Annotated in this window: 49 protein-coding genes, 1 tRNA gene and 5 pseudogenes (2 of these 55 cut by a window edge); 24 read left to right on the plus strand and 31 right to left on the minus strand. The window is 70.7% G+C overall.

Annotated elements, in window-relative coordinates; translation table 11 throughout:
• A protein-coding gene (locus tag GA0115234_RS25480; RefSeq protein WP_093546121.1) for a MarR family winged helix-turn-helix transcriptional regulator crosses the window boundary here: on the minus strand, window positions 1-76 show its 5' end (the start). Its footprint begins 398 nt before the window's first position; 76 of the gene's 474 nt are visible here — the first part of the coding sequence; it begins with the start codon at window positions 74-76; its stop codon lies beyond the left edge, outside the window.
• A gap of 270 nt (window positions 77-346) precedes the next feature.
• Between GA0115234_RS25480 and GA0115234_RS25485 the strand changes: the two genes are divergently transcribed.
• Complete coding sequence (locus GA0115234_RS25485) at window positions 347-1096, plus strand: DODA-type extradiol aromatic ring-opening family dioxygenase (RefSeq protein WP_370804570.1); 750 nt, start codon at window positions 347-349, stop codon at window positions 1094-1096.
• 80 nt (window positions 1097-1176) lie between these two features.
• The gene (locus GA0115234_RS25490; protein WP_093545940.1) at window positions 1177-2112 is read left to right on the plus strand and encodes an NADP-dependent oxidoreductase; all 936 of its coding nucleotides are present in this window, start codon (window positions 1177-1179) and stop codon (window positions 2110-2112) included.
• Window positions 2113-2227: 115 nt separating this feature from the next.
• On the opposite strand, the gene GA0115234_RS44445 is transcribed toward GA0115234_RS25490, so the two are convergent.
• From GA0115234_RS44445 to GA0115234_RS25500, 3 genes and pseudogenes are all read right to left on the minus strand, one after another.
• Entirely contained in the window at window positions 2228-2731 is a 504-nt protein-coding gene (locus GA0115234_RS44445) for an agmatine deiminase family protein (RefSeq protein WP_361708826.1), read from the minus strand.
• A pseudogene (locus GA0115234_RS44450) lies at window positions 2614-3957 on the minus strand (VC0807 family protein); the annotation flags it as partial. The pseudogene GA0115234_RS44450 and the gene GA0115234_RS44445, both read right to left, overlap by 118 nt.
• Window positions 3958-4048: 91 nt before the next feature.
• Window positions 4049-4507 (minus strand): TetR family transcriptional regulator C-terminal domain-containing protein, encoded by a 459-nt coding sequence (locus tag GA0115234_RS25500; RefSeq protein ID WP_237541723.1) that lies wholly within the window; start codon window positions 4505-4507, stop codon window positions 4049-4051.
• Between GA0115234_RS25500 and GA0115234_RS43730 the strand changes: the two genes are divergently transcribed.
• The 3 genes from GA0115234_RS43730 (at window position 4506) to GA0115234_RS43735 (ending at window position 6413) form a co-directional block, all read left to right on the plus strand.
• Complete coding sequence (locus GA0115234_RS43730) at window positions 4506-4763, plus strand: hypothetical protein (protein ID WP_237541725.1); 258 nt, start codon at window positions 4506-4508, stop codon at window positions 4761-4763. The two genes, GA0115234_RS25500 and GA0115234_RS43730, sit on opposite strands and share 2 nt — an antisense overlap.
• Window positions 4764-5425: 662 nt before the next feature.
• A complete protein-coding gene (locus GA0115234_RS25505; RefSeq protein WP_093545943.1) occupies window positions 5426-5701 on the plus strand; it encodes a hypothetical protein in 276 nt (91 codons plus the stop codon).
• Between the two features lie 253 nt (window positions 5702-5954).
• Complete coding sequence (locus GA0115234_RS43735) at window positions 5955-6413, plus strand: hypothetical protein (RefSeq protein ID WP_237541727.1); 459 nt, start codon at window positions 5955-5957, stop codon at window positions 6411-6413.
• Between the two features lie 230 nt (window positions 6414-6643).
• Here the strand turns inward: GA0115234_RS43735 and GA0115234_RS25515 are convergent, their stop codons facing one another.
• Together GA0115234_RS25515 and GA0115234_RS25520 are read right to left on the minus strand one after the other, a co-directional pair.
• A complete protein-coding gene (locus GA0115234_RS25515) occupies window positions 6644-7243 on the minus strand; it encodes a cysteine hydrolase family protein (protein WP_093545946.1) in 600 nt (199 codons plus the stop codon).
• 96 nt (window positions 7244-7339) lie between these two features.
• The gene (locus GA0115234_RS25520) at window positions 7340-8584 is read right to left on the minus strand and encodes an MFS transporter (protein WP_093545949.1); all 1245 of its coding nucleotides are present in this window, start codon (window positions 8582-8584) and stop codon (window positions 7340-7342) included.
• A 140-nt stretch (window positions 8585-8724) separates the two neighbouring features.
• Between GA0115234_RS25520 and GA0115234_RS25525 the strand changes: the two genes are divergently transcribed.
• Complete coding sequence (locus GA0115234_RS25525; protein ID WP_093545952.1) at window positions 8725-9660, plus strand: LysR family transcriptional regulator; 936 nt, start codon at window positions 8725-8727, stop codon at window positions 9658-9660.
• Window positions 9661-9701: 41 nt separating this feature from the next.
• On the opposite strand, the pseudogene GA0115234_RS44140 reads toward GA0115234_RS25525, so the two are convergent.
• Window positions 9702-9851: pseudogene (locus GA0115234_RS44140) on the minus strand (site-specific integrase); the annotation flags it as partial.
• Between the two features lie 162 nt (window positions 9852-10013).
• Between GA0115234_RS44140 and GA0115234_RS25535 the strand changes: the two are divergent.
• Together GA0115234_RS25535 and GA0115234_RS25540 are read left to right on the plus strand one after the other, a co-directional pair.
• On the plus strand, window positions 10014-10994 hold the full coding sequence (locus GA0115234_RS25535; RefSeq protein WP_093546127.1) for a threonine ammonia-lyase: 981 nt from the start codon (window positions 10014-10016) through the stop codon (window positions 10992-10994).
• Window positions 10995-11202: 208 nt separating this feature from the next.
• Window positions 11203-11276 (plus strand) — tRNA-Met (locus GA0115234_RS25540).
• 130 nt (window positions 11277-11406) lie between these two features.
• Here the strand turns inward: GA0115234_RS25540 and GA0115234_RS25545 are convergent.
• Together GA0115234_RS25545 and GA0115234_RS25550 are read right to left on the minus strand one after the other, a co-directional pair.
• Window positions 11407-12099, minus strand: coding sequence for an alpha/beta hydrolase (locus tag GA0115234_RS25545; protein ID WP_093545955.1), 693 nt, complete (start codon window positions 12097-12099; stop codon window positions 11407-11409).
• A 245-nt stretch (window positions 12100-12344) separates the two neighbouring features.
• Window positions 12345-13253, minus strand: coding sequence for a helix-turn-helix transcriptional regulator (locus GA0115234_RS25550; protein WP_093545958.1), 909 nt, complete (start codon window positions 13251-13253; stop codon window positions 12345-12347).
• 226 nt (window positions 13254-13479) lie between these two features.
• On the opposite strand from GA0115234_RS25550, the gene GA0115234_RS25555 reads away from it, so the two are divergent.
• From GA0115234_RS25555 to GA0115234_RS25570, 4 genes are all read left to right on the plus strand, one after another.
• Entirely contained in the window at window positions 13480-14457 is a 978-nt protein-coding gene (locus tag GA0115234_RS25555; RefSeq protein ID WP_093545961.1) for an aldo/keto reductase, read from the plus strand.
• 50 nt (window positions 14458-14507) lie between these two features.
• On the plus strand, window positions 14508-15536 hold the full coding sequence (locus GA0115234_RS25560; protein WP_176729271.1) for a zinc-binding dehydrogenase: 1029 nt from the start codon (window positions 14508-14510) through the stop codon (window positions 15534-15536).
• A gap of 50 nt (window positions 15537-15586) precedes the next feature.
• Window positions 15587-16438 carry an aldo/keto reductase gene (locus tag GA0115234_RS25565; RefSeq protein WP_093545967.1) on the plus strand — a complete coding sequence of 284 codons (852 nt, stop codon included), beginning with the start codon at window positions 15587-15589 and terminating at the stop codon, window positions 16436-16438.
• Window positions 16439-17089: 651 nt separating this feature from the next.
• Window positions 17090-17677, plus strand: coding sequence for a hypothetical protein (locus GA0115234_RS25570; RefSeq protein WP_141718478.1), 588 nt, complete (start codon window positions 17090-17092; stop codon window positions 17675-17677).
• Between the two features lie 54 nt (window positions 17678-17731).
• On the opposite strand, the pseudogene GA0115234_RS44455 reads toward GA0115234_RS25570, so the two are convergent.
• Window positions 17732-17845: pseudogene (locus tag GA0115234_RS44455) on the minus strand (AAA family ATPase); the annotation flags it as partial.
• Between GA0115234_RS44455 and GA0115234_RS25575 the strand changes: the two are divergent.
• Complete coding sequence (locus GA0115234_RS25575; protein WP_176729274.1) at window positions 17814-18488, plus strand: S1 RNA-binding domain-containing protein; 675 nt, start codon at window positions 17814-17816, stop codon at window positions 18486-18488. The pseudogene GA0115234_RS44455 and the gene GA0115234_RS25575 overlap by 32 nt on opposite strands.
• Before the next feature lie 4 nt (window positions 18489-18492).
• On the opposite strand, the gene GA0115234_RS25580 is transcribed toward GA0115234_RS25575, so the two are convergent.
• A complete protein-coding gene (locus tag GA0115234_RS25580; protein WP_256088813.1) occupies window positions 18493-19755 on the minus strand; it encodes an alpha/beta hydrolase family protein in 1263 nt (420 codons plus the stop codon).
• A 185-nt stretch (window positions 19756-19940) separates the two neighbouring features.
• Here GA0115234_RS25580 and GA0115234_RS25585 point away from each other — a divergent pair, with 185 nt between their 5' ends.
• Both GA0115234_RS25585 and GA0115234_RS25590 read left to right on the plus strand, forming a co-directional pair.
• A complete protein-coding gene (locus tag GA0115234_RS25585) occupies window positions 19941-20576 on the plus strand; it encodes a GNAT family N-acetyltransferase (RefSeq protein ID WP_093545973.1) in 636 nt (211 codons plus the stop codon).
• 35 nt (window positions 20577-20611) lie between these two features.
• Window positions 20612-21457 (plus strand): PaaX family transcriptional regulator C-terminal domain-containing protein, encoded by an 846-nt coding sequence (locus GA0115234_RS25590; protein ID WP_093546133.1) that lies wholly within the window; start codon window positions 20612-20614, stop codon window positions 21455-21457.
• A gap of 496 nt (window positions 21458-21953) precedes the next feature.
• On the opposite strand, the pseudogene GA0115234_RS25595 reads toward GA0115234_RS25590, so the two are convergent.
• Window positions 21954-22371 (minus strand): annotated as a pseudogene (locus tag GA0115234_RS25595) (hypothetical protein).
• Window positions 22372-22454: 83 nt separating this feature from the next.
• Window positions 22455-22607 (minus strand): hypothetical protein, encoded by a 153-nt coding sequence (locus GA0115234_RS42505; protein ID WP_161275662.1) that lies wholly within the window; start codon window positions 22605-22607, stop codon window positions 22455-22457.
• Between GA0115234_RS42505 and GA0115234_RS25605 the strand changes: the two genes are divergently transcribed.
• Together GA0115234_RS25605 and GA0115234_RS25610 are read left to right on the plus strand one after the other, a co-directional pair.
• Window positions 22606-23301 carry a hypothetical protein gene (locus GA0115234_RS25605; RefSeq protein ID WP_141718479.1) on the plus strand — a complete coding sequence of 232 codons (696 nt, stop codon included), beginning with the start codon at window positions 22606-22608 and terminating at the stop codon, window positions 23299-23301. The two genes, GA0115234_RS42505 and GA0115234_RS25605, sit on opposite strands and share 2 nt — an antisense overlap.
• Window positions 23298-24395 carry an NUDIX domain-containing protein gene (locus GA0115234_RS25610; protein WP_093545982.1) on the plus strand — a complete coding sequence of 366 codons (1098 nt, stop codon included), beginning with the start codon at window positions 23298-23300 and terminating at the stop codon, window positions 24393-24395. Before GA0115234_RS25605 ends, GA0115234_RS25610 begins: the two co-directional genes overlap by 4 nt.
• Window positions 24396-24402: 7 nt before the next feature.
• Here the strand turns inward: GA0115234_RS25610 and GA0115234_RS25615 are convergent, their stop codons facing one another.
• The 4 genes and pseudogenes from GA0115234_RS25615 to GA0115234_RS43745 form a co-directional block, all read right to left on the minus strand.
• A complete protein-coding gene (locus GA0115234_RS25615; RefSeq protein ID WP_093545985.1) occupies window positions 24403-24807 on the minus strand; it encodes a hypothetical protein in 405 nt (134 codons plus the stop codon).
• 1313 nt (window positions 24808-26120) lie between these two features.
• The gene (locus tag GA0115234_RS25625; protein WP_093545988.1) at window positions 26121-26537 is read right to left on the minus strand and encodes a hypothetical protein; all 417 of its coding nucleotides are present in this window, start codon (window positions 26535-26537) and stop codon (window positions 26121-26123) included.
• A gap of 150 nt (window positions 26538-26687) precedes the next feature.
• Complete coding sequence (locus tag GA0115234_RS25630) at window positions 26688-27581, minus strand: aldo/keto reductase (protein WP_256088814.1); 894 nt, start codon at window positions 27579-27581, stop codon at window positions 26688-26690.
• 717 nt (window positions 27582-28298) lie between these two features.
• Window positions 28299-28394, minus strand: a pseudogene (locus GA0115234_RS43745) (AAA family ATPase); the annotation flags it as partial.
• Window positions 28395-28432: 38 nt separating this feature from the next.
• On the opposite strand from GA0115234_RS43745, the gene GA0115234_RS25635 reads away from it, so the two are divergent.
• A complete protein-coding gene (locus GA0115234_RS25635; protein ID WP_093545995.1) occupies window positions 28433-28999 on the plus strand; it encodes a YciI family protein in 567 nt (188 codons plus the stop codon).
• A 170-nt stretch (window positions 29000-29169) separates the two neighbouring features.
• Here the strand turns inward: GA0115234_RS25635 and GA0115234_RS25640 are convergent, their stop codons facing one another.
• A complete protein-coding gene (locus tag GA0115234_RS25640) occupies window positions 29170-30609 on the minus strand; it encodes a carboxylesterase/lipase family protein (RefSeq protein WP_093545998.1) in 1440 nt (479 codons plus the stop codon).
• A gap of 102 nt (window positions 30610-30711) precedes the next feature.
• Entirely contained in the window at window positions 30712-31629 is a 918-nt protein-coding gene (locus GA0115234_RS25645; protein WP_093546001.1) for an MBL fold metallo-hydrolase, read from the minus strand.
• A 139-nt stretch (window positions 31630-31768) separates the two neighbouring features.
• Here GA0115234_RS25645 and GA0115234_RS25650 point away from each other — a divergent pair, with 139 nt between their 5' ends.
• Window positions 31769-32728 carry a helix-turn-helix domain-containing protein gene (locus GA0115234_RS25650; RefSeq protein WP_093546004.1) on the plus strand — a complete coding sequence of 320 codons (960 nt, stop codon included), beginning with the start codon at window positions 31769-31771 and terminating at the stop codon, window positions 32726-32728.
• Window positions 32729-33225: 497 nt separating this feature from the next.
• Here GA0115234_RS25650 and GA0115234_RS25655 read toward each other — a convergent pair whose 3' ends face one another.
• The 3 genes from GA0115234_RS25655 to GA0115234_RS25670 all read right to left on the minus strand — a co-directional run bounded on the left by GA0115234_RS25655 (window position 33226) and on the right by GA0115234_RS25670 (window position 36425).
• Window positions 33226-33813: a GNAT family N-acetyltransferase gene (locus GA0115234_RS25655; protein ID WP_237541730.1), complete on the minus strand. Its 588-nt coding sequence runs from the start codon at window positions 33811-33813 to the stop codon at window positions 33226-33228.
• Between the two features lie 67 nt (window positions 33814-33880).
• Window positions 33881-34516, minus strand: a complete 636-nt coding sequence (locus tag GA0115234_RS25660) for an IS3 family transposase (protein WP_093546007.1) — start codon at window positions 34514-34516, stop codon at window positions 33881-33883.
• A 913-nt stretch (window positions 34517-35429) separates the two neighbouring features.
• Window positions 35430-36425 carry a phosphotransferase family protein gene (locus GA0115234_RS25670; protein WP_176729272.1) on the minus strand — a complete coding sequence of 332 codons (996 nt, stop codon included), beginning with the start codon at window positions 36423-36425 and terminating at the stop codon, window positions 35430-35432.
• A gap of 317 nt (window positions 36426-36742) precedes the next feature.
• On the opposite strand from GA0115234_RS25670, the gene GA0115234_RS25680 reads away from it, so the two are divergent.
• Window positions 36743-38500, plus strand: a complete 1758-nt coding sequence (locus GA0115234_RS25680) for an SMI1/KNR4 family protein (protein WP_093546010.1) — start codon at window positions 36743-36745, stop codon at window positions 38498-38500.
• Window positions 38501-38657: 157 nt separating this feature from the next.
• Here GA0115234_RS25680 and GA0115234_RS44460 read toward each other — a convergent pair whose 3' ends face one another.
• Window positions 38658-39203: a transposase gene (locus tag GA0115234_RS44460; RefSeq protein WP_093546013.1), complete on the minus strand. Its 546-nt coding sequence runs from the start codon at window positions 39201-39203 to the stop codon at window positions 38658-38660.
• Between the two features lie 226 nt (window positions 39204-39429).
• On the minus strand, window positions 39430-39921 hold the full coding sequence (locus tag GA0115234_RS25690) for an FBP domain-containing protein (protein WP_093546016.1): 492 nt from the start codon (window positions 39919-39921) through the stop codon (window positions 39430-39432).
• 71 nt (window positions 39922-39992) lie between these two features.
• Between GA0115234_RS25690 and GA0115234_RS25695 the strand changes: the two genes are divergently transcribed.
• Both GA0115234_RS25695 and GA0115234_RS25700 read left to right on the plus strand, forming a co-directional pair.
• Complete coding sequence (locus GA0115234_RS25695) at window positions 39993-40562, plus strand: TetR/AcrR family transcriptional regulator (protein WP_093546019.1); 570 nt, start codon at window positions 39993-39995, stop codon at window positions 40560-40562.
• A gap of 157 nt (window positions 40563-40719) precedes the next feature.
• Window positions 40720-41895, plus strand: a complete 1176-nt coding sequence (locus tag GA0115234_RS25700) for a GDSL-type esterase/lipase family protein (RefSeq protein ID WP_093546143.1) — start codon at window positions 40720-40722, stop codon at window positions 41893-41895.
• Window positions 41896-42061: 166 nt separating this feature from the next.
• Here the strand turns inward: GA0115234_RS25700 and GA0115234_RS25705 are convergent, their stop codons facing one another.
• Together GA0115234_RS25705 and GA0115234_RS25710 are read right to left on the minus strand one after the other, a co-directional pair.
• The gene (locus tag GA0115234_RS25705) at window positions 42062-42412 is read right to left on the minus strand and encodes an SDR family NAD(P)-dependent oxidoreductase (RefSeq protein ID WP_093546146.1); all 351 of its coding nucleotides are present in this window, start codon (window positions 42410-42412) and stop codon (window positions 42062-42064) included.
• Window positions 42413-42608: 196 nt separating this feature from the next.
• Window positions 42609-43454 (minus strand): aminoglycoside phosphotransferase, encoded by an 846-nt coding sequence (locus tag GA0115234_RS25710; protein WP_093546149.1) that lies wholly within the window; start codon window positions 43452-43454, stop codon window positions 42609-42611.
• 383 nt (window positions 43455-43837) lie between these two features.
• Between GA0115234_RS25710 and GA0115234_RS25715 the strand changes: the two genes are divergently transcribed.
• Window positions 43838-52276: a type I polyketide synthase gene (locus GA0115234_RS25715; protein WP_093546152.1), complete on the plus strand. Its 8439-nt coding sequence runs from the start codon at window positions 43838-43840 to the stop codon at window positions 52274-52276.
• 106 nt (window positions 52277-52382) lie between these two features.
• Here the strand turns inward: GA0115234_RS25715 and GA0115234_RS25720 are convergent, their stop codons facing one another.
• The 3 genes from GA0115234_RS25720 to GA0115234_RS44465 form a co-directional block, all read right to left on the minus strand.
• Complete coding sequence (locus tag GA0115234_RS25720; RefSeq protein ID WP_093546022.1) at window positions 52383-53012, minus strand: hypothetical protein; 630 nt, start codon at window positions 53010-53012, stop codon at window positions 52383-52385.
• A 318-nt stretch (window positions 53013-53330) separates the two neighbouring features.
• Window positions 53331-53795, minus strand: a complete 465-nt coding sequence (locus tag GA0115234_RS25725) for a GNAT family N-acetyltransferase (protein ID WP_093546025.1) — start codon at window positions 53793-53795, stop codon at window positions 53331-53333.
• Window positions 53728-54189: an SDR family NAD(P)-dependent oxidoreductase gene (locus GA0115234_RS44465; protein WP_202554162.1), complete on the minus strand. Its 462-nt coding sequence runs from the start codon at window positions 54187-54189 to the stop codon at window positions 53728-53730. The genes GA0115234_RS25725 and GA0115234_RS44465 overlap by 68 nt, the downstream gene beginning before the upstream one ends.
• Window positions 54190-54467: 278 nt before the next feature.
• Between GA0115234_RS44465 and GA0115234_RS25735 the strand changes: the two genes are divergently transcribed.
• Window positions 54468-54809 (plus strand): winged helix-turn-helix transcriptional regulator, encoded by a 342-nt coding sequence (locus GA0115234_RS25735; protein ID WP_093546155.1) that lies wholly within the window; start codon window positions 54468-54470, stop codon window positions 54807-54809.
• Between the two features lie 59 nt (window positions 54810-54868).
• On the opposite strand, the gene GA0115234_RS25740 is transcribed toward GA0115234_RS25735, so the two are convergent.
• Complete coding sequence (locus GA0115234_RS25740) at window positions 54869-56008, minus strand: serine hydrolase domain-containing protein (RefSeq protein WP_093546028.1); 1140 nt, start codon at window positions 56006-56008, stop codon at window positions 54869-54871.
• A 155-nt stretch (window positions 56009-56163) separates the two neighbouring features.
• Window positions 56164-56503, minus strand: partial view of an FAD-dependent oxidoreductase gene (locus tag GA0115234_RS25745; RefSeq protein WP_093546031.1) — the end only. 596 nt of this gene lie beyond the right edge of the window; 340 of the gene's 936 nt are visible here — the last part of the coding sequence; the start codon falls outside the window, past its right edge — the gene reads right to left on this strand; it ends in the stop codon at window positions 56164-56166.

The raw sequence follows: 56503 nt of genomic DNA on the forward strand, positions 1-56503 counted from the left end.
GAGCGATGACGACGGTGAGCAGAGCCTGCCACAAGTCCTGTTGGCCGTCGTCGAGCCAGGGTGACTGGGTGTCCATGAGCCCCATCATACGTTCCCAGGCAACTCGCATCACTTGCCCAGGCAAGTCTTACTGGGCTACCTTTCAACTTGCCCAGGCAAGTAAAACAGCGTGCCTGGGCAAGTGAAGGAGCTGATTTCGATGACCACCACGAGCAGCCTGGCCTCCCCGAACGGCCTGACTTCCCCCTTCCCGTCGCGCACACCTGCCGCGGCGTACGACGACCTCCTTGCCCGGGTCCTGCCACAGGCGCGCGAGCAGCGGGTGTGGAACCCCTCCGACGGGCCGCTGCCCAGCCTCTTCGTCAGCCACGGCGCCCCGTTCACCCTCGACGATCCGCAGTGGCTCGGCGACCTCTTCCACTGGGCCCGGTCAATGCCCAAGCCCCGGGCCATCGTTGTCGTCTCGGCCCACTGGGAACGGGCACCGGCCGCCATATCCGGCGCCGCGGCCGGCACCCCGCTCTTCTACGATTTCAGCGGCTTCCACCCCCGCTACAAGACCCTTCCCTACGCGACCCCGGACGCCACCGACCTGGCTCGGCGACTCACGGGCCTGCTGGGCCGGACACCGGTGCACGAGTTCGCCGACCGTGGCCTCGACCACGGCGCCTTCATCCCGCTCATGGCCATGTACCCCGCGGCCGACGTCCCGGTCGTGCAGCTGTCGATGCCCAGCCTCGACCCCAGCGCTCTGCTCGAACTCGGGGCACGCCTGCGGCCCCTGCGCGAAGAAGGCGTCCTCGTTCTCGGCTCGGGCTTCATGACGCACAGCTTCGCCGTCTTCCGGCGGCCGGAGCTGACCGCCGACACCACGGCATTCGACGAATGGGCCGTCGACGCCCTCGCCCGGGGCGACGCCGACGCCCTCACCGACTACCGCAACAAGGCGCCCGGCGCAGCGGTCGCCCATCCGACGGCCGACCACTTCGTCCCGCTGCTGCTCGCCGTCGGCGCCGCCGATGACCCCGGCAGCGCCGTGAGCGCCATCGACCGCATGGTGATGGGCAACTCCACCCGGTCGGTGCAGCTGATCTGAACACCTCGACGTGCTCCACCTGCCCGGCTGATCGCCTCATCCGTAGGCGACACCCTCACTACACCCTGGAGGAAAGTGCCATGAAGGCAATACGTTTCCACGAGTTCGGCAGCAGCGAGGTCCTGCGCTACGAGGACGTCGACCGTCCGGTCCCCGGCCCCGGGCAGGTGCTGGTGCGGGTGGCGGCCACGTCGTTCAACCCGGTCGACGACCACATCCGCGCCGGTGTCCTGGCCGAAATGATCCCGATCACTCTCCCGTACGTGCCGGGGATCGACCTGGCGGGCACCGTCGCCGAACTCGGCGCGGACGTGACCGGCCTGGAGGTCGGCGACCGGGTCGTGGCGATGCTGCCCCTCGACTCCGCCGGCGGCGCCGCCGAGTACGTGCTCGCCCCGGCCGAGTCCCTGGCCCCGGCACCCCGGACGATCGAGCTGGTCGACGCCGCGGCGCTGCCGCTGACCGGCCTCGCGGCCTGGCAGACGGCGTTCGATCTCGCCGAACTGAAGCCCGGTCAGACCGTCCTGGTCAACGGGGCGGGGGGCGCGGTCGGCAGCCTCGTGGTGCAGCTCGCCGTCGACGCGGGGGCGCACGTGACCGCGGTGGACGCGCCGCGGCACGCCGACCGCCTTCGGGGCTACGGCGCGGATCGGGTCGTCGGCCCCCTCGACCTCGCCGCGGGCCCGGCCGCCGTGGGCGGTCCGTTCCAGGTCGTGGTGAACCATGTGCGCGTCTCCCCGGAGCAGCTCGCGCAGCTGACGCACTACGTCGCCGACGGCGGGGTCGCCGCCAGCACGGCCGGCCCGATTCCCGAGGACCCCGCTCGGGGGGTGCGCAGCGCGAGCCTGTGGGTCCGCAGCGACGGAGCCCAGCTCGGCGAGCTGGTCGCCAAGGTGGACGCCGGCAGGCTCCAGCTCCAGGTCGCCGACCACCGCCCGGTGGCCGAGCTGGCCGCCGTGCATGAGGACGCCGGCGCCGGGCGACTGCCCGGTAAGACGGTCGTACTCGCTCCCTGATCGCCCCCCCTGACCGCACCCGACCGGGCCGCCCACCGTTCGCCTTTCGCCGGTGGGCGGCCCGGGAGTTCGACGGCGGCCGCACCGCGCCCCTTCGGCACCGGCAAGGCCATGGTCAGCGGGCCGCGGAGGCGGGTCGCCGTCCGTCCGCGGCAGGTGCCCCGGTGGGCGCGGGTCGGGGCGGACGGGCCGGGATCTGCTGGGTCGCGCAGTGGATGTTTCCGCCGCCGAGGAGCAGTTCCCGGGTCGGTAGTCCGACCACGGTGTGCCGGGGGAACACCCGGGAGAGTACGGACATGGCCTGGTCGTCGTGGGCAGGGTCGAGCAGTGGGGCGAACAGGTGGTCCGCGGTGAGGTAGAAGTTGCAGTAGGACGCGGCAGTCGGGCGGACCCGCGGCCGTCGCCCGCATCGCCGGATCCGCCGCCCGGGGAGCGGCCGCGGGCGGGAGGACGGACGGCGTCGACGCCGCGCGCCTCCTCGTCGCTGACCAGGAGCGGTCCTGGCACGTGCAGCTTCTCCACCCGTAGCGGGCGGCCCTCGGCGTCGGTCTGGCCCTTGAGTTGCTCCAGCGCGGCGGCGCCGCGTTCGTATTGCGGGTCCCGTTCGTCGTCGGTCCAGGCGAGGCAGACCACGCCCGGAGCGGCGAAGCACGCCAGGGTGTCCACGTGGCCCCTGGTCGTGTCGTACGCGAGCCCCTGGCCGAGCCAGATGACTTGGGTGACCCCGAGGCAGTCGCGCAGCAGCGCCGTCATCCGGTCCCGGCACGGGTCCGGGTTGCGGGCCGGGTCGAGCAGGGTCTCGGCGGTGACCAGGCAGGTCCCGCGGCCGTCGACATGGAACGCGCCGCCTTCCAGGACCAGCGGCGCCCGGTAGCGCTCGGTGCGGGTCGAGTCCAGCACCTTGCGGGCGTACTGGTCGTCGGTGGGCCAGTACGGGTACTGGTCGCCGTAGCCGTTGAAAGGGAAGTCGACGCCGCGACGCCGCCCCTCGGCGTCCACCACGAAGGTCGGCGCGACGTCGCGCGCCCAGGCCGGCCAAGCACTGGTCTCGACCACCCGGACCCGGCAGTCGAGCACCGCGCGGGCGTGCGGGTGCGGTTCCCACTCCGCGGGCATGGCGAAGCCGTCCGCAGCCGGGGTGCTGTCCAACGTCCTCATGCCGTCGGCTCCTTGGGCCGAGGGGATGACGGTGGGGTGGCACGGCGCCGATTCCAGAACATCCAGGCGACCAGGAGCGGCAGCACCACGAACTCGATGGCCGGCCCGGAGCCGGGCGACCACATCCACCGGCAGCACGAACACCAGGACCATCCGCACCGTCGCCTCGACGACGAGCCCGGCGCCCAGCACCAGGGTCTCGACGATGTGCGCACGGTGTGCCTGAGGGGTGTCCGGCCGCCCGCCGTACAGCTTGGACGCGAGGTACGCCGTGGCGGGCGTCGAGGTGGCGCAGCTGCCGAGGAACACCAGACCGGCCAGGCCGCTGGTCAACGGGTCGCGGGTCAGTAGCAGCCGCTCGTCGTGGACGGCGGCGGCCAGCGCGAGCATCACCCCGTACATCACCAGGATGTAGAACGCCAGGCCGTCGATCCTTCCGCCCAGGACCGTGGTGAGCAGCACCCAGCATCCCGCCACGATCGTCGCGGCCAGCAACGCGTGCAGGGTGCCGATCCCCAGGGCGGTGAGGCTGTAGTAGGCGAGCGGCGACACGCCGAGGTCCAGGGCGAGACGGCCGATCCTCCGCAGGCGACCTTGAGTCCCCCGTACCGGTCGGGTCTCCTCCGTCGCGCCGGAAGCGCTTTGCGTCACAGTAATGATAAAAACTTTACGTATCACAGCCGTCATACAAAGAGGTCGCGCCGGCGCGGCCCTCAGCGGCACCGGGCGCACCGCGGGCTGGGGTGGGGTGAGGTAGGACGGGCGGGCGGGCGAGTGCCTACGCGACCGGCCGGTCGTCCGCGACCAGCAGGTCGGACAGGTGGGCGTCGAGCGCCGCGGCGCACCGCTGCGCGTCGCAGAGGTTCGAGTGGAGGACGGCGGCCAGGCTCAGCCCGTCCAACAGCGAGGCCAGCCGCTCGGTCTCCGCGTCCAGGTCGCGGCCGGGACGCAGCGCGCCGCCGGCATCGAGACCGTCGAGGATCCGGCGTATGAGCGCGCGCTCGCCGGTCGCGGCCCAGCGCGAGAGCCCGGCGAAGGCCGCGTTGGTGCGGGCGGTGACGACGAAGTCGAGGAAGACGGCGACCTCGGCCCGGCGCCGCTCGTGGAGCGGCAGCAACTCGCCGAGCAGGGCGGCCGCGAGACGGCGCTGCTCGGCGCGGGTGTGCCGGCGGAAGTCGCCGATGTCCTCCAGACGGGTACGGAGCCGTTCGCTGAGCCGGTCGAGCATCGACCGCATGGGCGAAGGTCATCAACTCCTGCTGACTGTCGAAGTAGTGGCGCGGCGACCCGATGTTGAGCCCGGCCTCGTCGGCGACCGCGCGCAACAAGGCGCGTTGCAGCCCCTCTCGGACGGCGACCCGGAAGAGGGCATCGACGACGGCATTGCGGCGGGCGACGGGATCCACACGTTTCGGCACCACACGAACACATCCCGGGCGTGCGGGGCGTTCCGCCGGGTGCTCTGTCGTTCCTCGTCGATCCTCGTGGGGTGACGCCGGGCCCGTCGTGAGCCGACGGCGGTGTGTCGATGCCTACACCGAGGACGGAGTGGGGCGGGCGGCACCGGGCCGTCCCCGCTTGGAAACGGGGGGCGGTGGTGAGACCGCGCCGCGGAAGACCGCGTAGGTCCCCAACGGGATCGTGGACAGCGATTCCTCGTACTGAAGGCGAGCCAGCACATGCCGCCGTCCAGGAAGTCATGCCGGGCGAAGTCCAGGAGAGTGCCGACCCGTTCGCGCTGCCGCGACCACCGCCACCACGGTCGCAACGCCACACGCGCTCTACCCCAGGGTGGCGCCCATCAGCCTCCCGCCCGACCGGCGGACTCTCGCGACGGCATGCCGGCCATGACGGTCGGCGCCCCATCGCACTTCACCCAGGGCCGCCTTCGGCAGAGTCCACCTCATCAGGCGCCGGGCTTTCCCCGACGCCGAAGGCAGTCGCGGCCCTATCGGTATCCGTACGGCGGGCAAGTACAGCATTCAACGGGCAAGGGGCATATTTCACCCGGAACCCCTGCCATGCAGGGCTCACGGGTTGTTGCGCGGAGAGCATCCAGCGCGCCTCCCTCGCAGTCGACTACGAAGAGTATTGGATCAACTACGCAGATGCCGTTCGGCGCCTGCACACCCCCACGCTCATGGAGTTGATTCCTATGCGTATGCGTACTTTCACGCGAGCCCTGGCCATCGGCGCCCTCGCCGTCCCGGCCCTGATCGGCTGCGCCGGCCTGGCTTCGGCCGACGAGGGCCTCGACGCGAACTTCGGCAAGGGACAGTTCGTCGCCAACGAGAACGGCGCCGGAGTGGCTGACACCAACTCCGTCGTCAGCCCCGACGGCGTTCAGCACACCTCCTTCTGGATCTGGTCCGACGACAATGGCGTGTCCGGTTCGTTCAACGGCTCGGGTGCCACCTGGAAGAAGAGCTGACCGTCGACGCGTCCTCGCACCAGGGGTACAACGCTCACCCCTGGTGCGGGGGATCGGGAACCCGCCGACGCTCGGCGACCGGTGGAAGCCGGGGCCCGCAGGACAGCATCCGTGCCGCCGCCCCGGACCGGCACGCAGCTGCCGGCGCCGTCCGGGGCCAAGTCGTGCGGCCAGGCAGTTTCGTTCGAGTCAGTGTGTTCTGGCCGTACCTGCCGATCGCCTTGGGAGCGCGCTGTCCAACTACAGTGCAGGCATGACAATCCGCAGGGTCATGCCCAACGTCGTCACTGAGGACATCGAGGAGAGTCGGAGCTTCTACGGCGATTTCCTGGGCATGGACGTACGTATGGACGAGCCGGGATTCTTGATGCTGGCCTCGCCGAGCAACCCCACCGCGCAGATGACAGTGGTTTCACCAGCGGCGGAGTCCTGGGACCCCGACACCTGTCGTACGGCGATGGCCAAGGAACAGGGCCGGCTCGGTGAGGTCGCCGCGATCGAGGCCAGCCTCGCTGCCGCAGAGCAGAAGCTCGCCGCCATGCACGACCTCGCGGCCCGTCACCCCACCGTCCACCTCGGCATGCCCGATTTCCGTGGCGTGGTCGCGCGCATCGACGCCGAACAGCGACTCGGCCGGTACTCCTTCCAGCTTCCCGACCTGCCCGGCGGCCTGCGTCCGCTGCGAGACCCGGACGCGGCCGAACGGACGTGAATCGGGTGCGGGTGGCATTCGCCGCCGGGGCTGTCCCGGCGGTGACGTGTGCACTGGTCACCGGATCGTAGGGTGCCAGGAGACCTGACGTCGGCTGAGGTTGCGACGGCGACGAGCGGCGGGCGGGTGCGGGTAGGCGGCGGTGAAACTCCAGGCCGCCGCTGGGGTGTGGGCGGCCACCACACCGGGTGGGTGCGGCGGCCGTGGGTGGGATCGGCTCGTGGTTCGAGTCAGTCAGCCCCGAGCAGGGCCCGCAGCTCGGTGGTGTCGATGATGTGGGCCCGTGAGGGGAAGACGCGGTGGAGCAGGACGTCGTGGACTTCGGTGTCTGGGTCGGCGACGCCGTCGGACAGGACGTAGAGCTGGTAGTCGCGGTCGGCCGCGTCGATGACTGTGGACAGGACGACTCCGCTGGTACTGACGCCGGAGACGACCAGAGTGGTGATGCCGCGCTCGCGTAGCTGCTGGTCGAGGTCGGTGGTGGACATGCTGCCGTGGCGGATCTTGCGCACGATGATGTCGCCGTCCTGGGGAGCCAGGCGCTCGTGGACGGCAGCGGCAGGGTCCTTGTGGTGCATGACGCGGTGTTGGGCCAGCGGGGCGAAGGACTTGTTGGAGGCCGGGATCGCGTCCCATTCGGCCTCGGTGAAGCCGACGCGTACGTAGGCAATGGCGCCGCCGTTCGCGCGAACGTCGGCGATGGCCCCTTCCACGCGACCGAGCAGGGCGTTTCGGTCCTCGCCTTCGGGCACAACGGCCAGGATCGCGGGCTGGTAGTCCATGACGAGAAGAGCGGTGTGCGCGGGGTCAAGTACGGGGGCAGTGCTCACGCGATGTTCTCCTTGCTGGTGGTGTACCTGGTCGACGCGGACGCGCACCGGTGGACCGGCTGAGGGCCGCGGGCTTCAGTGGTGAGTTGCGGTGTCTCATGAGTGGCCGCGGGACAGTTCCGGCTCGTGCTGCGACGTCTGCTCCGGTCGGGGAAGCAGGAGCGGTGTGGTCAGGATGAGCAGTCCTGCGACCGTGAGAGCGGTGCGTGGGCTGGTGACGTCGGCGAGCAGCCCCGCGAGCGCGGTGAGGACGGCGACAGACGCCTGCTGCCCGATCGACCAGGCCGACAGGGTGCGGGCGACCAGATGCTTGGGAGTGTGTTCGAGCCGGTAGGTGGCGAGCACCGGGCTGTACAGGCTCATGTTGATGATGATCGCCAGCTCGACGGCCATCACCGTGACGAGGCCGACGACGCCGGGACGGACAAAGGCCAGACCGATCAGCCAGATGGCGCGCAGGGTGCCGACTGTCCGGAAGACCCAGTGCCGGCCGAAGCGGGCTACGACACGGCGGGCCAATCGTGAGCCGATGAGTCCGCCGAGGCAGGGGGCGGCGAAGGCGAGGGCGTACTGCCAGGGTGGGAACCCGAGCTGGCGGAGCAGGAGCACGGCCAGCAGCGGCTCGGTGGCCATGATCAGACCGGCGACGAGCATTTGGTTGAGGTAGAGCGGCCGCAGACCGGGGTGGCCCAGGATGTGTCGCCAGCCGTCGAGCAGTGCGCCCGCCCGGATCGGGCTCTTGTCGGTCGTTCGCGGCGCTTCTTCCTGACCGCGGATCGCGGTGATGCCCAGCGCGGAGAGAAGGTAGCTGAGCGCGTCGGCCACCACGGTGGTCACCGGCCCGAACAGGCCGATCGCCGCCCCGCCCAGTGGTGGCCCCACCGCGATGGAGCTCCAGTTCGTGGACTCGAACCGCGCGTTGGCGACGAGAAGGTCGTCCGGCCGTACAAGGGCCTTGAGGTAGGCGCCGCCGGCCGCGTTGAAAGCGATCTTGGCTGCGGCGACCACGGCCGAGACCACGAGCAGTTGGACGAAACCGAGCCACCCGAAGGCGTAGGCGACCGGGATCGTCGCCATGGCCGCAAACCGGGCCAGGTCCATCATGACCATGACCTGGCGCTCGCGCCGGAACTCCACCCACGGCGCGAGCGGCACCGCGATCAGCGCACCCACCGCAGGCCCCACCGCGGACAGCGTGGACACCTCAGCAGGTCCGGAATGCAGCACCAGCACGGCGATCAGCGGCAACGCCCCGAACCCCAGCCCGGACCCATACGCGCTCACCGCATAGGACGCCCACAGCCAGCCGAACCGCCGGCCCAACCGTCTCCTGCCCACCATGCTCAGCGCACTCCCCTTGAGATCCCACCCGAACAAACTGACGTTGACCGATGAGAGATAAGCGGGCAGGACAACAGCAGGTCAAACAACTGACCTGCCAGCAATCCACAACTACCGGTTGTTCACTATGGTGGGTCGGCGTGGATCTCGAAGCAGTACGTACCTTCGTCGCCGTCGCGGAAGCCGGCCAGTTCCAGAAAGCCGCCGCCGACTTGTCGATCACTCAGCAGGCCGTCTCCAAGCGCATCGCCACGCTGGAGCGCACCCTCGGCGTGCGGCTGTTCACCCGCACGCCCCGCGGCGCCGAGCCGACCATCGACGGGCAGGCGTTCCTACCCCATGCGCGCGAGCTGCTGCGCGTCGGAGAGCGCGCGGTCGCCTCCGTCCGCACCGGCCGCCGTCCGCTGCGCGTCGATGTGATCGCCTCGCGTGTCGCGCCGTCGGGCCTGATGCGCGGCTTCCACCGCGCGCACCCCGAGATCGACCTCGACGTGGTGATGCTGTTCGACGTCGAGACGGCCGTCGCCGCCATCCGGTCCGGTGCGATCGACGCCTCCTTCCGCGCCGTCGCCATGCCCGGCCGGCCCCTCCCCGAGGGCATCGAGTCCGTCCGGGTTCTCGACGAGCCCCACCAACTCCTCACCGGTCCCGCCCACGCGCTGGCCCGCGCCCGGTCGGTGACCGTCGCCCAGCTCGCCGGGCACCGGATCTGGATGCCCGGCCTCGTCCCCGGAACCGAGTGGACCGCCTACTACGACGACCTCGTCGCCGAGTTCGGCCTCACCATCGAGGCAACTGGCCCCAACTTCGGCTCCGACACGCTGCTCGACACCATCGCCGACACCCCGGCCCTGGCCACCTTCACGACCGGGCAGACCCGCCTCGTCTGGCCCGCCGGCCACGGCCTGCGCCGCATCCCGGTGATCGACCCGACACCCGTCTACCCGCACTCACTCCTCTGGCACCGCGACAACCCCCACCCGGCGCTGGCCACCCTCCGCTCCCACCTCGCCGCCACGGCGGCTGACCGCGATGCCGCCGGGACCTGGAGGCCGTGCTGGGTGATTCCTCGCTGAACGGCCTCGTCCGCGCGGCAAACCCTGCCCGGCGCAGGCGGTCAATGGCGGGCGTCACCGGGGGCGAGCAGGCTGGTCAGCTCGGAGATCGCATCGGGGGAGGGCTTGAAGTGGCGGCGGACGTTCTCCGGCTTCTTGTGCGGGGACTTAGCCATCGGCGTCAACAGCGAGGCACCCTGCTCGCCGACCTGCCTCACGGCGGGCGAGGTGACCCGGCCGTTCGTCGCGATCACCGCGATGTCGGCGCCGTGGACCTGGCGGGCGGCACGGTTGAGGGCCTGAAGACCCGGCGTGCCGACCGTGGAGCCGACGAGGCCGTGGCACCAGCGCCGGTGGCGCTACGCTGCTGTGTCGTGAAGGAGACGCGTCTCGACACCACTCGGATCCGGGAGGCTCGCCGGGTCATCGACCCGGTCTTTCTCAACACTCCGTTGTACCGCTGCGAGGCGCTGGAGCCCGTCCTCGGGTGCGCGGTGAGCGTCAAGCTCGAAACGGCGAACCCGGTCCGCAGCTTCAAGGCACGCGGCACCGAGGTAGTCGCGAGCCGGCTGGCCGACAAAGCCTCGCGAGCCGCGGTGTGCGCGAGTGCGGGCAACCTCGGCCAGGCCCTCGCGTGGTCCGGTCGCGGCCATGGGCTCGACATCACCGTCGTGGCATCCCGCTTCGCGACTCGGGCCAAGCTTGATCGCATCCGCGCACTGGGCGCCGGGCTGGAGTTGGTGGACGGCGACCACGAGACGGCTCGCGAGCGGGCCGCGGCCATCGCGCGGTACGACGGCATCCGGCTGGTCGAGGACAGTCTGGACATCGAGACCTGCGAGGGTGCCGCGACCATCGGCCTGGAACTGGTGGACACCGCGCCGTCGTTCGACACCGTCCTGGTCGCCCTCGGCGGCGGGGCACTGGCCACCGGCGTGGGCCATGTGGTGAAGGCGCTGGCGCCCGAAGTGGAGGTGATCTGCGTCCAGCCGCTGGGCGCACCGGCGATGACACACTCGTGGCACAGGCGACGTGTCGTCACCACCGACTCGACCGACACCATCGCTGACGGCGTCGCCGGCCGGCGTCCCGTCCCGGCCGTCCTGGACGACCTCCTCCTGGTCGCCGACGACGCCGTCCTGGTCCAGGAGGCTTCGATCGTCGCCGGTATGCGGATGCTCCTCGACCACGCCGGCCTCGTCGTCGAACCTTCGGCCGCGCTCGGCATCGCGGCGATCCTCGAAGACCGTGACCGCTTCGCCGGCCGACACGTCGTCACCATCGTGTGCGGCAGCAACGTCGACGTAGACGCCTACCGTCGCTGGGTCGGCGCGGCTCCCGCCCGCAGGTCTTGACCATCACTCTCGTACTCTTGGCAGTCTTGCTGAAGGCCTCACTGCCGCGTCTCCCGCCGTCTCCCGCACGTCTCGCGGTGTGGGGCGAGACGCGGATGGTGACCGGGCAACCGTGCCCACAGATGCGCTGGCACCGGCTCCGGGCGAAAGCCGAGACGAAAGCCGATTCGGCCGAGCCGGATCGATGCCGTACAGTTCATTCCACCGACGCGGGGTGGAGCAGCTCGGTAGCTCGCTGGGCTCATAACCCAGAGGTCGCAGGTTCAAATCCTGTCCCCGCTACTCACACGTGAAGGCCCGGTGGATACCGGGCCTTCAGTGCGTCCGGGCCCCGCTCGATCCTGGTCCTTGGGAGACAGGGCTCCGAGACGGAGAAGGCGTCAGCATCCTGGGCGACATCGAACCAGGCCGGTCAGACAGCCGTGGCCGCGGCTTCCTCGACGAGGTCGGTGACCGCACCCGGCTGAGAGGCCAGAGAAGCATGGCCGGCGTCCAGTTCGAGGATCCTGCGCGGTTTCATGCGCTCGGCCATGCGACGTTCGTTGTCGGGGTGGATCATGCGGTCGCTGGTGGAAATCTGGTACCAGGTCGGCTTCGCGCGCCAGGCCGGCGCAGTGACGTTGTCACCGAACGTCGATGCCAGCGGTGCCTTCTGCGTGACGGCCATGACCAGCGCCTCCTCCGCCGACAGGTCCTGGGCGAAGCTCTCGTGGAACTTGTCCTGCTTGACCCACAGGTAGCCGTCGGAGTCCGGGGCGAGGTTCTCGAACGCCGCCGGGGGCTTCTCCTGACTGATCTGGCCCGGACTCTCGCCGGCGTCCGGAGCGAACGCGGCGATGTAGACCAGACCGGCGACGTTGGGCAGGTCACCCGCCTCGGTGATGACCGCGCCCCCGTAGGAATGCCCGACCAGCACCACCGGACCGTCGATCTGCCTGACCATCTTGCGGGTGCGTTCGGCGTCGTCCGCGAGCGAGGTCAGCGGATTCTCCACGGCGTGCAGTGACCCGAATCCGCGACGATGCAGCTCCGTGATGACCTTGCCCCAGTGGGCGGCGCCGCCCCAGAAGCCGTGGACCAGCACGATTGCGGGCTTCTCAGCCATGAGGTCTGCCTTTCACGAGCCAGGGAGAGTCTGCCTCTTCAAGAAGACCGCAGAGCTGTAGCCACCGCACGCCGGACTCACCCCGCAGGTGAATGGCCCATGTGCCCACAGCCGGGTCGGAAACACTCCCTCGTGCTCTGACCGCATGGGTTCGCCGGGGGCATCGGCTGCGACAGGCCGCGAGTCCGTACGTACCCTCGCCCTGTGAACGGTCAGGAACCGCCGGTCACGGTCCCGGAGGTGGCTTACGGCTGGTGACCTGTGGCTTTCGGGTTGGTTGCAGGATGTTGTGCCGGTTGCGGTGCGGTCATGTCGAGCAGGAGCAGGGCGTCGTGGTCGGGGCTTCCGGGTTCGGCGGTGTAGACGCCGATGCGCTGGCCGGGCGTGCCTTCGACGTGCAGGGACTGGGAGGTGAGGGTGAGCGTGCCGACCTGTGGGTGGTGGAACGTCTTGTGTGCGGGCTTGCGGCCGGTGACTTCGTAGCGCTCCCAGAGTCCCGCGAAGTCGGGGCTCTTGAGGAGGAGTTCGCCGACGAGATTGGTCAGGTCCGGGGCGTCGGGGGCGGTGCCGGCGACGGCGCGCAGGCGGGCGACGCAAGCGGTGATCTGCCGGTCCCAGTCGGAGAAGAGGTCGCGGGCCGCGGGGTGGAGGAACAGGTAGCGGGCGAGGTTGCGCTGCTTGACCGGCCAGTCGTCCAGGCCCGCGTACAGGGCGAGACCGCCGGGGTTCCAGGCGAGCATGTCCATGCTGCGGCTGATGACATACGCCGGGTTCGGGCGGAGCGATTCGAGCAGCAGCTTGAGGTGGGGGCGTACGGTGCGGCTGGGCGCGGGCGGCGGTTCGGGGATGTACCGGGCGGCGCGGGCGGCGAGCTCGCGCAGGTGCTGGTGTTCCTGGTCGTCCATGTGCAGGGCGCGGGCGAGCGCGTCGAGGACGGCGGGGCTGGGGCGGGTCTCCTTGCCGCGTTCCAGGCGTACGTAGTAGTCGATGCTGATGCCGGCGAGCGTGGCCAGCTCCTCACGGCGCAGGCCGGGGGTGCGGCGGATGCCCGCGCCGACGGTGAGGCCGACGTGTTCGGGGCTGGTCTGGGTACGGCGGGCGCGCAGGAAGCGGCCCAGCTCGACGCCCTCGCTGTGCGCGCTCCGGGATGCCATGGCTCCAGTCTCACCTGCCCAGTGCCTGCCGCGCAGGTGGAAGGGGGGCCCTGTCATTACCCCTGAAGAGTCCGCCCTCCCACACCGGAGCGATCCGGGCGAAGGTGGAGGGGCAAGAGGCCGGTACCCCGGCTTCCGCACCGGGCCATGGCAAGCGCCATCCATCTGCTGGACCGGGCGGGAGGTGAGAGGGTGCCGGGCGACGCCACGATGCGAAGAGGGCGAGATGCGGTACATCAGGATGCGTGACCTGGAGGTTTCCCGGATCGGTCTGGGTGCGATGGGGATGTCCCACGGCTACACGGGTTCCGGCACTGATGAGGCGGAATCGATCAGGACCGTGCACCGGGCGCTGGAGCTGGGTGTCACGCTCATCGACACGGCCGAGATCTACGGCCTCTACACCAACGAGGAACTCCTGGGGCGGGCGCTGAAGGGGCGCCGGGACCAGGTGGTGCTGGCCACGAAGTTCGGCCTGGTCTCCCACGCCGGTGAGGGCGCGTGGAACCTGGACTCCGGCCCGGCCAACATCCGTACCGCCGTCGAGGGCTCACTGAAGCGGCTGGGGACCGATCACATCGACCTGTACTACCAGCACCGGGTGGATCCGAACACGCCGATCGAGGAAACCGCAGGTGCGGTGGCCGAGCTGATCGCCGAGGGCAAGGTGCGCGCCTTCGGGCTCTCGGAGGCGGGCCCGGACACGATCCGCCGCGCCCACGCCGTCCAGCCGGTCACCGCGGTGCAGTCCGAGTACTCCCTGTGGACCCGCGGCATCGAGGACCGTGTCCTGCCGGTCCTGCGGGAGCTGAACATCGGCCTGGTGCCGTTCTCCCCGCTGGGCCGCGGCTTCCTGACGGGCACCGTCCGGTCCACCGACCAGTTCGACGCCTCCGACTTCCGGCGCGACAACCCGCGCTTCACCGGCGAGAACTTCCAGCGCAACCTCGCGATCGCCGACGAGGTGCAGGCCCTGGCCGCTCAGGTGGGCGCGACACCGGCCCAGGTGGCCCTGGCCTGGCTGCTCGCCCAGGGCGACGACATCGCCCCGATCCCCGGCACCAAGCACGTCAGCCGCGTCGAGGAGAACACCGCCGCCGACGCGATCACGCTGACCGCCGAGCAGATCGACAGGCTCAGCAGCCTGCCGCCCGCCGCCGGTGACACCCACACCGAGGCCCAGGCGCTGATGCTCGAACGCTGATCCACCCCCGCCCTCCCGCCGCTCTTCCCTCTTTTGGAGTAACACCTTCCATGCGTGCAGCAGTGATGTACGGAGCCGGAGACCTCCGCGTCGAGGACCGGCCCGACCCGAAGATCGTCGATCCGGCCGACGCCGTGGTGCGCACTGTGGCCGCATGCGTGTGTGGCAGCGACCTGTGGCCCTACCGGTCGATGCCTGCCACCGGTACCGGCCGCCCCATGGGGCACGAGTTCCTCGGTGTGGTCGAGGAGACCGGCGCGGAGGTGAGAGGCCTGAAGACCGGTGACCTGGTCATCGCGCCGTTCACGTACAGCGACAACACCTGCGACTACTGCGCCAAGGGCTTGCAGATCTCGTGTCGCAACGGCGGCCGGTACGGGTTGGACGGCGTCGACGGCGGGCAGGGCGAGGCTGTCCGGGTCCCGTACGCGGACGGCACCCTGGTGAAGGTGCCGGTGGCTGCCGACTCTGCGCTGCTGCCGTCGCTGCTGGCGCTGTCGGACGTGATGACCACGGGCCACCACGGCGCGGTCTCCGCCGGTGTCGGTCGTGGCGATGCGGTGCTCGTGGTCGGCGACGGCGCGGTCGGCCTGTGCGCGGTCATCGCCGCCGGGCGGCTCGGCGCCGAGCGGATCGTACTCGCCGGCCGCCACGAAGCCCGTACCGATCTGGGCCGCCGCTTCGGCGCCACCGACGTCGTCGCGGCGCGGGGCGAGGAGGGCGTCGCCCGCATCCGCGAGCTGACCGGCGGCGTGGACAAGGTGATCGAGGCCGTCGGCACCCGCCAGGCCCTCGACACCGCCCTGGGCGCGGTCCTGGACGGCGGAACCATCAGCCGCCTGGGCGTCCCGCAGTACGAAGAGGTGCCGATCGGGCCGGCCGCGTTCATGCGCAACATCACCCTGACTGGTGGGGCCGGCCCGGCTCGCGCCTACATCGAGCAGCTGCTGACCGATGTCCTGGACGGCACCATCACCCCCGGCCTCGTCTTCGACCGGACCTTCACTCTCGACCGCACGCCGGACGCCTACCGGGCCATGGCCGACCGCCAGGTCCTCAAGGCCCTCATCCGCCCCTGACCTTCCCCCTCTCCCCCTCCCACCCGCACACACCGAAGGACATCCAGCACATGCAGTTCGTCACCCTCAACAACGGCGTCGAGATGCCGCTGCTCGGCTTCGGCGTCTACCAGATCCCCGCCGAGGAAACCGAGCGCGCCGTCTCCGAAGCGCTGGCCACCGGCTACCGGCTGCTGGACACCGCGGCCGCCTACGGCAACGAAGAGGCCGTGGGCCGCGCCATCAAGTCCAGCGGCATCGCCCGCGAGGACCTGTTCGTCACCACCAAACTGTGGGTCCAGGACGCCCCGGCCGAGGAGAACACCCGCCGCGCCTTCGAGACGTCCCTGAACAAGCTGGGCCTGGACCACCTCGACCTGTACCTGATGCACCAGCCCTTCGGCGACGTCTACGGCCAGTGGCGCGCCATGGAGTCCTTGAACCGCGCGGGGGCGGCGAAGGCGATCGGCGTCGCCAACTTCTACCCCGACCGTCTGATCGACCTGATCGTCAACAACGAGATCGTGCCGGCGGTCAACCAGGTCGAGACCCACCCGTTCTTCCAGCGCGCCGACTACCAGGACCTCATGCGCGAGCACGGGGTACGGATCCAGTCCTGGGGCGGCTTCGCCGAAGGCAGGAACGACCTGTTCGCCAACCCGCTGCTGGCCGAGATCGGCAAGGAGTGCGGCAAGTCCGTGGCACAGGTGGTCCTGCGCTGGCTGACCCAGCGCGGCGTCGTCGCCATCCCCAAGTCGGTACGGGCCGCGCGCATGGCCGAGAACATCGACGTCTTCGACTTCCGGCTCAGCGACGAGCAGATGGCCCGGATCGCCACCCTGGACACCGGCAGCTCCCTGTTCTTCGACCACCACGACCCCGAGATCGTCACCTGGCTCGCCAAGCGCCGCCTGGACACCTGACATCCGCGTCCGCGCCAGGGGCGCGAGCGACAGGCCGCGCCGACGGCCGCTGCTCGCCCCTTTCCGCTTCCGGATACGTGGGCGAAGGGCCCCATGAGCACGTATGCAGCAGCTCGCCGGGCGGCGAACCGCTACTGCTCGTACGGTCGGGCATGGGTGCCCTGACAGGACGGTGCTCCTGGGCTGGCCCTGCGGTCACTTCGCACGTTCCGCGGGGCCAACCCGCCCGTCAAGTCGGAACATCGGCGTGACCGCCGATCAGCCTTGCGAGCGACGCCCCTGCGAGTGCGGCAGCAACACCCCTGCGAGCACGGCAAGTGACCCTGCTCAGTCTCAAGTGACCTGCTCAGCCTGACGTGTGAGTGACAGGAAGCCGTACGAATCGAGTTCAGCGACAGGCCATGGAACGAAGCTTCAGCGACAGGCCATAGATAGAACGAAGCCGTCAGCAGTGGAGGCCTCCAGAACGGGCTGCATCGCGATCACCCGGGCACGAGCGGAGGAAACAGTGAAGGCCGGCTGCCCTCGGACTCGCAGCTGAGCAACGTTCAGCAAGTGCGGCGCGAGCACCGAGGCCCGGTGCGGATGTCAGTGCGCTGCGATAGAAACTCCGGCAGTAGCGTGAACGCGTCTGCGGAAGAGGGACCCACCATGACGGACAACACAATCTCAGATGCCACACCGGGCGAAAGTGTGACGGATCCGGTCACCGGGCTGACCGGCCGCATCGGCGTCGTCGGCGGAATCGAGTCGCTGGTCCTCGACGGACGCCGCCTGTGGTTCGGCTTCGACTTCACCTCCGACCAGGTGCTCTCCCCTCTGATCGACGACGCAGACGCCATGGCGCAGTATGCCGCGCGGCACATGCGCCAGCGCACAGGTGCCCACGACGAGTCCTACTGGGCCCAGCTCGTCCAGACCGCCGTGGAGAACTCAGATCTGGTGCGGCACGACGAGCAGCGCACCTTCACCACGCAATCGCTGGAAGCAGGGGATGCCGGTCCCGCACACGGGCATCTGCTCTACCTCCTCGACGCGGCAACGGAGGACCCCGCCGATGACGACCCCGTCCACACCGGTACCGGATTCGAGGAGCGGGCCACGCAATCCGGTCTCCGGCCCGACGAGGTGACCCTCGATGGCAAGGACGGGGTACGGGAGACGGCACTGACCCTGCACGCGGTCGGCAACTGGTCGCTGCTGTTCGCTCCGTACTCCCGCAGCGCACAAACCGCCTGACCGCGGGCTCGGACCCGCCGCTGTGTCAGCCGGCCTCGGCGGTTTCCGCGGCCTTGCCCGGACTCGGGTGTTGGCGGGCCGACAGGAGTCGGTGCCGGTCTCGACGATGGCGCCGTTGAAGGTGAGCCGGTCGACGATGGCCGCGCAGGCAAGCGGGTCGGGCGCCGTCGCATACCGCCGGGGCGGCCAGGTGGCCGCGGCGTACGGATTCGCCCTGGGCCTCCGGATGGCTTCCCATGAGAGGGTGGACGCCATGGAGAACCGCGAGCTCTGGGCCTTCCTGAACTCTCTTCGTACCGGCGACGTGCTCTCGGGCAGGATCGCGTCGATCGAGCGGTTCGGCGTGTTCGTGGCGCTTGACAGCGGCCCTGACCACCCGGTCTTCCCCGGCGTCGGGTTCATCACGATTCCCGAACTGTCCTGGCGACACTTCGAAGATGCCTCGGACATCGTTCAGGTGGGACAACGCGTTTCATGCGAGTTCCTTCAGTTCGACACGACGAACGGAGAGGCCAGGCTGTCCTTGCGAGCAATGCAGCCCGACCCCTTTCAGACGTTCGCCGACAGCACCACGGTGGGGCAGACGTTGCAAGGGCGGGTCACCAAGCTGATCCCGTTCGGCGCCTTCGTCCAGGTCACCGATGGCATCGTGGGACTGGTCCATCTGCAAGAGCTCGCAGAGACGCCCATCGAAGCTCCGGAAGAAGTCGTCCAAGTCGACGACAAGGTCGTGGTCGTCGTCACTGGGATCGACCGCGAGCGTCGCAGGCTGGCACTTTCGCGCCGACAGGCTTCTACGGCTCTCGACTGACCGCTCAAGGTACCGCCCCGACCCGAAGCAAGTTCTCCACCGCCGTCTCCGTCCAGGCAGAGTTCAGGTCCCGCCCCCAATACCTTTTTCGTGGTCCCGCAATGGGGCTCCCGGCCTCCGGGACCGGCATGACCGCTCCCCCCTGTTGAACGTATGGCCGTGGGGTGGTGTCACCGGTCCCGGAGGCGCTGACAGACCGCTGATCAGGGGCACGACCGTTCGCCTCACAGTGCACCGGGCGGTACACGTGAGCGTGCACCGCGCGGGCCGAGCTTGCGGGAGTGGCACGGCTGCCTCGGCTGAGTTCCTCGAGGAACTGTCGTTGGCCGTCCAGGAATCCGTCCGCGAAGAGCGAGTGCGGGGAGAAGAGCGCGGTGAGCGTGATCTTGAGGTCCGACTGCTCAATGGACTGCTTGAGCAGTGAATGGGTCGCGTCCGGGTAATGCTTGACCGTCAATGCGCCGCCTGCGTCCAGCACCTTGTGGTACGTGCGCTCCGTGTCGGCGGTGTCCACGTTGATGTCATGGCCTGCGAGGGTCAGCAGCACCGGTACGCCGCGCAGGGCGCGGAGGTCTTGTGTGGCGTCCGCGGTGTAGTTCTTGGAGATGAAGCCCCAGCGATCGGCGGTCATGCCGTCCGCGTCGCCGCCCATCGCCCTGACGTACTCCTCGAAGGTCGCGTGGCGTTCCAGCAGCCGGAGGGTGGTGTCGCTCTTGGCGGTCTCCGCCTTGGTGCGGGCTGCTGATGCGTCGTCGGCGCGCAGCTCGGCGAGGAGGTTGTAGCGGCCCTGCTGGAGCCAGTTGATCGCGGGCGAGACGGCGATGACGAAGCTCACGGGCGTCTTGGCGGCGATCTTCGGAAGGACCCAGCCCGCCTGGCTGGCGCCCCAGAGCCCGATCCGGTCGCCGTCGATGTCCGGGCGGGCGCGGGCCCAGGCGATGGCGGCGGCTGCCTCGTCGGCCCGGTCGTCCATGGACTGGTCGAGCCAGTCGCCGGGTGCGCCCGCGACGCCGGGCTTGTCCCAGGACAGGGAGGCGTACCCGGCCTTGGCGTTCGCCTCCCACATGGGCTTGTAGCCGTCGTCGTGGGTGGCGTCGACAGGGCCGTCGCCGTGGACGTACACGACCAGGCCGGGGTGCTTGCGGCCGTCCCTGGGGATGGCCAGTACGCCGTTGAGGGTGTGGCCGCCGTGGCGGATCGTGACCCGCTGCTCGTCCATGTCGTAGGAGTTCTGCCACAGCACCACACCGACGAGGCCGGCGGTCACGACCAGGACCGTGACGAGTGACCACACGGCGATGCGGATTCCGCGGCGTCGGGGCTGGGTCTTCGGACACATGGGATGGCTGCCTCTGTTCGGGTTCGAGTGGACACCTAAACTATCACCAGTGAAACGATCACTGAGAGTTTGATAGATTTGAATCCCGGTTTCAGAGAGAAAGGGAGCACAGCATGGGACTGGACACGACAGGTCCCGGGGCCGGACCGGTGACAGTGCGGCGGGGCGTTCCGGCCGGAGCCGAGCGGCGGGCGGCCGAGCTGTACTGGGACGCCTTCGGCCGCAAACTCGGTCCCGCCCTGAACCCGCCGGGCAAGGCGGTGCCCTTCATCGCCGCCCACCTGAACGCCGATCGCGCGGTCTGCGCACTCCTGGACGGGCAGCTCGTCGGCCTCGCCGGCTACCAGCACGACGGGCGGGCCCTCACCGGAGGATCGGCTTGCGCCGTGCTGCGGGCGTACGGACACCTACGTGGACTGCACCGACTCCTGCTCCTCGCCCTGTTCGAACGCCGCCCGGCCCCCGGACAACTCGTCATGGACGGCATCGCCGTGGACCCGGCCATGCGCGGCCGGGGCGTCGGGAGCATGCTCATCGAGGAAGTAGCCGCCGTCGCGGCGGAGCAGGACTGCCGGGAGATCAGACTGGACGTGATCGACACCAACCCGCGCGCCAGGGCCCTGTACGAGCGGCGCGGCTTCACGGCCGTACGTACCGAGCACACGCCCTACCTGCGCGGGCTGCTCGGATTCGGCGCGGTGACCACCATGCACCGCCCGGTCGGAACAAAAGGAGTGAGAGAACTGTGAGCGCCGAGACCGACCACGTCGAAATCCCCACCCGCATGCTCGTCCACGCGCTGATCCGCGAGGACGGCACCGTCGACGCGGATGAGCTGTACACCGTCGCCAACACTCTGGGCATGAGCGACCAGCAGGTACGGCTGTGCATCAAACGCCTCGTGTCCGAAGGCCGATTCACCCACGAGGGCCGAGGCCGCAAGGCGGAGCTGCACGCGACCACGGACACCAAGCGTGCCCTCGCCCCCAATGCGGACTTCCTGCGGCACGCATTCCAACAGGATGCCGGGCTCGCGCCCTGGGACGGTGTCTGGCACCTGGCCGCCTTCGCGGTGCCCGAATCGGCGCGCACCGCCCGGGACGCCCTGCGCGAGACGCTCGTCCACCTCGGCGGCGCCCCGCTCCAGGGCGGATTGTACGTCTGCGCCAACACGTGGGAACCGTACGTCGAAGAAGCGGCCCACCGCCTCGGCACCCACGACGCGCTCACCCTCCTCACCACGACGGACCTGCGCAAGGGAGACACCCAGGAACCTGCCGAACTCGCCCGACGTCTATGGCCCCTGCGGGAGACCGCCGATCGCTACTCCCACCTCAGCCGCATCGCCCGGCCCCGCCTCGCCCGGCTCACCGGCCCTGCCGAACTCTCCTCATCCGCACTCCTCACCATCGCTGTCGAGCTGGCCGCCGAACTCACCCGCGCCATGGAGCCCGACCCGTTGCTACCGCCTCAGCTCCTGCCCCGGCCCTGGCCCGGCGCCCAGGCCCGGGAGCTCATCGCCCAGTGCTGGGCGGCCCTGCACGAACGTGACCAGGGCGAAGCCCGCCCGGCTCTCTTCCGCCTCTACGCCGACATCACCCGAGAAACAGCAGACCGGACCGCGCACTGAAGACGGAACGGACGGCGCGGTTCGTGCCTGATGGGAGGACTCGTCCCGATGACTTGACGGCGTAGCAACGTGAGGTGTCCATGTGTTTGGTCAAGCTGTGTGGCTCACAATGCGGGCATGGATGACCGGGGTGGGGACTCGGTGTCGGTGTGACGCGTCGAGGGGCCGGTTCTCGTGGCGGCCCATGTAATTCCTGCCGTCGCAGGGGTGAGGGCGGTCGTTGGGTGGGGCGGGTGGGCTTCGTCTCTCCGGCGGCGGAGACAACACGGTCGGCCGCGCTGCGGACGGGCCGGCCGTCGGCGTCGCGGTGTTCTTGTGGTGGACGATTCTCAGGGTCCGGCTTGAGGTCGCCCTGGTCGCATCGTGACGATCAACCCATGGGGGGCCCACCGCCTTCTCCTGGATGAGGTGACTTTTGTGCTCGTAGAGAGTTCCGTCGCGGAGCATGGCGAAGAGGACGTCGGCACTTTCTACGAACCACGGCCGGCAGCGGCGGTCACGTGACCAGAGGCTCCGCCGACAGCACCACCTGATCGGCCTCACCATCGAACCCGAGCACCGGATGACTGTGGTCGCCGCCCTCGGCGTCCATCAGCACCGGCTTGCCCAGCCGCAGCCCGACCACCCGCAAGAAGTCGCAGAACACATCCAGTCGCTCCTGGCCCTGGAGCTCCCGCAGATCAACATCGAAGCCGATCTCCTCCACCGCCCAGAACCGGAGAATCGCCAGCACATCGGCAGCCGGCCAGACCCTCAGCTCCGGGCGCTCAGCGTCAGCCGGGCGAGGCAGGACTGCCTCCGCCCGAGGCACCGGCAGCACCGTCTCGCCTTCGGAGTACTGAAACGTCCGGCAGCGACCCCATCGAATCCGGATCGAAGAAGCGCACTACGTCATGCCACAACAAGTCAGGCAGCACGCCATGCTGCCCTGGGCCTCACCAGAACACAGCCCGATTTCCTTGACGAACCTCATAGGCCCCCGGGAGCAGATGACGCTTCAGGCCAGGTCGAGCAGGCTCTGGTGGAGGCCGGCGCCTCGCTCGTAGCGGATGTGAAGGCACATGAACCGATGCAGCCAGGCGATGACGCGCTCAACGACCCGGCGCACCTTGCCCGGTGCTGTCAGTCCCGTCTGCAACCATGCCCCCATGACCAATAGCGGGCCCCCACTCCCCACCGACAAGACCGCCGCCACCGACCACGCTCGACAGAACATGCAGAGCCTGGTCGCCGAGCTCACCGGACGCGGCTGCGAGGTCCTCCTCTTCAACAAGGAAGGCAGGCCGGCGCCGCAGGAGGGAAGTCTGGAGTTCGACATCGAGGCCCCCGACTCCTACGGCGACACCCTGGTGGTCCCCGGCATCCCCACCCGGTCCCTGAAGTCCGCTACAGAGAAGGACAGTTGGCTCCTCCGCTGGGGCCACAAGTCCTACACCTGGACCGCCTTCGTGGAGGAAAGGTCCGCCCTCGCCCAGGGATTGCGCACCATCCACGCCAACGCCGACCTCTTCGTCGCCGAACTACGCAAGCACGGACTGCCGTTGAACGCCGACGGGGTGGGCCCCGACTGGGACGCGGCGTCGAGCACGTGGATCACGTACGACCTGCCGATCGGTGACGAAGTCGTGTACGTGTCCTTCCCGGACCAGCCCATCGGGCCGGGACTGGACCAAGTCCTGTACGTCCAGGGCGAGGAGCACACCTGGGAGGCGGCCGTCATGGCGGTCTTCACCGAAGCGGGAGTCCCGGTGCCGGACCGGCCGCCCCGCATCAGCTCACCTCCTGACCGCGACCACCTCCCCGTCGCCGGCCCAGACGGCCGAGTCCGATCGGAAGAGACATGACGACAACTCCCACTCCTGGCAACCAACCCCGCAGGCCGATGAGCGACGAGGAGTACGGAGCCCTGCGGGCTCGGGCCGCGCTGTGGGCCGGCGCGTCCGTGCTGATCACCAATCCGCTGGGGAAGGTACTCGTCCAGCGCGTCGACTATCGCGACACATGCCTCCTGCCGGGCGGCGCCGTCGACGCGGGCGAGTCACCGGCTCACGCCGCTGCGCGCGAGGTGATGGAGGAGCTCGGCGTCACCGCCGTGGCCGACCGGGGCCTGGCCGTCGACTGGGTCTCCGCCGACAGCTTCGGCGCACCCCCGTCCATGCGGTTTCCAGGCGAGATCGTGCATGTCTTCGACGGCGGTACCTGGGACGACAACCGGATCGCAGAGATCCGCCTGCCCGGCCACGAGATCACCGGTATCGAGTTCGTCGAACCCGCCCGACTGCCCGGCCTGCTCTCCCCCACCGATGCGCGCCGCGCCCTCTCGGCGCTCCGCGCCCGTATCAACGCCGCCGGCACGGTGCTCCTGGCGAACGGCCTCCCGATCGCCCCCACCGTCCTCGACCGCCTCGGCGCCCTGCGATCCGCCCGCGCCGAGCACCACTACCCGTGGCGCGACGCCCCATCCCCGCACGGGCTCACGGTGACACAGGTCCACGGATGGCTGTTCGCTCCGGACGGGCGCGTACTCGTCCTCCTCGAACCCGAGACCGGTGCCGCCCGCCTGCCCGGCGGCATGCCCGGGACGCAGGACCACGGTGACCCACTATCGACGCTGTACCGCGAGGCCGAAAGAAATGCCGCAGCCCGGCTTGAGGCACCCCTGCTCCTCGGACACGTAACCGATCCCCGAACACGGCACGATCACCTGCGCTACGCCGCGGCTTTCACCGACGTCGGTGTCCCACGGACCGATCCAGCCACGGACCGGACCTGTACCCGCATCCTGGCCACCCCCGAACAAGCCGCCCAGCTCTTCGACTGGGGCGAACCGGCCACCGATCAGCTTGCCGCAGTACACCGGGCCCGCCACCACCTCGGCCTGCCCAGAGCCGTCCCTCAGCCCGTCACCGAGCTCCCCTGTCCCACGGCCCTGGCCTGAACCTCGCTCACGCATTCGGTTTGGGGTGATCGCCATCCCGGGAGATGGTCACGGTGAGCGTGTACGTACCCATGTGGTGCAGGACGTCGCCGAGGACAGTGGCCACCGGGAGCAGAGGCAGCCGTTGGCCGTGCAGCTGTTCCTCCACCGCGACCTGCAGCCAGGCCAGTTGGCGGACACGGTTGTCCTCGGTCCAGTCCTCACCGGCGTCGTTGTGCCCCCACCGGCATCCGTCCAGCGGCCCGCGACCCAGGTGAGTGCTGCTCCAACCGTAGGCTTCCGTCCTGGCCACGCCGAGACTGAACACGTCCTCGTCCGCCAGGTCGTTCTCGGCAAGGACGCGATCAATCCACGGGTACCGGTGAAAGACCCCGTGCAGGCCCATGATGAGGGTCGGATCGCTCACGTCCATACCACCGCGCTCCTTCTACGCTCCGCACGACAGGGTGACGGTCTTGGTGACCGCTTTCTCGGGGAGTCCGCGATCCCGATCAAGTCGACGTCGATGACGCTCCGCCACTGGGTCTTGATCCGGTTCCCGCACTTCCACCACCCGTGTGCCGATGCCGTCACGGGCGGCGTGCCGGACACGTGGACGTGGTCTCCGTCGGTGATGAACCCGCCGACGTCCGAAGCCGTCATCTCCGAGGCCGCGTAGGCCGATGGTGCAGCAACGCTGACGGACATCGCCACGGCGAAGACCGCAGACAGAAAGGATGTACGCACAGGACTCCCTGCAGATGAGAGGCAGCGGAGACAGGTGAAGTCCTGCTGATCCTTTACCGCGGTAAAGGCAGTAACCTTCCCGTTCGGTCAGATCACCCGATCGATACGGGGCACCTGCCCGCTGACGTCCCGCCAGGCCGACTGGCCACGCCCATGAGTTGAGCCCAGACCCGCCGACGTACCAGGGCCGCCCGCTTACCAGGCCCGCCCGCTTACCAGGCCCGCCGAACAGCAGCACCGATGTCGGCTCGGTCCCGGTTCCCTGGTGGAAAGGTCGCTCGCACGGGTCTCAGGCGCGTTACCAGATACGTGCGCCCAGTCCTGGAAGGGCAGCCTGGCAGTCGCCCTGGCCGTGGTCACCGACCCGAAAGGCCGCTGCTGCGCACCTCGGCGTACAGACAGTACGACTCGGCCCAAGCCGGCATGGCCGCGTCCGGCAATGGATCCACGTGCTCAGTCGTCCACCGGTCGTACTGCGCCCGCCGACAGTCCTCGGCCAGAGCGACGAAGTCGGCACTGCGTCGAGGGGACGCTGGTGGTCCCGCTCGCGGGCCGAGCGCTCCACAGATTCCTCCTGGTAGTAGCGAGCGAGCGCAGCGTCCAGCAACGCTCCTCTGACAGCGATGGCCGCCGCGATGGTGCCCGACACGGCGTTCAGCTCACTATCCGGCGACGGGCATCGGAGAAAGCCCGAACCAGCCGTTCCCACACACCACGGCGATGTCCGCCCCGCCGCCCGTACCGGCCAGGTCACCCCGTCCGTCATCGCTTCTGAAAGGCTCGCGACTTGTGCCACAGGCCTACGCCGAGGGGGGCAAGCCTGCCCGTCCTCAGCCGGGGAGGGCTCGCAACCGACAGCCCTCGTCGACAACGCGGCAGCTCATGCTGCCCCGCCGTAATCGGCCCTGGAGGGCTTGCGGCCTGCACCTGCGCGTTGCTGGCTTTCCCTCCCCCGGGCTCCCGGTCCCGCCCCGTTCCCCACCTCCGCACGGCTGGTGCTCATGGGGGACTGCTCCCGGCCCATGCCGACCAGTGGGGCGTGAGCGGGACTCCGAAGTCCGTCAGTTTCTCCAGGACGTAGTCCCTGGTCTCGTCGGTCATGAAGGGGCAGGCCGCGTCGAGCACGTCCAGGTCGTCGAGCAGGAGCTCCAGCACCTGGAACCAGAAAGCGTCGTTCAGTGTCGTGTCCGTGCTACGCAGGCCGAGATCGACGCATGCGAAGCAACGGCGCAGGAGATCCTCGTGCGCGGACGGACGCCGCAGCGCCGGCATCACCAGCCGGTCGGCGAAGCCGTCTCTCAGGAGCGGGAAGAGAAGCACTTCCCCATCCGCGTCCTCCTCCGCCAGGAGCCGGATGGTCTCCGCCGCCTCGGGCACCGAGTCCAGGAGAATCTCCTGCACGTTCGAACGCGTCATGGCGGACGTCGGCATCCATTCACCTACTCGATAGAACTGGCGGTGCGAGAGTACAACCCTCTGTGTCGGCTGACGCCGTTCGGGCCAGTCCGGGTGCCGAGTACAGCGAGAGGGGTGCAGGCGTCACTCACCTGGGGGCGGGCCCTTCTGTCACGCCTTGCGCGTACGGGTGCCCGGCTCGTGGGTCGGGCGAGCAGGGGTGTCGGAACAGTGGGCGCCGAGTTCGGCGAGTTCGGCAGAAGTGAGAGCGAGGTGGGCCGCGCCAAGGTTCTGCTCCAGGTGGGCCCTGGTGGAGGTGCCCGGGATCGGTAGCACGTTCGGCGACTGGTGCAGCAGCCAGGCGAGGGCCAGTTGGGCAGGTGACACACCCTTGACTGCGGCGAATGATCCCAACGGGCCGTCAGAGCGGCTGAGTTCGCCCCTGCCCAGCGGGAAGAACGGAATGAAGCCGATGCCCTCACGAGTGCAGTGGTCGAGGGTATCGCGGTAGCGCTGACGGGTGAGGCTGAAGATGTTCTGGACGCTGGTGACGGGCACCAGTTCGCACGCACGGACGACGTCATCCACCTCCACCTCCGACAGGCCGATGTGCCGGATCTTTCCCTCGACACGCAGCTCGCCGAGAACACCGAGCTGTTCCGCAAGCGGCACCTGCGGGTCGATGCGGTGCAGGTGGTAGAGGTCGATACGCTCCAAACGCAGGCGGCGCAAGCTCATCTCGACGCACTGGCGCAGGTACTCCGGCCGTCCCACCGCCTGCCACCGGCCGGGGCCCTGCCGGGTCAGGCCGCCCTTCGTGGAGATCACCAGCCCGTCCGGATAGGGGTACAGCGCCTGGGCGATCAGCTCCTCGCTGACATACGGCCCGTACGAGTCGGCGGTGTCCACGAGATCGACCCCCAGCTCCACCGCCCGGCGCAGCAGCCGGACTGCCCGGTCCCGGTCGGCTGGCTCGCCCCACGCCCCCGGTCCGGTCAGTCCCATGGTGCCGAGGCCGAGCCGCCGCACCGGCAGATCCTCACCGAATCGGAATATGTCTGACAATGAGCACTCCTGGGAGGTGAGTTGAAGCAGTATGGCCGACTACACCACCCGACGGTCTGCCGCTGCCATTGAGTTTCCGCGTCCGCGTGGTGGCGCGATCGCTCAGGACACCTCGACACCCCCGGACGCAGCATGTGCGGAACGCGCTTCCGGCCGTCGGCGGGCGTGCGGGCGGCTTCGATCTCCTCGGGCGACGACAGCTCAAGCGGGTGCGGTGACGAAGCCAGTGGGACGCACCCGGTCAGGATCAGGCGCGTCATGGGACCCGAAGCCCCGACCGCACATCCCGCACATCCGCCGCGACTTCGCCCCACCCGCCCCCCACCCACCCGACCTCCGTCTTCACGCGAGCTGGTCCAGCAGCCGGGCGTACGCATCCGCTCCGGCGGGCGGGGCTCGGTCCTGCCGGTCCCGCCGGTCTCCCAGCCCGACACCGTCGCCCGCCGCCCGTTCAGCGCGACGGCGACCTCGTCGGTCGCCAGCCGTGTGCGACCCGAGATCGCCGAGCCGTCTCTCCGGATTCCCGACGGCAGCAGAAACACGCACACCCTCCGACTTCATGATCCGCTCGCGTGGGCGGCGGCCCCGGCAGGCGGGAACGCTGCCCCGCACCGATTCCGCCATCGAAGCCGCCCTGGCCATCGTGCGTGACCTCGCCCTGTTCCTCGCCGACGAGTGCGGCAAGCGGGACTGGGCGCTGACCGATGTGCACGATCTCGCGTCGAAGTCGAACGCCCGCAGACGCTTGTCCCTGAGGAAGGACGCAGTTTTGGTCCAGCGCTCGAAGCGTCGGCGGGCCCGGTCGTCGCACTCGCCGGACCCTGTCCCGAGCAATCCGGTACCGTCTCGGCATGTTGTTCTACGTTCATGCGCAAGACAAGCCGGGAGTAGCTGACCAGTTGCTTGAGTTCGCCGAGGCGCACTGGTCGTACATGGACCGGTTCGACGGCCGGTTGATACTCCGCGGCCCCACCCTGTCCGACGACGGAGAAGAGCACACGGGAAGCGTCCACATCGTCGACCTCGCCGACCGCGCCGCCGCCGAGCGGTTCGCGACGGAGGAGCCGTACTGGAGGGCTGGTCTCTACGGAGAGTTCACGGCCGTCCCGGCGGTGGTGCTGTTGCACCGCGAACTGGCGGCGGATGCCCCGTACACGCTCGTCACCGCCCAGTGGCCCCCGCACGCCCGTACCCCGGGCGACGCCGGGCAGCGGCCACTGGGTGCGGAGCCGGACGGACGGCTGAGCTTCGTGGCTGTCCTGGTCGACGACGACCAGGACAGCACGACGGGCATGGTCGCGGCCGTGCGATCGCTCCCGGACGAGGCGCGGAGCCTGGTCCAGGCGTGGGCAGACCGGCTCGCCGGCGGACCCGCGCCCCTCAAGGCCCAGCGCTGGCAGCGCGGCGGACGCAACTGAGGCGCCGTGGTGGATGAGGGTGCGTGGTGAAAGCGGATCTCGATGTGGACGATCAGGCCTCGTGGAACGATCACGCGTCGAGACACGTGGAGATCTGACGGGCGAGCAGTGAGCCCGTCTGGTCTGCTGTCCGCCCCGACACGATCTGATCGGACGGGACACCTGTTCATTCATTCGCCGAGGATTTCCACCGCGGGACGCTGCGGCGTGCAGGGAGCCCAGCCGGGGTTCCCGGTGTTGGCGAACGCGACCCAGGCTCCGTGTACCCGGGCTGCGAGTCCTGCTGGGGCAGGGGCAGGGCCGAGCAGGCGGGTGTCCCCGTGCAGCCAGGGTTGGTCGGCGATGTCGAACACGAAGGGCAGTTCGACGGTGTGGGCGGCACCGAGTCGCCCGTCCAGGGCCGTCGAGCGGTACCCGAAGGAGTAGACGTGCGTGCGGCCGCCAGAAATCCGCGCGTGGGCCTGCGCCATGCGCGTCGTCCCGTACTCGAACAGGGCCTGCCCGAGTACGGCGGAACGCAACTCGCCCGGTGTTTCGTCCGGCCGTGCCGCCCGGTGCGCGGCGAGGGTGGTCTCCGGGTCCGCATGCACCCGGGCGGTGACGGCGAGTACGTCGGCTTCCGTGGTTGACTCCAGGGCACCCTGCGGTGCGAGGTAGAGGCGCCCCTCTTCGGTGTTGGTGCCGATGAGCAGGTCGATGTCGCCCGCCGGGCCGTCGGCGAGACCGTCGGCGGGCTGGACCGGCAGGACCAGGCTGAACGGGCTGAGCCCGACCAGCGGATCCGTGGCGGTGCTGGTACGGAGGTCGAGGCCGGTCAGTGCGGGCAGGATCGCCAGGAAGCGCTCGTCCGGGATCGGGGCGAACGCCTCGGCGGTCGGTTCGACGCCCAGTGCGGCGGCCGCCGCGGCGGTGACCCGTTGTGCTTGTTCCGGAGTGAACGCGCCGGTGCCGTTGCCGCTCTGGATGATCGCTCGCTGGAACAGACCGCCTGCCTCCGGTGTCGCGAGCAGCGCGCCGGTGAGCGTGGCGCCCGCGGACTGGCCGAAGACCGTGACGTTCTCGGGGTCGCCGCCGAATGCTGCGACGGTGTCGTGTACCCAGCCGAGCGCGGCGAGTACGTCCAGCAGTCCGCGGTTGGCCGGAGCACCCGCCAGATCGAGGAACCCGGGGATGCCGAGGCGGTAGTTCACCGTCACGAGGACGATGTCGTCGCGGGCGAACGCGGTGCCGTCGTAGAGCGCGGCGCGGTTCGAGCCGGTGACGAACCCGCCGCCGTGCACGAAGACCATGACGGGACGCCTTCCGCCGTCGGCGGCAGGCGTGTGGACATCGACGGTCAGGTACTCCTCGCCGGGCACCCAGCCCGGCCCGAAGTAGGGGACCATGTCGAGCCGGCCGAAGTCACGGACCGGCTGGGGAGCCGTCGGCGAGGGCCGCGTGCCGTCGCGGACACCGGACCAGCCCGGGTGCGGTACGGGTGGCGCGAAACGGCCGGCGCCGGTGGGGGCCGCCGCGTAGGGGAGGGCGCGGTAGCGCACGCCGGATCCGTCACGGAGGCCGCGCACAGCGCCCGCCGGGGTTTCGACGACCGGATCTGTCTGTCGGGGCACGGGACACGCCTGCTTCCTGGAGAGAGGCATCGGGGAACGCTCCTTTCTGGAGGAACTGGAGGTCTGGAGGAGCTGAAGGAACTGGAGGAACTGGAAGGGACATCAGGAGATGCGGGAGAAGCCCGCCCACCCCTTGATCGCGAACTTCGAGCCGCTGCGTACGACCTCCGCGGCGCCCTGGCCGCCGAAGTGCGCCGGGAAGACGAGCGCGTTGTTGTCGGCGGCACGGCCGAGCAGCTTGTGTCGGGTGGCGCGGGACTCCGCCGGGTCCTCGCAGAAGCAGGAACTGATGTCCGGCTCCACGATCTGCAGCGCGGTGTGCACCAGGTCCCCGACGAACAAGGCCTGATCGCCGCCGGACTCCAGGGTGAGCACGGACGAGCCGGGAGTGTGCCCAGGAGCGAGATCGAGACGCAGGTTCTTGTCGATCCGGTACGTCCCCTCCCACAGGTGAGTGAGTCCCGCCTGGTGGACCGGCGTGACGCTGTCCTCGAAGACGTTCTGGTTCCCGCGGCCGAGCACGGTCCTGTTCTCGTTGGCCGGGTCCCAGAAGTCGAAGTCCCGCCGGGGCATCAGGTACGTGGCGTTCGGGAAGGTCGGTACCCAGGTCCGGCCGTCCAGGCGGGTGTTCCAGCCGACGTGATCGATGTGCAGGTGGGTGTTGACCACGATGTCGACGTCCTCGGGCCGCACCCCGGCGGCGGCGAGGTGGCCGAGGTAGTTGGTGTCCAGGCGGTTCCACACCGGCGCGTAGGGCCGGTCCTTGTGGTTGCCCACGCCGGTGTCGACGAGGATCGTGCGCCCCTCGCTCCGCAACAGCCAGGACTGGATCGCCGTATGGCACTCGTCCGTCCGCGGGTTCCAGAAGTCGGGCTCCAGCCAGTCGCGGTTCTCGTCCCAGGAGCCGTGGGGGCTGTCCGGGAAGAACTGGCCCGGAGACATCTCCGACGAGCCGGAAAACTCAGTGACACGGCTGATGGTGACGTCGCCGAGAGTGATCCGCTCCGCGCTCTGATCCATGTGGTCCGTCCTCGGGTCTGGGGGTACGTAGCCGGATGAGACCGATCCTGGACGCGCGGACGGGTACGTACCACTCCCGGGTTGTCCCACCCCTCACAGGGTGTGGCAGGGACCGGGTCGCGCACCGAATACTGGAGGGATGAACGGACCCGGCCCGCTCGGCGCCTTCCTCCAAGCCCGACGGGCGCAGCTGCGCCCCGAGGACGTCGGCCTGCGCGACCTCGGACCGCGAAGGCGGGTGGCCGGGCTCCGGCGCGAGGAACTGGCCCAGCTGGCGGGCGTCAGCGTCTCGTACTACGCACGGCTGGAACAGGGCCAGTCCCGCGGGGCCTCGGCCGAGGTGCTCGACGCGATCGCCCGCGCTCTCCTGCTCGACGACCACGAGCGCGAGCACCTCGACCGGCTCGCCGGCACCGCCCGCCACGCGCCCCGGCTGCGCCGCCCGCGGCCCGAGAAACTCGCCGACGAAACTCGCGACCTCCTGCGTGCCGTCGACGGCGTACCGGCGATCGTCCTCGGCCGCCGTACGGACGTGCTCGCCTGGAACGCTCTCGGGCACACCCTGCTGGCAGGCCATCTGGACTTCCTCGGCCCGGATGTCCCGGCACGACGCCCGAACATGAGCCGGATGCTCTTCCTGGACCTGCACTGTCAGGAGCTGTACGCGGACTGGAAGCGAAAGGCGCGCGCGGTGGTCGGCAACCTGCGCATCGCCGTCGGCAAGTACCCGGACGACCCGCTGCTCGCGGAGCTGATCGGCGAGCTGACGATGAAGAGCCCGGAGTTCGTCGCACTATGGGCGGACCACCGTGTGGCGCCATGCGATGCCGCGACCTACGAGCTGCGCCATCCCGTCGTCGGCACGGTGACGGTGACACAGCAGACACTGGCGGTCGCCCGTTCACCGGAGCAGGCGCTCATCGTGTGCACCACTCCCGCCGGCTCCTCATCCGAGGAGGCCCTCGCGCTCCTCCGGCAGTCGAGCGGCAGCAGGACGCCGTACGCGGATGGCGTCGGCGTTCCCGAGGAGCCACACCGACAGGTGCAGGGAGCCCGGGGCCCCGGGCGAGGTAATGACACGACGGTGAGGCGCCGGTGAGGCGGCAGGTCCCAGGCGACGCTCTCTCCGAACGTTGCATCAGTGGAACATGACGAAACCCTTCCCCGGTTGAGGGGAAGGGCTTCGTGAGCGAGCGCTGGGCAGGCCTTGCACCTGCATTTCCCCGCGGGAAGCGGGGCGTCTTTCCTTGGACCACCAACGCACCGTCAGTCACCGGTGATTCCGGCGAGCTGCCAAGATCAACTATAGCGCATGCGGGCCGTCGGCCGACACCGGCCGGACGAGCAGGCGGCTTGGTCCCAGCACCTGCCCGACGGAAGCCGCCGTCGGCCGACACCGGCCGGACGAGCAGGCGGCTTGGTCCCAGCACCTGCCCGACGGAAGCCTCGGTCCCGACGCCTGCCCGACGGACGCCTCTCCCGGCACCGGCCCGACGGACGAGCGCGGTTCCAGACGATGTACGCCCGCTCGCACGCGGACGGGCGTCGCCGAGTCCGGGACGCTACGCCGCTACGGCGCTTCTGGCCGGGCAGCGGTCAGCCTTGTTGCCGGAGGTCCAGCATGCAGAAGACCTTGTCGTACCGCCGCTCACCGACGGCGACGAAGTCGGGCAGTCGGCCGTATTCGGTGAAGCCCAGCGAACGGTAGAGGTGCAGGGCATGGGTGTTGTCGCCACGGGCATCCAGGGTGAGGACCTCGATCCCCGCTTCCCGGGCGTCAGCGATCAAGGCAGCGGTGAGCGCCCGGCCGATGCCACGACCATGGGCACTGGCATCTACCGCGAGCTTCTCCAGATCGGCGTGCGGCCGATGGGTCGGTCGGGCGTAACGGAGCCAGTACCCCACCCCGACAAGCCGACGGCCGAGGTACGCGGCGCGCAGGGCCGCATCCCCGGCCCGCACCGCGGAGAAGACGTGGCCGAGAAGCTCCGCCACCTCATCCCGTGAGGGTGGTTCGACCCAGCCCAGTGCGGCACCTCCACTGACCAGGTGCGACAGGATCTGGTGGGCCGACTCCGCGAACCGGGCTTCCAGTCCCGGATCGGAAGTCAGCTCCATGGCGTCAAGAATGACGGGCTCAGGGGACACACCGCTGGTCGCACCGCTGGTCATGGCCGGGTTCATGACCGGCAGCCTAGCCAGACCGAGGCCCGGCGGGAGGGCTGGCCAGACGAAGTTGAAGGACTGCATGTCAGCCTCCATGCCGCATGCCGCCACCGCCAAGCCCAACAGCCCCATGACAGCGGTGATCCGCGTGATGAATGAGCTGGCCGGGCTCGACCTCGCGGGAAGCGAGGGCGTACTCGAGCGTGGACAGCACCAGGTCGGCGTCCGCACGGGCGGAGGTCTCCCAGGCCACCACCCGGCGGGAGAACGCGTCCCGGATCGCGGACAGCCACAACGGGCCCTCGCCGGTCGCGATCATCGTCAGGTCGGTGACCCACGGCCGGTTCGGTGCACTCGCGGTGAAGTCGCGCTGGACCAGGTCCGGGGCCAGGGTGACCTTGGGATCCCGGCGCGTGAAACCCTTGCGACGCGGGCTGATCCCAGCGAGGTCGGCCTCGCGCATCAGGCGCTCGACCCGCTTGCGGCCCACGTGGACGCCCTCACGCTTGAGCACGGCACGCACGCGCGGCGAGCCGTAGATCCCGCCCGAGCCGGCGTGGATCTCCTTGATCTGCTCGGTGAGTTCCGCGTCCCGGCGCACGCGTTCGCACGGCTCGCGCTCGGCACGGCGCCAGCGGTAGTAGGTGGAGGAAGGGATGGACAGTTCCCGGAGTACGGGCTCGACCCCCAGGTGCGGGTGCTCGTCGAGGAGCGCCGTCACCTGGGCCGGGTCGGGTCGAGCTGGGCCACGAAAAAAGCCGAGGCCGTCCGCAGGACCTCGTTCGCCCGTCGGCAGAAGGCCGTTGCGATACGCGCGAGATCACAGTCCATGACTGGAGTGTCAGGCGAGCACCCATCGGGGCTGGTGTCCACCTCTTCCGGGTGAGGACACACGGCTCGGGAAGGTCGTGCTCCCACCGCAGCAGGGGGCACTTCGGGAGGCGTGGCGAGGAAGCGTTCCGCGCGCTCGGTCTCCCGTGTCCGACGCCACCGCAGGTGGTACCGGCGCTCCAGGTACGGGCCGTGGGTGAGCGGGCAGCGGCAGAGCTGCACCAGGTCCGCACCCTCGGGTCCGGGCGCAAGGCCCGGGATATCGCGTCGGAAGAACTGGGCGAGCCCGACGAAGGGCGCCGGTCCGTCCTCCCCAGGTGTTCCGGCGCCGGGCCACGGCCGGCTCCGCGGCCATGTGCCTGCGGCACGGCGCTGAGGATCTCGTCCCGTGCGTACCCCTCGGTCTCGCGCTGGTGCGGCTCGGGGCAGACCGGCCATGGTTCGCCATCCGGCCACAGCATCGGCCCTCCGACATGGCTGTCCCGCATGCCGGGCCGCCCCGGCCTGGGGTGCAACCGGGTCGTCCGGCCCCGGTAGGAGGCCAGCTCCGGGAACACGGCCTCCACGGACACCGGTCTGTCCGGCGTGGTCCTCGTCATGTGCAGACCGTACGCAGCCGGGGAAACCCCGCGCGAACGGGTTTGCCGCGAGCCCGGTGTCTCACCCGAGGCTGACGTGGAGGTGCGTCCCGTTCTCGTACGCATCGGTCTCGGCCCTGAAGTGAGTGTCTCCGCTGACGTGGCTTATGTATCAGGCGTGTTGGAGCTGTAGGCCCTCGCAGCACACGGGCACCGGTCGCGTCTTCAGGTCGCCGGGGCCATCGCCAGCGCCTCGTTCAGGTGGTGCTCGGCGATCCCTCGCATGAACTCCCGGTCGGGGAAGTCCCCGTCGAGCAGGCGCAGCGGGCCGGCCGTCAGCGACAGGTGCTGGGTGAGTTTGTAGAGCGCGAGGCGGTCCTCGTCGAGGCCGTCCGCCGCCAGTTGCTGATACTGGCTGTCGGAATGGCGGAGGCGTAGGAACACGTGCTCCCACTCGACGTCGAAGTACATCAGGTCCTCGATGTCGATCACGACGGGATGGCCGTTCCGGTCGACCATGACGTGGTCCAGGCCCAGCTCGCCGTGGACGACGGAGTACTCGGCGCGCGGCCGCACCGCCGCGGTCAGCTGACGCAGCCGCTCCTCCAACTGGTCGCGGGCATCGGCGATCCTGTGGTCGCGCGCGGTCGCCTCGGCGAGGCAGCGCAGCGCGAAGGCCAGGGCTGCCTGCTCGCACGAGGCGTAACGCGATGTGCCGCCCCCGTCGATCAAGGCCACTTTGCCGAAGGACGGCGCACGGTGACTGCGCATCACCGCCAGGCTCTCGGCGAGGCGCATCATGGTCGGCTCCGCGGCGTGCGGGTCGCGGTTCCGCAGGTCCATCAGGGCCCCGCCGGGCATGTCTTCGACGATCGCGAGGTCGGCCGGGTAGTGGGTACGGTCGCGGTCGACCAGGTGGACTTCAAGGACCCGAAGGCCGAGTGCCTCCAGCCGCGCGTGCGCGGCCTCGAACAGGTCGAGCCCGAAGCCGGGAGAGAACGGGTCGGCGAGGTCGTCGTCGTGCTCGGTGGTCGGCCAGTAGTTCTCGGAGTCCTCCCACAGGTAGGCGATCGCCGTCGTGGAATCGTCCATCGTCAGCCGGTAGACGCCTTTCCTGGTGCCGCCCGTGAGCCGCTCGACCGCCTCCAGCCGTCGCCCGCCGCCCAGCGCGGCCCGCGCCGCACCCGCCAGCTGATTCCGCGTCACTTTCTTCGGTGCCATTGCCCGCGACCCACCTTCCGCATTCCGTATTCCGCTTCCGCCCCGATGACTGGGGCACCCTACGCGAGTCGTCGTTCAACGCCGAACGAATTGGGGTGGAGGTGGTGTGCGGCGGGCGATCGTCATGTCGTCTGTTCGGGGTCGCGGTTGAGTGGTTGAGCCGGTGAGCGGTTGAGCCGGCGAGCTGTGCCTTGGACCAGTGGTGGCCGAGGGCGGTCAGACCCAGGCACCAGGCGAGGGCGATGCATCGGTGATTGCCGATCCCTGTGCCGAGTCGGCCTCGTGGGACTGTCAGTACCCGCACCTAGAGTGCCAACATGACCACGTTCACCGTCGAACAGTCCTGGGCCCGCATCGAATCCTGGCTCGCACAGCACGCTGCCGTCAGCCACGGGCTGCTCCGGCCGCCGGCCCTGCCCGAGGACATCGCGGCGGCCGAACTCCGTCTCGGGGTGACGTTCCCGCCCGACCTGAAGGAGTCGCTGCTGCGTCACGACGGTGTACAGCTCCAGGACGGAACGCCGACGCTGGGCTACTACGGACCCCTGTCCGGCATCGAGGACATCGTCCAGAGCACCGAGTTCCTGCGGAGCATCGGCGCGGACCTCGACGAGGACGAGGACGATCTCGACGAGGAACGCGACGAGCACGCGTACTGGCCGCACGAACGGCTGCTGATCACCCTGGGCATCGGCTGGCAGTCCTCCGACGGGCTCTTCCTGGTCTCCCGCCCCGGCCCGAACCACGGGCGCGTCGGCCGGTACTTCGACGAGGACAGCCCGTCCTTCACCCCTTGGCCGGGACTGCGCCACGTCCTCGCCGACTTCGCCGCGGCTCTGGACAACGGCACCCCTTTCAATGGGCGGACACCGCTCGGCTTCGAGGGCCAATTGATCTGGGACGACGACAGGACGACCGTCCCTGATCCGCTTTCCCCCCTCGGCCTCGCCGCCGAGGCCACCGAGCCGCTGGTCCCGTCTGCGGCCGGACCGGTCCCGTCCGTCCCGCGGCCTGACGGGCCGTACACCGTCGTTGCCATCGGGGCGCCGGCCTCGCAGGCCGCGCCCGTGCAGCCGGATGTCGTGTTCGTGGCGGGCATACCCCCCGTGGAGCTGTGGGACCGGTTGGGCTCCGTGCCCTCGACCGCCGGGCCGCGCAGCCGGGAGCAGGCGAGGCTGTCGGCCGCCGCGCCCTGGTCGGCGTACCGTCCAATGGTCCGGGTCGGCTGGTGTGGTGATGGTTGGTCGTACGCCACCCAGGAGGGCGGTGACGCCCAGTTCCGCCGCCCGGAGGTGCTGCGCCGGCTGTCCCGTGGCACCCGGGTCGTGCGGCTGACGAAGCAGGGGCCGGAGGTACGCGTCACCGTCACCGAGGACGGCGTGGATCGGCCCGAGGCGGCCCGCCGGGTCGACTCGCCCCGCGAGGACCACATGATCGGGCCCGCCAGGCAGCATTGGCAGAGACTGGGCGGCGATCCCTGGCCCGGGTCGACGGCCGCGTACGCCCGGCTGCTGGCCGAGCTGGCGACGGAGCACGGCATCACCTGGGATCCGCAGGACGACGGCGACGCGCCACTGGAGAGCGCGCTGCTGCTCCCGGTCCTCGACGACGTGCTGTCGACGCGGCACCCGGTCTCCTCGGTACGTGATTTCGACCTCGGCGGGCTCGTTGACCGGACACCGCCGGAGCGGCTGCGTTCCGCGATGGCGGCGCAGCTCGCCCGGCTGGCGTCCGAGACCGGCATAGACACCTACCCGGAGATCGCGCAGGCAGTGGAGCGGATCCGCCGGGACGAGCCGGTGGATCTCGCGGCCGACGGGGCACTCGACCTTCGGATGAGGACCCTCGCCGCGGAGTCCCGGGCGGCACGGGGGCTGCTGGACGCGGCCCGGCACCAATCGGCCCCGTCGCCCATCGCCGCGGACGACCTCGCCGCGTGGGCCGTGCGGCACTCGGCGGCAGGGGCAGTGCGCGAGTTCCTGCTGCTGCCCCTGCCGGCCGCGGCGGAGACGGTCCTGAACCAGCGCCGGTCCGTACGCTGGCGCGACGACCTCGCGGCGGACCTGGCGGAGTAGAGCGTGTCTCCTTGGTGTTGTCCGCCGTGCGAAGCTGTGCGCCATGGCGCCTTCGATAGTCCGTGGACTTGCTCTGCCCGCCCCGCTGGTGTCGCTCATCGAGCGCAACCTCTGGCATCATCCGGGCGATGCGGTGTTGGCGAAGGTCATCCGTGGTTCAAGGACCCACTTGCCTTCGTGTCGAACCCCGAGCAGATGGCGTACGCGTCCCAATCATGGACATGTTCGCCGATGATCCACACTCCGCCTTCTTTCGCCAGTCACGCGGAAGCAGGGGCGTCTCCCCTCTCGAACCTCCATGGCTTGACGTTGACCAGGCAGTGCTGATCGCCACCACTCGCCATCCCGGTGATGACGGCGCCTTGATGCCGCCGAGTGCCCACATCCGCAGCCGGTTGTATACACCTCTCCAGTTTCCGTACTTCTCGGGCAGGTGCACCCACTGCGATCCGGTCTGGAACTTGAAGGCAATCGCGTCGATCACCTCCCGGTGGTCCCGCACCTCCCGGTGGTCCCACCACCGGCCACCGCGCTTGGGAGTCCTGTCCGGCGGTAACGGCTCAATCCGCGCCCACCGCCCATCTGTTAACGGCACAACCCGAACCAACGACCAACTGATCCAAACGCGCGGGCCCCGCAGCCTGCCGAAACGGGGGACGGCATCAGGCGGTTGTGGATCGACGGCACCGATCTGCAGTGGCATGTCTGCGTTGCTCGGTTCCCGGAGCCTCCGGCGGAAGCCGCCACGCGGACGTTCGAGGCGATGCTGCCGCAGCAGGGCGCCGCGGCCGAAGGGTGAGATCCGGGCGGAACGGTCTCACCCACGCATGTCTTCCGTACTCGCTCGATCACTCACGCACAGCACGGCACGGCACGGCACGGCACGGCACGGCACGGCACACACGTTGTGATGTGCGTGGCCGGTTCCGTTATGCGATGACCTTGGCGACGAACGCCGAGAGGTTCGTGACGGTCCGCTGGATCTTGTCCTCCAGGGTGAGCGATTCGTGGAGCCGTGCACCGACGCCTGCGTCCTTCTTGCCTCGCACGTACAGCGGGCAGGCCAGGTCGCTGCATATGTAGGCGCCCACCGAGTTTCCCTGCTGTCCCGCCCTGCCCGCCTTCGCGGCGACCATGAGCGAGACGCCGCCGGTGTGGGTGGTCACGCACATCGAACACATGCTGCGCCGAGTCTGCCAGGGGATGTGGGTGGGGCAGCGCAGGGCGAGTGCCGTCGGGCGGCCGTCCAGCTCGGTGGCGAGGTAGGCCCGGTTGGAGGCCTGGGGATCCCTCCAGCCGAGGAAGTCCAGGTCGTCCCAGGGCCGCTCGGCCAGGTCATGGGGGATGAACAGGCGCTTGGCCTCGCCCTTGGTGCAGTTCACGAAGGCGGTGCGGATCTCCCGCTCGGTCATGGGTTTCATGAATCGCAGGCTAGTTTGCCTATAAGCTTTAGGCAAAAGCATAATAGTTATCGTCAGATTGGAGAAAGTTTATGGTTAGAGCAGGACTGACACCGGAGCGTCTGACCCTGGCCGGGGCGGAGCTGGCCGACGAGGTCGGTTTCGACCAGGTGACGGTCTCCGCGCTCGCCCGGCGGTTCGACGTCAAGGTCGCGAGTCTGTACTCGCACCTGAAGAACTCCCAGGACCTCAAGACCAGGATCGCGCTGTTCGCGCTGGAGGAACTCGCCGACCGGGTCGCCGATGCCCTGGCCGGGCGTGCCGGCAAGGACGCCCTGGCCGCCTTCGCGGATGCCTATCGCGACTACGCCCGCGAGCACCCCGGCCGGTACGCGGCCGCCCGTCTCAGACTCGATCCCGAGACGGCGGCCGCCAGTGCCGGGGTGCGGCATGCGCAGATGGCACGGGCGCTCCTACGCGGCTACGACCTGCCGGAGCCGGACCAGACACACGCGGTCCGGATGCTGGGCAGCGTGTTCCACGGCTACGTCAGCCTGGAGCTGGCCGGAGGCTTCGAGCACAGCGCCCCGGGGGCGGAGGAGTCCTGGGCCTGGGTCGTGGACTCCCTCGACAGCCTGCTGCGGAACCGCACCGCGCGCTGACCGAGGGCCGCACCGCTGGAGGCGGTCGCCCGCGCCGGGCGACCGGAACAGCCGGACGACCGGGACAGCCTGCGGCGAACGGGAACAGCCAGGCACCGGAGCGTCCGATGACGAACCATGACGGACGATGACGAAAACCCTGAACAAGGCTGAGGCGATGAACACCGAGCACGACTGGATCACCACACCTGTCACCGCGGACATCCTGCGCGGTCACCTCGACGTGGAAACGACGGCACACGGCCTGCTGCCGCACCGGCTGCCCGCTCGGGCCCGGCGGCAGATCCCCGACGACCAACTGGCCATGGCCGAGGCCCAGCCCTCCGGCGTGCGTTTGGTCTTCCGTACCCGGGCCACGGAGATCCATCTGGACACACTGCCCACCAAGCGGGCCTACCAGGGGCTTCCGGCCCTGCCCGACGGCGTGTACGACCTGCTGGTGGACGGCCGCCTCGCCGCCCAGACCACGGTGCCCGGCGGAAACGTACGCACGATCACCGACATGGTCACCCAGTCCGCCGAGCTGTCCGAGGGCCCTGTCGGCACCGCCCGGTTCACCGGTCTGCCCGAGCATGACAAGGACATCGAGATCTGGCTTCCGCATACAGAGATCACCGAGCTGATCGCGCTGCGCGCCAACGCCCCCGTCGCGCCGGTGCCGGACCGCGGGCGCAGGGTGTGGCTGCACCACGGCAGCTCCATCAGCCACGGCTCGAACGCCACCCATCCGACCGGCACCTGGCCTGCCCTGGCAGCCTCCCGGGGCGGAGTGGAACTGGTGAACATGGGGTTCGGCGGCAGCGCCCTGCTCGACCCGTTCACCGCCCGTGCGATGCGGGACACCCCCGCGGACCTGATCAGCCTGAAGATCGGCATCAATGTCGTCAACGGCGACGTGATGCGTCTGCGGGCCTTCGGCCCCGCGGTACACGGATTCCTCGACACCATCCGCGAGGGGCACCCGACCACGCCGCTGCTGGTCGTGTCGCCCATCCTGTGCCCGGTCCAGGAGGACACCCCCGGCCCCCTCATGCCCGACTTCGACGGCGGGACCTTGCGGTTCAAGGCCACGGGCGATCCTGCCGAACGCGCCGCCGGGCGTCTGACGCTCACCATCATCCGCGAAGAACTCGCCCGGATCGTCGAACAGCGGGCGGCCGACGACCCCGAGCTGTACTACCTCGACGGCCGTGACCTGTACGGCGAGAAGGACTACGCCGAACTCCCGCTGCCCGACGAGATCCACCCCGATCCTGCGGCTCACCGCCGTATCGGCGAGAACTTCGGGCGGCTCGCGTTCGGCGACGGGGGCCCTTTCGACGGAAGGCCCTGAACGTCCTGGTGGTATTGCCCTGTGAGGTCGGGGACGGGTGATGCAGGTCGTGGCGGTGCGCTGCGGAAGCCGGCTCGCGAGACGGTGAGGACCCGACGCGGCGGGTACCAAGACCGGCCGGAGGACGGCGGACTCCTCGGGAGAGGGGTAACGGTGAGTGCTCCGTTCAGCGTTGGGCGGCGGGGCGGACGACGATCTCGTCGACGTCCACGTCGCCGGGCCTGCTGATCGCGTAGGCGATCGCGTAGGCGGCCAGGTCCGCGAAGCCGGCGCGGTCGGTGACGTCGAGGTACCTGGCCCCGGCCCGGTGTCCCTCCTCGATGAGCTGCTCCGCCGTGCGCTCCAGCAGGTCGCTGCGACGGCCGGTCAGCACCGCGTGGTGGCCGTCGCGGGCGGGGCGGCGGGCCGTCGCCCGGCCGTTGCCGCTGGTGGCGCCGGTGACCAGCACCACCTTCGTGGTGCCGGGTGCGAGTGGTGCGGTGGGTACGTGTGCGGGGTCCCTGTGGTTCTCGGTCATGTCCTCGATCGTCGGGCGCGGTTCGGGGACGTACCTGGGTGTGACGCGCCCAGGCATGGGGGTGCCGACCGCGCCGCGCCACACTCCCCGAGCGCCGAGGCCCTCGCTCTCCTCGGCACCCTCGCCGCCACCCGGGCCGGGGAGAGGCGGGCCGGGTGACCGGCGGCCGTGGATACCCGTCCGGGTCGGGAAGGGGCTACCGCTGAAGTGCCGTCAGCTTTCTCGCCACTTCGTCGGTCGCCCGTGCATACCGGGCCCGCTCACCGGGGCCGGTCCGCCCCGACGGCCCCGTGCTCTCGCTCTGCGCTACGAGTCTGAAGATCAGTGCGCGGATCAGCATCTGCTGCCAGTCGGGATGATCGCTTCCATACGTCAGCATGTCGGGCGGAAGGTCGAACCACAGCAGGCCATCGGCGACCACGACCGCCTCGGCGAACACCGGAGGCCGCCAGTACGGCGAAAAGTCGATCACAGCGGGCGCTTCGCCCTCCGCGAAGAGCACATTGCCGCTGAGGTCGCCGTGGATGAGCTGCGCCGCGTCCTGTTGCACGGGGCGCCTCAGCGCCAGGAGGGCCGAGAACGGGGCGGCGAGGTCGTCGGTCACCTCGACGTCCTGTTCGCCCCACGCCACTCGGTCGGCCACCGCCCAGGGATGGGTGCGCCGGCCGAGGAAGTCGGGCCGGGGGTACTGCCGCAGGGCGGAGTGAAGGGCACGGCCCGCGCCGAGCACATCGGCCCAGTGCCCGCTCGGGCCGGGCTCACCGGTCAGGAACTCGGCGGCCGTCCAGCCGTCCACGACGCTTCTGCCATCGGCGGCCCGCAGCGGAAGCGGGACGCGGAAGCCGCTGTCCGGCGCCAGCCGCTCGAACAGGGAAGCAGCCCATTCGGCTTCGGCGGCGGCGCCCTCGGCCGGCTTGAAGACAGCCCCGCCGACGAGAACGCTTCGCCCCTGCCCGCCGGTCAGAGGGACGGGAGCGCCCGTCACGCCGAAGGCATCGAGGACAGCGCGAGGCGGGGTGGCGGTGCTCGGCTGCTCGGTCACGCCGGACATCCTGCCGACACCGCCCCGCCCGGCGCACCTCCATTTCGCCGCAGCGCCGGACCTCCTCGGCCACGTCCGGCGGATCGGTCCCGGCCACGTCCGACAGCCCCGTCCCGGCCACGTCCTGCGGGCTCTGCTCGGCCGCGTCCGACAGCCCCGTCCCGGCCGCGTCCGACAGCCCCGTCCCGGCCGCAGTGCCGAGCGTCCCGGCGGTCCCCCGCGACAGCGAGCCTCGGTGCCGTCGCTCCGGGCATACGGCACATGACCACCCGGTTCGATGATCGGTGAGCCGTACCCCCGTCCGGATCGCCCCACCTCCAGGAGGCAACCTGGTGCGGCATGCTGCCGTCCTCAACGGCGGGTCATCTCAAGGAGGTCATGTGGTGGACAGCCACGCCGACATCGTCAAACCGCTGCCGGAGCTGCTCGGGCACCACGCCCGGCGCCTCGGGGACAGGATCTCCTTCGAGGACCGGCTCAGGCGGGTGACCTACCGGGAGCTGGAGCGGAGGACCGCGCGGCTGGCCGGTCACCTGTCCGGACTCGGCGTGGAGCGCGGTGACCGGGTGGCCGTACTGCTCGGCAACCGTGTCGAGGCGGTCGAGAGCCTGCTCGCCGTCACCCGGGCGAGCGCCGTGGGCGTGCCCCTGGACCCCGGGAGCTCGGAGGAGGAGCTGGCCCGCCTGCTCGACGACAGCGGGGCGCGGGTACTCCTCACCGATGAAGCCTGTCTGACGCGGCATCGGACGCTGCTGTCGCGGCCCGGGGTGACCCTGGTCGTGGCCGAAGGCGGCGCCGAGGAGGACACCGGTGACCGGCCCGCGGCGATGGACGGCGGGCTGCGGTTCGAGGAGTTGGCGGGTACGGAGCCGCGGACACCCGCCCGCGACGATCTCGCCCTGGACGACGTGGCCTGGCTGCTCTACACCTCGGGCTCCTCCGGCGTGCCCAAGGGCGTCCTGTCCACCCAGCGCAACCGCCTGGCGCCGATCGCGACCGGCCTGGTCGGTGTCCTGAGCCTGTCCGAACGGGACCGTGTGCTGTGGCCGTTGCCCCTCCATCACGCGATGAGCCAGATCGTGTGCTTCCTCGGGGTGACCGCGGCGGGGGCGAGCGCGGTGCTGCTGCCCCGGTTCACGGTGGCGGGGGTACTCGGCGAACTGCGCCGGGAGGGCGCATCGTTCACCCTGCTCGGCGGGGTTCCGACCACGTACTCCGCACTCCTCGACGCGGTCCGGGGCGAGGAGGGCGGCGACGGCGGCGAGGGTGGTGAGGGCGGCGGCGGTCTCGGTGCCCCCGCGCTGCGGGGTTGTGTCAGCGGTGGCGCCGCGGCGGGGCCCGGGTTCGGCGAGTCCTTCGAGGCGGTCTGCGGTGTGCCGTATCTGGAGCACTACGGCAGCACGGAGGTGGGCCCGGTCACCATGCCGGAACCGGGCCGGATGACGGGATCCGGGGGATGCGGCCGGGTACTGCCCGGCACCCGGGTCCGGGTCGGTGGGGGCCCCGACGGCCGGGACACGGGCGAGGGCGAGTTGTGGGTCAGCGGGCCCGGGGTGATGGCCGGTTACCACGGCAGGCCGGAAGCCACCGCGGAGGTGCTGCGGGACGGCTGGTTCCGCACCGGTGACCTGGCCAGGATCGACGCCTCCGGTGGACTGGCGATCACCGGCCGGGCGAGCGATCTGATCATCCGGGGCGGGGTGAGCATCCATCCTTCGGAAGTGGAGGCGGTACTGCGGCGGCTGCCCGGGGTGGCGGACGCCGCCGTGGCCGGACGCCCGCACCCCGTCTTCGGCGAGGTACCGGTCGGCTATCTCGTGGCCGAACCCGGCGGTGTGCTGGACCGGGGGCGCGTCCTCGCCGCCTGCCGTGCGGAACTGTCCGGCTTCAAGGTGCCCGTCGAGCTGTTCGAGGTGGCGGACCTTCCCCGTACCGCCTCCGGGAAGACCGTGCGCCGGGATCTCGCCGGACTGCCGGCACGGGCACTGGGCGCGGCGGCCGACGAGTCCGCACAGGCAGTGGGTACGGAGGCCGACAAGTCCGCACAGGCGCTGGGTACGGAGGCCGACGGGAAGCCGTCGGAGGACCTGCTGGCCCTGGTGCGGGGCGAGGTGGCGGCCGTACTCGGCTGTACGGCCCAGTCGGTGGAGCCGGACACGGCGCTGCGGGACCTGGGGATGGACTCCTTGACGGCGACCGTGCTGCGGGAGCGGCTGTCGGCGGCGACCGGCCTGCCGCTCTCCGAGGCCGTCGCCTTCGACTTTCCCACCGCCGCGGCGCTCGCCATCCACCTAGGGGAACGGAACGCCACCGAGCCGGCCGGTGCCGGGCCCGTGGACCGGAGCGCGGTCCGGTCGGACGACGACCCCGTGGTGATCGTCGGGATGGCCTGCCGCTATCCCGGAGAAGTGACCTCTCCCGAGGAGCTGTGGCGGCTGGTGTCCGACGGGACGGACGCCATCGGCCCCTTCCCCACCGACCGGGGCTGGGACGTCGAGGCCCTGTACGACCCGGACCCCGGGCGGCCCGGACGGACCTATGTGCGCGAGGGGGGCTTCCTCTCCGGCGTGGACCGCTTCGACCCCGGCTTCTTCGGTATCTCGCCCCGCGAGGCGCTGGCCATGGACCCGCAGCACCGACTGCTGCTCGAAGTGGCGTGGGAGGCCTTCGAGTACGCCGGTCTCGTCCCCGGCACGCTGCGAGGCTCGGCGACCGGGGTGTACGTCGGGCTGATGTACAGCGACTACGCACGCGGCCTGACGAAGACGCCCGAGCAGGTCGAGGGGTACCTCGGCCTCGGCAACGCCGGAAGCGTCGCCTCGGGCCGTATCGCCTACGCCTTCGGTCTCGAAGGCCCGGCCATCACCGTGGACACCGCGTGTTCCTCGTCCCTGGTGGCCCTGCACCTGGCGGCCCAGGCGCTGCGCCGGGGCGAATGCGCCTTCGCGTTGGCCGGTGGCGCCACGGTGATGTCGGGGCCCTCCTCGTTCGTGGAGTTCAGCCGCCAGCGGGCCCTGTCGCCGGACGGCCGCTGCAAGGCGTTCGGTGCGTCCGCCGACGGCACGGGGTGGGCCGAGGGTGCCGGAATGCTGCTGCTGAGCCGGTTGTCCGAGGCGCGCCGCGCCGGGCTCCCGGTACTGGCCGTGGTGCGCGGCTCGGCGATCAACCAGGACGGGGCGAGCAATGGGCTGACCGCACCGCACGGACCGGCGCAGCAGCGGGTGATCCGGCAGGCGCTCGCGGACGCGGGGCTCGGTCCCGGGGACATCGACGCGGTGGAGGCGCACGGCACCGGCACCCGGCTGGGGGACGTCATCGAGGCGGAGGCCTTCTTCGCCACGTACGGGCGTCAGGACCGGCCGACTCCCCTCCGGCTGGGCTCGGTGAAGTCGAACATCGGTCATACCCAGGCCGCCGCCGGAGTGGCCGGTCTGATCAAGATGGTGCAGGCGATGCGGCACGGGGTGCTTCCGCGTACGTTGCACGCCGACGAGCCGACGCCCCGGGTCGACTGGTCGTCGGAGCGGATCGCGCTGCTGACCCGGGCGGTGGAGTGGCCCGCGACGGACCGTCCGCGCCGGGCGGGGGTGTCGTCGTTCGGGATCAGTGGCACCAACGCCCATGTGGTGCTCGAAGAGGCCCCGGACGGCGGGGTGGAGGCGTCGCTGTCCACCGCCGCGGACGGCGGGGCGACGGCGGCGGCGAGCGACCGTGTCGGGCCCGGGGCGGTGCCGGGGCGTGCGGCGCGTTCCGGGCGGCCCTCGGTGGCCTTCCCGGTGTCGGCGAGGAGCGTGCCGGGGCTGCGGGCCCAGGCGCGACGGCTCTACGACCATGTGGCCGCCGCTCCCGACGCGTCCCTGGCGGACATCGGGTACTCGCTCGCCACCACGCGTGCGGCCCTGGAGCACCGGGCCGTGGTGGTGGCCCGGGACCGTGCCGGGCTGCTCGACTCCCTGTGGGCCGTGGCGGAGGGCGACGGCGGGTCCGGGGTGCACACGGGCACGTCCCGCCCACACGGCTCGACGGCCTTCCTGTTCACCGGTCAGGGCAGTCAGCGTGTGGGCATGGGCCGCGAGTTGTACGAGTCGCGGGATCTGCATCCGGCGTTCGCCCGTTCGCTGGACGAGTGCTGTGCCCTGCTCGACCCGCTGCTTCCGGTGCCGCTGCGGGACGTCATGTTCGCCGGGCCCGGTACGGAGAAGGGCGCGTTGCTGGAGACGACCCGGTTCGCACAGCCGGCGCTCTTCGCCCTGGAGACGGCGCTGTTCCGGCAGTTCGAGGCGTGGGGGGTACGCCCCGGCCCGGTGGCCGGGCACTCGGTGGGCGAGGTGACGGCGGCGCACGTCGCCGGGGTGCTGTCCCTCGCGGACGCGTGCGCGCTGGTGGCGGCCCGGGGCCGGCTGATGGACGCGCTGCCCCCGGGCGGTGCGATGGCGGCCGTGGCGGCCGGCGCGGACGAGGTGGCCGCCCGCCTCGCCGGGACCGGGGGTGCGGTGGAGATCGCCGCGGTCAACGGGCCTGCCTCGGTGGTGGTGTCCGGCGACGAGTCGGCGGTGCGGGAGGTGGGCGCGTACTTCCGGGAGCGGGGCCGTCCGGTGAAGCCGCTGCGGGTGGGTCATGCCTTCCATTCCGCCCGGATGGAGCCCGTGCTGGCCGAGTTCGGTGACGTGGTCCGGCGGCTGTCCTTCGCCGCGCCCCGGCTGCCTCTGGTCACCGCGGTGCGGGGCCGGGCGGCCGGCGCCGAGGAGGTGTGCACGCCGGAGTTCTGGGTGGACCATGTCCGCCGTCCGGTCCGCTTCGCCGATTCGGTGGCGTACCTGGCCGAGCAGGGCGTGGCCCACTACGTCGAACTGGGTCCGGAGGGGGTGCTCACCGGCCTGGTACGTGAGTGCCTTGCCGTGTCCGGGGCGGGCCCGGACACGGGGGAAGCGGGCGGCGGGCGTGGCCCGGTGCCGCTGGTCCTGCCGACCCTGCGCGGGAAGCGGCCGGAGGCGGACGCCCTGCTCGACACGGTGGCCGCGCTGCACGCCCAGGGCGTTCCCGTCGACTGGCGGGCGGTGTTCGCCGGGGGCGACGGGCGGCGCGTCGCCCTGCCCACGTACGCCTTCCAGCGCCGCCGGTACTGGCTGGAGGCCGTACCGGAGCTTCCGCACGTCTCCCCGGAGGCCGGGCACGCCCATCCGTTCCTCCGGTCGGGCACCCGCACGGCCGACGACGACGGGCTGCTGCTGAGCGGGGTGCTGTCGGTGCGGGACCAGCCGTGGCTCGCCGACCATGTGGTGGCCGGGGAGATCTTGCTGCCCGCCACCGCGTTCGTCGAAATGGCCCTCCACGCAGGCGGGTTGGCGGGCGCGGACGTCCTGGACGAGCTCGTTCTGACCGCGCCGCTGCCGTTGCCCCCGGGCGGCGCTGTCGCCTTGCAGGTGAGGGTGGCCGGGGCGGACGGCACAGGACGGCGGACGGTGCTCTTCCACTCCCGGCCGCACACCCCGGCGGGCGAGGAGCCCTGGCTCCGGAACGCCACCGGCACGCTCTCACCGGCGCGGCCCGACGCGGACGGACCCGGCGGCGCGCCCCGGCCGGACGCGCCCTGGCCGCCGGAGGCGGCGGTACCCCTGCGTGCCGACGGTCCGGAGAGCGGACCGTACGAGCGGCTGGCCGCCGAAGGGCTGCGTTACGGCCCCGCCTTCCGGGGCATGAGTACCGCCTGGCGGCACGGGGAGGAGCTGTACGCGGACGTCGCACTGCCGGAGGCGGCCCGGACCGCGCGCCGGGCGGCGGACGGCCCGGGGTTCGTCCTGCACCCCGCGCTGCTCGACGCGGCGCTGCACGCCGTGGCCCTGGACAGCCTTGTCGCGAACGATGCGGGGGCAGCCGGTGAGGCGGCCGACGGGCTCGCCCTGCCGTTCGCCTTCAGCGGGGTGCGCGTGCACACCGCCGGTGTGCGGCGCGTGCGGGTACGGGTGGCCCCCGGCCCGGACGGCCGGTCCGGGGTGGAGCTGACCGACGAGACGGGCTCACCGGTGGCGACGGTCCGTTCGCTGGCGCTCCGCCGGCTTCCGCGTACCGGACCGACGGAGGCGGACGCGGTCACCGGGGCCCTCCACCGGCTGGACTGGGTGGTGTCGGCCGAGCCGTCCGCACCCGTGGCACTGCCCCGCTGGGGGGTCCTGGGCGAGGCGGGCACCCGGCTGGTGGACGCTCTCGCGCCGCCGGGTTCCGGCGTCCCGGTCTACGCGGGCCCGGCGGCGTGCGACGCGGCGTCGGCCGTCGTCGTGGCACCCTGCCCGCCGGACACGGCCGACGACGGGCAGGACCGGGCCGCCGGTCTACTGCGGGCGGCGGACCGGGCGCTGGGGCTCGTACAGGAATGGCTCGCCGAGCCGCGCCTGTCCCGCTCCCGTCTCGTCCTGGTGACGTCCGGTGCCGTCGCTCCGGCCGAGGACGGACTCCCCGCGGACGGTGCCGGTCGCGGGAGCGACGGCCGGTCCGAGGGGACGGCGTCCGTGCCGTTGCACACTCCGGTGTGGGGACTGGTCCGCTCGGCCGTGCGGGAGAATCCGGGCCGCTTCGCCCTGATCGACGTGGACGGGCACCCCGATTCCTGGAGCGCCCTGCCCGCACTGCTGGCGGCCCCGGTGCCGGAGGCGGCCGTGCACCGGGGGACGGTGTACGTACCGGAGCTGGTGCCCGTGGCCGGGGCGGCGTCGAAGCCGCGGAAGGGGCGGACGCTCGACCCGGAGGGCACCGTCCTGGTCACCGGCGGCACCGGTTCGCTGGGCATGCTGGTGGCGCGGCATCTGGTCGCCGTTCACGGCGTCCGGCGTCTGCTGCTCGTCGGCCGACGCGGGCCGGATGCCCCGGGGGCGCGGGAACTCGTCGCGGAGCTGGGCGAGGCGGGCGCCCGGGTGACCGTTCACGCCTGTGACGTCGCGGACCGGACCGCGCTCGCGGCCCTGCTCGACACGGTGCCGGCGGCCCACCCGCTGACCGGCGTCGTGCACACCGCGGGGGTGCTGGACGACGGCGTCGTCGCGGCGCTCACCACCGACCGGCTGAAGCGCGTGCTGCGCCCCAAGGTGGACGCCGCTCTCGCGCTGCACGAGCTGACCCGGGGTCACGACCTGGCCGTGTTCGCGCTGTTCTCCTCGATCGCGGGCACCTTCGGCTCCGCGGGCCAGGCCAACTACGCCGCGGCCAACTGTGTGCTGGATGCCCTGGCGCGGCACCGCGGGCGGCTCGGACTGCCCGGTACGTCGATCGCCTGGGGCCCCTGGCAGCAGAGCGACGGCATGATGGCGCACCTCGGCGACGCGGACCGGCAGCGGATGGCCCGCTCCGGGTTCGCCCCGCTCGGACCGGACGAGGGTCTGGCGCTCTTCGACGCGGCCGTGGCCGGTGACGAACCCGTGGTGGTGGCGGCCCGCCTCTTCCCGGCCGCCCTCCGCGGCAGCGACGCGGCGGCGAACCCGCTCCGCACTCCTGCTGCCCACACGGTCGAAGGGAGCGGGGACGGGCTCGGCCGGTTGTCGGCGGTCGCCTCCCCCGACGAGATGCACGGGGTGCTGCTCACCAAGGTCCGGACCCTGGCGGCCTCCGTCCTGGGCCACCAGGACGGAGCGGGCGAGATCGACGAGGACGCCCTGCTGGCGGATCTGGGGCTGGATTCCCTGGCCGCGGTCGATCTGCGCAACGAGCTCGCGGTATGGACGGGGCTGGCGCTGCCGTCCACGCTGCTGTTCGACTTCCCGACGCCGCGCGCGCTCGCCACCGAACTGACGCGGTGGTACGCCGGCGAGGCACCGCGCGCGGACGCCGCACCCGATGGCCGGGCGCGGCCCGGTGCCGACGATTCCCCGGACTTCCCGGGCCGGCCGGCGGGCGACGGCACGGGGGGTGGTACGGACGACAGTTCGGGAAGCGGTCCGGACGACGGTTCAGGAGGCGGTCCGGGGACGGGCGCTTCGCCGGACGCCCGGGTGCGGGTCGCCGAAGCACCGCATGCCGGGGAAGCCCCGCACTCCCTGGGCGCGCTGTTCCGTACCGCGTGCGCGCGGGGGCGGAGCTGGGACGGGATGGTGCTCCTCACCGTCGCCGCGCGCCTCCGCCCGGTCTTCGACGGGACCGCGGCACCCGGTGCGGTGCACGAACCCGTCATGCTCACGGCGGGTGGCACGGGGGTCCGGATGGTCTGCTCCCCCGCGCTCAGCGCACTGTCCGGACCGCAGGAGTACGCGCGTTTCGGCGCCGGGCTGCGAGGGCTGCGGCCGGTGTCCGCGATGCGGCACCCGGGGTTCGAGCCCCGAGAGGCCCTGCCCGCCACACTGGACGCGCTCGTCACCGCCCAGGCCGCTGCCGTCCGTTCAGCCGCGGCCGAAGGCCCCCTGGTACTGCTGGGGCGGTCGGCCGGTGGCTGGGTGGCCCATGCCGTGGCCGAGCGGCTGGAGTCCGAGGGGGCCGCCCCGGTGGCCGTCGTCCTGGTGGACACCTATCCCCCGGGTCACGGCGACCGGGGGGAGGATCTCTCCACGATGACGGCGGACATGCTGCGCCGGGCGGCGGAGTTCGCCTCCACCAGTCCCGACCGGCTCACCGCCATGGCCGGATACTTCGAGCTCTTCCGTGGCTGGAAGCCCGCGCCGCTCGCCTGTCCCACCCTGTACGTACGGGCCCGGGATCCGCTGCCCGGCGCCGACCCCGCCCCGGAGTGGAGCCTGCCGCACACCGAGATCACTGTGCCGGGGGACCACTTCACCATGCTGGAGGAGCACGCCCGTACCACCGCACTCGCCATCCACCAGTGGCTCGACAGCCGGCTCTGAGGAGGTCCCGATAGAGGCGCGGGCGCGGACGGGTTGCGTCCCCCGCGCCCGCGCGCCCCGGCCGTACCGGCGGCTGCGACAGCCGCCGGTACGGCCGGGCAGGCGCTTACGCGTGGGAGCTGATCACGCCTCCGGCGCTGAGCACGATGTACACGCCATTGGCGTCGAGCCCGACATCGTGCTGGTTCGCCTCGATCGTGGCGTCCACCGAGCCGTCGTGGCCGATGATCTGCGCGCGGTACCGCAGCTCGCCGGTCTTCGTGACCTTGGCCGTCCACCCGCCCGCGAGCTTGAAGGTGCCCGGTCCGGTGTGTCCGCCGCCCATCCAGGAGTGGACCTCACCGCCCAACGTGAGCACGACGAACATGTCGTTGGCGTCGAGCCCGGCGTCGGCCCCCTTCGTCTCCAGCGTGGCCAGGACCGAACCACGGCTGACGATCTTGACACGGTAGTGCTGGTCACCGAGCTCGTAGATCTCGGCCTTGCTGCCGTCCACCAGGGTCTGCGTGCGGACCGGGTAACCCGCCTTGGCCTGGGCGGTCTCGGCGGTCTCGGCGGTGGTGCGGTACGCGGCGGACGTCACGGTCCGCGCACCGACCCCGGCCCGGGCCTTCTCCGAACCGGCGGCGGCACCGTTGCCTCCGCTCTGGCAGGCGGTCAGCGAGAGTACCGCCGCCGCGGCGACGGCCACCAGGGCGGCGGAACGGACGGTACGGCGAGCACGACGAGTGGTCATTGTGGAGCCCCCATGAGATATCAGGATGCGGCGGCCGCGCCTGCTGCCGCAGGGGGACCGGCCGGATCTGCTGTTCGCTGCGCCCCGTGAGACGGCACCCGGGCAGGAGTTGTTCACCGCGTTCCTGTCCGCAATTGGTAACAAAGGGACCTGAGCCACCGGACACGTCCTCAGGGGCCCACGTCGCCCTGCACCACGGCCGCCCCGGTATCTCCCATGTCCCGGTGGAGGGGGACAAGCCCCTCGGGTACGGCCTGATGTGGCGGTCCGGCGGCGGCAGCGGCGCGATCGCACAGGTCCCGGAACCAGGGGCCTTCGTCAGATCCCCGATGACACGTCTCGATGGAAGACGGCCATGGCCCGGCCGGGGCCGTTGTAGTCGTCGACGATCTCCGCGTCGAAGCCGAGGCTGCGGTGGAAGGCGATCGAGCCGGTGTTCTCGACCGATGTGATCGCCTTCAGCCGCCGTGCACCCTGCCGCTCCGCCGCTTCGGCGAACGCCGTGTGGAGACGACGCCCGAGACCGGTGCCACGGGCGTCGTCCCGCGTGGCGATCAGATGCACATAGCCGGTGCCGTCCGGGGTGACGAACCCGAAGACGTACCCACGGATTCCGTCCTCGGCACGGGCGACCAAGCAGGTGGGACCGAACTCCTGGACCAGTACCAGAAGGTGCAGCGATCGGAGGTCGCGTTCGCCCCAGTAACGGGGGTGATCAGTCAGGACCTGGTGAAAGTCGGCCACTGTGGCCGGTGCGATGTGTATCCCCATGATGACGATCATGGCAGGCAGATTGGCAGACACATTGGCAGGCGCCTCGGCCGCCGCAGGAGGCCCGGAATCCCTTCACCATGTCCGGCAGTACGTGCCGCACCGCCACCACCGCTCCCCGTACATGCAGTTCGAACTGTGCTGTGGCCGAGGCGACCGTGGTCCCGGCGGCGCGCGTGATCGGCCCGGTCGGGCTGGGGCTGAATTCCAGGACGTCGATCGGCCCCATCGCGCTCTCCGCCGCGGCGAGAGCAGCGGTGAGGGATTCGTGGTCGCGGATGTCGGCGGGGAAGGCAGCGGCGGTGACGCCCAGCCCGGCCAACTCGGCTACCAGGTCCTCCAGTCTCACCCTGGTACGCGCGATCAGTCCGACCTTGAAGCCACGGCGGCCGAACGCACGGGCCACCCCATCCCGAGCCCCGGACCCGCACCGACGACAACCAGTGTCTTAGCCACCGACGTTCCTCTCCGAGCAGAGCCCCGGACCAACACCCGTACAGGTTCCGATACTTACGATCTGTACGTAGCCACATGGTTCGTCACTACGATGGGAGGGACAAGACGGCACATTGCTGTCGTTCACGTACACGGAGATAACCGTTGTCCCCCATCCCGGACAGCCCACTGACAGCCGTCGTCGACGCGCGCGAATGCGGCGAGCCCGACGAGGACGTGTGCCGGCAGGTGCTGCAGATCCTTGGCGTGATCGGCGACAAGTGGAGCATCCTGGTCGTCGGACAGCTCCGCGACGGCACGCTGCGCTTCGGCGAGCTTCACCGTGCCGTCACCGGCATCTCCCAGCGGATGCTCACACTGACCCTGCGGCAGCTCGAACGTGACGGTCTGCTGACCCGCACCGTCTATGCCACCGTTCCGCCCCGCGTGGAGTACACCTTGACCGAACTCGGCTCGACGCTGCTGGACGCCGCCACCGCCCTGGGCAATTGGGCCACCGTCCACCGCGAGGAAATCGGGGAGAACCGGCGCCGCTACGACGACACTCATCCGCCGCAGAAACAGCCCTGAATCCTGACCTGAGTCTTGGGGGGGGGACAGGGGGGGGCGGGCAACGGATCCCCAGGTGCTCAGTCGCTCGCGATGCCGAGCGCCGTACGGATCTCGTCCGCCAGCCGCACGTCCAGACCGGGCACGGTCATCCGGTTCTTGACCAGGGCGAAGGAGAACCGGTGCGCGGGGTCGGCGAAGGCCGTGCTGCCGCCCGACCCACTGTGGCCGAAGCCGCCCGCCGGGCGCAACGGCTTCGGCCCGCTGTCCCCGATCACGAAGCCGCCGCCCATCGTGCAGGTGGTGCCCATCATCCTGTCCATCCCGCTCACCCACCCCGTGGTCGCCTCCTTCAGGGTCGCCGCCGACAGCAGCCGCACCCCCTCCAGCTCACCTCCGCAGGCCAGCACCGCGTACAGACGGGCGGCCCCGCGTGCGGTCATGATCCCGTTGGCCGGCAGTGCCGTACGCCGGAAATCGGCGCGGTTGCCCAACTCCGCCACCGGCAGCACCCCATGGGGAACGCAGTCGAAGAACGGCGCCCCGGGCGGCATCCGCTCCAGCCGCGCCGCCCAGCCGCCGTCGTAACAGGTGGCCACCCGCGAGGCCAGGTGCTCAGGGACGTGGAACAGCAGCTCGTCACCGATCCCGAGCGGACCGGCCAGCTCCTCGCGCAGCAGCTGGTCACAGGTCCGGCCGGTGGCGCGGCGCAGGATCTCGGCCAGCAGCACCCCGTAGGTCCAGGCGTGGTAGCCGAACGCGCTGCCGGGCTCCCACTGCGGCCGCTGCCCGGCGACCCAGTCGGCCATGGCCGGCAGGTCGAGCAGCCGCTCCGGGGTCGTGTCCACCGGCAGCCGGGGCAACCCTGCCATATGGCCGAGCACCTGCCCGAGGGTGATCCGCTCCTTCCCGGCCGTACCGAACCGCGGCCAGTACCGCGCCACCGGCGCTTCGTACGCCAGCGCTCCCTGATCCACCAACACCGCGACCAGGGCCGCCGCCACGCCCTTGCCGGCCGACCAGGCCGGCACCAGGGTGTCCGGTCCCATGGGCCGTCCCTCGGCGGCGTCGGCCGTCCCCGCCCAGGCGTCGACCACCAACTCGCCGTCGTGCCAGGCCGCCACCTGCACCCCGGCCTCCACGCCCGACCCCGTCACCTCCGCCAGGACTTCCTCGACGCGTCGCTGCGCCGGGCTGTCCGGCACCGTGCTGGTGTGCACCGCCCCTCCCCCCTCCGGCCCGGGGAACCGCGGTCACGGCCACCCGCCGATTCCAACGGGGTTCCGGTCAGCACCGTTCCCTCGGTGGCAGGCCTGCTTCGGACCGGCAGCCGTGGCGGCCCGGCCCGTATTCCTCGGCCCGAATCCGGCCAGGATCAACGGCTCGGCCGCTCCCGCATCGCGTAATAGGCGCGCAGCGCGGCCTCGCTGCCGGAGCCCAGGGCGGTCATGATCCGCTGAAAGCGGGCGGAGCGCAGGTCACCGGCCACGATGATGCGGGGGTGCTGGCGGGCCGGCGGGCAGTAGCCGTCCCCGTCGCGGCTGAGGTCGCCGGGCGGGGCGGTGGGCGCGCTCCCGATGCTCACGTAGACGGCGTCCGCCGTGACCGTACGCCGCCCGCCGTCCCGGCCCACCGTGTCCGCTGCCACCATGGCCTGTTCGGCAGGGTGCAGCGTCAGGTGCTCGACGGGCAGGAGTGTGACGCGGGGGTCGTCG

This window comes from Streptomyces sp. DvalAA-43, from assembly GCF_900091725.1.
Taxonomy (GTDB): Bacteria; Actinomycetota; Actinomycetes; order Streptomycetales; family Streptomycetaceae; genus Streptomyces; species Streptomyces pulveraceus.

Coding starts and splice junctions, on each gene's coding strand:
- GA0115234_RS25690 (WP_093546016.1), bottom strand. CDS start 39,921: ATGAAACCCATGACCGAGCGGGAGATCCGCACCGCCTTCGTGAACTGC.
- GA0115234_RS25680 (WP_093546010.1), top strand. CDS start 36,743: ATGACCACGTTCACCGTCGAACAGTCCTGGGCCCGCATCGAATCCTGG.
- GA0115234_RS25625 (WP_093545988.1), bottom strand. CDS start 26,537: ATGACGCGTTCGAACGTGCAGGAGATTCTCCTGGACTCGGTGCCCGAG.
- GA0115234_RS25545 (WP_093545955.1), bottom strand. CDS start 12,099: ATGGCTGAGAAGCCCGCAATCGTGCTGGTCCACGGCTTCTGGGGCGGC.
- GA0115234_RS25500 (WP_237541723.1), bottom strand. CDS start 4,507: ATGCGGTCGATGCTCGACCGGCTCAGCGAACGGCTCCGTACCCGTCTG.
- GA0115234_RS25650 (WP_093546004.1), top strand. CDS start 31,769: ATGAACGGACCCGGCCCGCTCGGCGCCTTCCTCCAAGCCCGACGGGCG.
- GA0115234_RS25585 (WP_093545973.1), top strand. CDS start 19,941: ATGGGACTGGACACGACAGGTCCCGGGGCCGGACCGGTGACAGTGCGG.
- GA0115234_RS42505 (WP_161275662.1), bottom strand. CDS start 22,607: ATGGGGGCATGGTTGCAGACGGGACTGACAGCACCGGGCAAGGTGCGC.
- GA0115234_RS43730 (WP_237541725.1), top strand. CDS start 4,506: ATGGGCGAAGGTCATCAACTCCTGCTGACTGTCGAAGTAGTGGCGCGG.
- GA0115234_RS25645 (WP_093546001.1), bottom strand. CDS start 31,629: ATGGATCAGAGCGCGGAGCGGATCACTCTCGGCGACGTCACCATCAGC.
- GA0115234_RS25565 (WP_093545967.1), top strand. CDS start 15,587: ATGCAGTTCGTCACCCTCAACAACGGCGTCGAGATGCCGCTGCTCGGC.
- GA0115234_RS25720 (WP_093546022.1), bottom strand. CDS start 53,012: ATGACCACTCGTCGTGCTCGCCGTACCGTCCGTTCCGCCGCCCTGGTG.
- GA0115234_RS25550 (WP_093545958.1), bottom strand. CDS start 13,253: ATGGCATCCCGGAGCGCGCACAGCGAGGGCGTCGAGCTGGGCCGCTTC.
- GA0115234_RS25705 (WP_093546146.1), bottom strand. CDS start 42,412: ATGACCGAGAACCACAGGGACCCCGCACACGTACCCACCGCACCACTC.
- GA0115234_RS25570 (WP_141718478.1), top strand. CDS start 17,090: ATGACGGACAACACAATCTCAGATGCCACACCGGGCGAAAGTGTGACG.
- GA0115234_RS25635 (WP_093545995.1), top strand. CDS start 28,433: ATGTTGTTCTACGTTCATGCGCAAGACAAGCCGGGAGTAGCTGACCAG.
- GA0115234_RS25505 (WP_093545943.1), top strand. CDS start 5,426: ATGCGTATGCGTACTTTCACGCGAGCCCTGGCCATCGGCGCCCTCGCC.
- GA0115234_RS25575 (WP_176729274.1), top strand. CDS start 17,814: ATGGCCGCGCAGGCAAGCGGGTCGGGCGCCGTCGCATACCGCCGGGGC.
- GA0115234_RS25700 (WP_093546143.1), top strand. CDS start 40,720: ATGAACACCGAGCACGACTGGATCACCACACCTGTCACCGCGGACATC.
- GA0115234_RS25695 (WP_093546019.1), top strand. CDS start 39,993: ATGGTTAGAGCAGGACTGACACCGGAGCGTCTGACCCTGGCCGGGGCG.
- GA0115234_RS25560 (WP_176729271.1), top strand. CDS start 14,508: ATGCGTGCAGCAGTGATGTACGGAGCCGGAGACCTCCGCGTCGAGGAC.
- GA0115234_RS25555 (WP_093545961.1), top strand. CDS start 13,480: ATGCGGTACATCAGGATGCGTGACCTGGAGGTTTCCCGGATCGGTCTG.
- GA0115234_RS25655 (WP_237541730.1), bottom strand. CDS start 33,813: ATGAACCCGGCCATGACCAGCGGTGCGACCAGCGGTGTGTCCCCTGAG.
- GA0115234_RS25725 (WP_093546025.1), bottom strand. CDS start 53,795: ATGATCGTCATCATGGGGATACACATCGCACCGGCCACAGTGGCCGAC.
- GA0115234_RS25610 (WP_093545982.1), top strand. CDS start 23,298: ATGACGACAACTCCCACTCCTGGCAACCAACCCCGCAGGCCGATGAGC.
- GA0115234_RS25520 (WP_093545949.1), bottom strand. CDS start 8,584: ATGGTGGGCAGGAGACGGTTGGGCCGGCGGTTCGGCTGGCTGTGGGCG.
- GA0115234_RS43735 (WP_237541727.1), top strand. CDS start 5,955: ATGACAATCCGCAGGGTCATGCCCAACGTCGTCACTGAGGACATCGAG.
- GA0115234_RS25490 (WP_093545940.1), top strand. CDS start 1,177: ATGAAGGCAATACGTTTCCACGAGTTCGGCAGCAGCGAGGTCCTGCGC.
- GA0115234_RS25590 (WP_093546133.1), top strand. CDS start 20,612: ATGCTCGTCCACGCGCTGATCCGCGAGGACGGCACCGTCGACGCGGAT.
- GA0115234_RS25615 (WP_093545985.1), bottom strand. CDS start 24,807: ATGGACGTGAGCGATCCGACCCTCATCATGGGCCTGCACGGGGTCTTT.
- GA0115234_RS25605 (WP_141718479.1), top strand. CDS start 22,606: ATGACCAATAGCGGGCCCCCACTCCCCACCGACAAGACCGCCGCCACC.
- GA0115234_RS25670 (WP_176729272.1), bottom strand. CDS start 36,425: ATGGCACCGAAGAAAGTGACGCGGAATCAGCTGGCGGGTGCGGCGCGG.
- GA0115234_RS44460 (WP_093546013.1), bottom strand. CDS start 39,203: ATGCCACTGCAGATCGGTGCCGTCGATCCACAACCGCCTGATGCCGTC.